At 66.2% G+C, this 57,671-nt stretch carries 47 protein-coding genes (1 of these 47 running past the window's edge); 27 read left to right on the top strand and 20 right to left on the bottom strand.

The features are described from left to right. Window positions 1–9, top strand: partial view of a hypothetical protein gene (locus AC56KW_RS23440; protein WP_497173038.1) — the 3' end only. It extends 249 nt beyond the left edge of the window; only the last 9 of its 258 coding nucleotides appear in the window; its start codon lies off the left edge, out of view; the stop codon is at window positions 7–9. An 18-nt stretch (window positions 10–27) separates the two neighbouring features. On the opposite strand, the gene AC56KW_RS23435 is transcribed toward AC56KW_RS23440, so the two are convergent. The 3 genes from AC56KW_RS23435 to AC56KW_RS23425 are packed head-to-tail and all read right to left on the bottom strand — an operon-like array spanning window position 28 to window position 2,992. Then, window positions 28–840 (bottom strand): ABC transporter ATP-binding protein, encoded by an 813-nt coding sequence (locus AC56KW_RS23435; RefSeq protein WP_497173037.1) that lies wholly within the window; start codon window positions 838–840, stop codon window positions 28–30. Between the two features lie 11 nt (window positions 841–851). Further along, complete coding sequence (ntrB, locus tag AC56KW_RS23430; protein WP_497173036.1) at window positions 852–1,793, bottom strand: nitrate ABC transporter permease; 942 nt, start codon at window positions 1,791–1,793, stop codon at window positions 852–854. Window positions 1,794–1,822: 29 nt separating this feature from the next. Further along, the gene (locus tag AC56KW_RS23425; protein ID WP_497173061.1) at window positions 1,823–2,992 is read right to left on the bottom strand and encodes a CmpA/NrtA family ABC transporter substrate-binding protein; all 1,170 of its coding nucleotides are present in this window, start codon (window positions 2,990–2,992) and stop codon (window positions 1,823–1,825) included. Window positions 2,993–3,786: 794 nt separating this feature from the next. Here AC56KW_RS23425 and AC56KW_RS23420 point away from each other — a divergent pair. The 5 genes from AC56KW_RS23420 to AC56KW_RS23400 all read left to right on the top strand — a co-directional run bounded on the left by AC56KW_RS23420 (window position 3,787) and on the right by AC56KW_RS23400 (window position 5,876). Beyond that, complete coding sequence (locus tag AC56KW_RS23420; protein WP_497173035.1) at window positions 3,787–3,981, top strand: hypothetical protein; 195 nt, start codon at window positions 3,787–3,789, stop codon at window positions 3,979–3,981. Window positions 3,982–3,999: 18 nt separating this feature from the next. Further along, complete coding sequence (locus AC56KW_RS23415; protein WP_497173034.1) at window positions 4,000–4,371, top strand: hypothetical protein; 372 nt, start codon at window positions 4,000–4,002, stop codon at window positions 4,369–4,371. A gap of 183 nt (window positions 4,372–4,554) precedes the next feature. Further along, window positions 4,555–4,899, top strand: coding sequence for an ATP-binding cassette domain-containing protein (locus AC56KW_RS23410; protein ID WP_497173033.1), 345 nt, complete (start codon window positions 4,555–4,557; stop codon window positions 4,897–4,899). A 90-nt stretch (window positions 4,900–4,989) separates the two neighbouring features. Next, complete coding sequence (locus AC56KW_RS23405) at window positions 4,990–5,190, top strand: hypothetical protein (protein ID WP_497173032.1); 201 nt, start codon at window positions 4,990–4,992, stop codon at window positions 5,188–5,190. A 59-nt stretch (window positions 5,191–5,249) separates the two neighbouring features. Further along, entirely contained in the window at window positions 5,250–5,876 is a 627-nt protein-coding gene (locus tag AC56KW_RS23400; RefSeq protein WP_497173031.1) for a DUF3526 domain-containing protein, read from the top strand. Window positions 5,877–5,973: 97 nt separating this feature from the next. On the opposite strand, the gene AC56KW_RS23395 is transcribed toward AC56KW_RS23400, so the two are convergent. Next, complete coding sequence (locus tag AC56KW_RS23395; RefSeq protein WP_497173030.1) at window positions 5,974–7,722, bottom strand: methyl-accepting chemotaxis protein; 1,749 nt, start codon at window positions 7,720–7,722, stop codon at window positions 5,974–5,976. A gap of 258 nt (window positions 7,723–7,980) precedes the next feature. On the opposite strand from AC56KW_RS23395, the gene AC56KW_RS23390 reads away from it, so the two are divergent. The 4 genes from AC56KW_RS23390 to AC56KW_RS23375 all read left to right on the top strand — a co-directional run bounded on the left by AC56KW_RS23390 (window position 7,981) and on the right by AC56KW_RS23375 (window position 11,944). Next, window positions 7,981–9,381, top strand: coding sequence for an L-cystine transporter (locus AC56KW_RS23390; RefSeq protein WP_497173029.1), 1,401 nt, complete (start codon window positions 7,981–7,983; stop codon window positions 9,379–9,381). A 119-nt stretch (window positions 9,382–9,500) separates the two neighbouring features. Next, on the top strand, window positions 9,501–10,265 hold the full coding sequence (locus AC56KW_RS23385; protein WP_497173028.1) for a histidine phosphatase family protein: 765 nt from the start codon (window positions 9,501–9,503) through the stop codon (window positions 10,263–10,265). Window positions 10,266–10,274: 9 nt separating this feature from the next. Beyond that, on the top strand, window positions 10,275–11,288 hold the full coding sequence (locus tag AC56KW_RS23380; RefSeq protein ID WP_497173027.1) for an NAD(P)H-hydrate dehydratase: 1,014 nt from the start codon (window positions 10,275–10,277) through the stop codon (window positions 11,286–11,288). Between the two features lie 269 nt (window positions 11,289–11,557). Then, window positions 11,558–11,944 (top strand): hypothetical protein, encoded by a 387-nt coding sequence (locus AC56KW_RS23375; RefSeq protein ID WP_497173026.1) that lies wholly within the window; start codon window positions 11,558–11,560, stop codon window positions 11,942–11,944. A 112-nt stretch (window positions 11,945–12,056) separates the two neighbouring features. On the opposite strand, the gene AC56KW_RS23370 is transcribed toward AC56KW_RS23375, so the two are convergent. The 4 genes from AC56KW_RS23370 to AC56KW_RS23355 all read right to left on the bottom strand — a co-directional run bounded on the left by AC56KW_RS23370 (window position 12,057) and on the right by AC56KW_RS23355 (window position 21,502). Beyond that, window positions 12,057–16,229: an ATP-binding protein gene (locus tag AC56KW_RS23370; RefSeq protein WP_497173025.1), complete on the bottom strand. Its 4,173-nt coding sequence runs from the start codon at window positions 16,227–16,229 to the stop codon at window positions 12,057–12,059. Between the two features lie 253 nt (window positions 16,230–16,482). Then, a complete protein-coding gene (locus AC56KW_RS23365; RefSeq protein WP_497173024.1) occupies window positions 16,483–19,683 on the bottom strand; it encodes an efflux RND transporter permease subunit in 3,201 nt (1,066 codons plus the stop codon). A gap of 28 nt (window positions 19,684–19,711) precedes the next feature. Then, complete coding sequence (locus tag AC56KW_RS23360) at window positions 19,712–20,851, bottom strand: efflux RND transporter periplasmic adaptor subunit (RefSeq protein ID WP_497173023.1); 1,140 nt, start codon at window positions 20,849–20,851, stop codon at window positions 19,712–19,714. 228 nt (window positions 20,852–21,079) lie between these two features. Next, window positions 21,080–21,502 (bottom strand): divergent PAP2 family protein, encoded by a 423-nt coding sequence (locus AC56KW_RS23355; protein ID WP_497173022.1) that lies wholly within the window; start codon window positions 21,500–21,502, stop codon window positions 21,080–21,082. Window positions 21,503–21,635: 133 nt separating this feature from the next. Here AC56KW_RS23355 and AC56KW_RS23350 point away from each other — a divergent pair, with 133 nt between their 5' ends. Then, a complete protein-coding gene (locus tag AC56KW_RS23350) occupies window positions 21,636–22,694 on the top strand; it encodes a DUF475 domain-containing protein (RefSeq protein WP_497173021.1) in 1,059 nt (352 codons plus the stop codon). A 121-nt stretch (window positions 22,695–22,815) separates the two neighbouring features. Then, on the top strand, window positions 22,816–23,265 hold the full coding sequence (locus tag AC56KW_RS23345) for a DUF8785 domain-containing protein (protein WP_497173020.1): 450 nt from the start codon (window positions 22,816–22,818) through the stop codon (window positions 23,263–23,265). A 205-nt stretch (window positions 23,266–23,470) separates the two neighbouring features. Here the strand turns inward: AC56KW_RS23345 and AC56KW_RS23340 are convergent, their stop codons facing one another. Together AC56KW_RS23340 and AC56KW_RS23335 are read right to left on the bottom strand one after the other, a co-directional pair. Further along, the gene (locus tag AC56KW_RS23340; protein WP_497173019.1) at window positions 23,471–25,861 is read right to left on the bottom strand and encodes a coiled-coil domain-containing protein; all 2,391 of its coding nucleotides are present in this window, start codon (window positions 25,859–25,861) and stop codon (window positions 23,471–23,473) included. Between the two features lie 107 nt (window positions 25,862–25,968). Beyond that, a complete protein-coding gene (locus AC56KW_RS23335; protein WP_497173018.1) occupies window positions 25,969–26,982 on the bottom strand; it encodes a serine/threonine protein kinase in 1,014 nt (337 codons plus the stop codon). A 449-nt stretch (window positions 26,983–27,431) separates the two neighbouring features. Between AC56KW_RS23335 and AC56KW_RS23330 the strand changes: the two genes are divergently transcribed. After that, window positions 27,432–28,124 carry a UPF0149 family protein gene (locus AC56KW_RS23330; protein ID WP_497173017.1) on the top strand — a complete coding sequence of 231 codons (693 nt, stop codon included), beginning with the start codon at window positions 27,432–27,434 and terminating at the stop codon, window positions 28,122–28,124. Window positions 28,125–28,177: 53 nt separating this feature from the next. Here AC56KW_RS23330 and AC56KW_RS23325 read toward each other — a convergent pair whose 3' ends face one another. From AC56KW_RS23325 to orn, 3 genes are all read right to left on the bottom strand, one after another. Beyond that, window positions 28,178–29,239 (bottom strand): HPP family protein, encoded by a 1,062-nt coding sequence (locus AC56KW_RS23325; protein WP_497173016.1) that lies wholly within the window; start codon window positions 29,237–29,239, stop codon window positions 28,178–28,180. 195 nt (window positions 29,240–29,434) lie between these two features. Next, entirely contained in the window at window positions 29,435–31,957 is a 2,523-nt protein-coding gene (locus tag AC56KW_RS23320; RefSeq protein ID WP_497173015.1) for a hybrid sensor histidine kinase/response regulator, read from the bottom strand. 53 nt (window positions 31,958–32,010) lie between these two features. Continuing rightward, window positions 32,011–32,595: an oligoribonuclease gene (gene orn, locus AC56KW_RS23315; protein ID WP_497173014.1), complete on the bottom strand. Its 585-nt coding sequence runs from the start codon at window positions 32,593–32,595 to the stop codon at window positions 32,011–32,013. A gap of 71 nt (window positions 32,596–32,666) precedes the next feature. Here orn and AC56KW_RS23310 point away from each other — a divergent pair, with 71 nt between their 5' ends. The 5 genes from AC56KW_RS23310 to AC56KW_RS23290 all read left to right on the top strand — a co-directional run bounded on the left by AC56KW_RS23310 (window position 32,667) and on the right by AC56KW_RS23290 (window position 37,521). After that, window positions 32,667–33,929 (top strand): M48 family metallopeptidase, encoded by a 1,263-nt coding sequence (locus AC56KW_RS23310; RefSeq protein WP_497173013.1) that lies wholly within the window; start codon window positions 32,667–32,669, stop codon window positions 33,927–33,929. Next, window positions 33,926–34,258, top strand: coding sequence for a 4a-hydroxytetrahydrobiopterin dehydratase (locus AC56KW_RS23305; RefSeq protein ID WP_497173012.1), 333 nt, complete (start codon window positions 33,926–33,928; stop codon window positions 34,256–34,258). Before AC56KW_RS23310 ends, AC56KW_RS23305 begins: the two co-directional genes overlap by 4 nt. Then, window positions 34,255–35,169: a ribosome small subunit-dependent GTPase A gene (rsgA, locus tag AC56KW_RS23300; protein WP_497173011.1), complete on the top strand. Its 915-nt coding sequence runs from the start codon at window positions 34,255–34,257 to the stop codon at window positions 35,167–35,169. Before AC56KW_RS23305 ends, rsgA begins: the two co-directional genes overlap by 4 nt. An 83-nt stretch (window positions 35,170–35,252) precedes the next feature. Continuing rightward, window positions 35,253–36,176 carry an ornithine carbamoyltransferase gene (gene argF, locus AC56KW_RS23295; RefSeq protein WP_497173010.1) on the top strand — a complete coding sequence of 308 codons (924 nt, stop codon included), beginning with the start codon at window positions 35,253–35,255 and terminating at the stop codon, window positions 36,174–36,176. Between the two features lie 112 nt (window positions 36,177–36,288). Then, window positions 36,289–37,521, top strand: coding sequence for an argininosuccinate synthase (locus AC56KW_RS23290; protein WP_497173009.1), 1,233 nt, complete (start codon window positions 36,289–36,291; stop codon window positions 37,519–37,521). 414 nt (window positions 37,522–37,935) lie between these two features. Here the strand turns inward: AC56KW_RS23290 and bla are convergent, their stop codons facing one another. The 5 genes from bla to murB form a co-directional block, all read right to left on the bottom strand. Further along, window positions 37,936–39,558, bottom strand: coding sequence for a subclass B3 metallo-beta-lactamase (gene bla / locus AC56KW_RS23285; protein WP_497173008.1), 1,623 nt, complete (start codon window positions 39,556–39,558; stop codon window positions 37,936–37,938). A 21-nt stretch (window positions 39,559–39,579) separates the two neighbouring features. Continuing rightward, a complete protein-coding gene (locus AC56KW_RS23280; RefSeq protein WP_497173007.1) occupies window positions 39,580–41,292 on the bottom strand; it encodes a penicillin-binding transpeptidase domain-containing protein in 1,713 nt (570 codons plus the stop codon). Further along, window positions 41,289–41,672 carry a BlaI/MecI/CopY family transcriptional regulator gene (locus tag AC56KW_RS23275; protein WP_497173006.1) on the bottom strand — a complete coding sequence of 128 codons (384 nt, stop codon included), beginning with the start codon at window positions 41,670–41,672 and terminating at the stop codon, window positions 41,289–41,291. Before AC56KW_RS23275 ends, AC56KW_RS23280 begins: the two co-directional genes overlap by 4 nt. Before the next feature lie 72 nt (window positions 41,673–41,744). After that, complete coding sequence (locus AC56KW_RS23270) at window positions 41,745–42,452, bottom strand: SDR family oxidoreductase (RefSeq protein ID WP_497173005.1); 708 nt, start codon at window positions 42,450–42,452, stop codon at window positions 41,745–41,747. Between the two features lie 10 nt (window positions 42,453–42,462). Next, the gene (gene murB, locus AC56KW_RS23265) at window positions 42,463–43,491 is read right to left on the bottom strand and encodes a UDP-N-acetylmuramate dehydrogenase (RefSeq protein ID WP_497173060.1); all 1,029 of its coding nucleotides are present in this window, start codon (window positions 43,489–43,491) and stop codon (window positions 42,463–42,465) included. 143 nt (window positions 43,492–43,634) lie between these two features. Here murB and AC56KW_RS23260 point away from each other — a divergent pair, with 143 nt between their 5' ends. Then, entirely contained in the window at window positions 43,635–44,120 is a 486-nt protein-coding gene (locus tag AC56KW_RS23260; RefSeq protein ID WP_208280298.1) for a YajQ family cyclic di-GMP-binding protein, read from the top strand. A 190-nt stretch (window positions 44,121–44,310) separates the two neighbouring features. After that, the gene (locus tag AC56KW_RS23255) at window positions 44,311–45,579 is read left to right on the top strand and encodes a nitronate monooxygenase (RefSeq protein ID WP_497173004.1); all 1,269 of its coding nucleotides are present in this window, start codon (window positions 44,311–44,313) and stop codon (window positions 45,577–45,579) included. Between the two features lie 132 nt (window positions 45,580–45,711). On the opposite strand, the gene AC56KW_RS23250 is transcribed toward AC56KW_RS23255, so the two are convergent. Beyond that, a complete protein-coding gene (locus AC56KW_RS23250; RefSeq protein WP_497173003.1) occupies window positions 45,712–46,713 on the bottom strand; it encodes an alpha/beta hydrolase family protein in 1,002 nt (333 codons plus the stop codon). A 415-nt stretch (window positions 46,714–47,128) separates the two neighbouring features. Between AC56KW_RS23250 and AC56KW_RS23245 the strand changes: the two genes are divergently transcribed. Further along, window positions 47,129–49,456 carry an FdhF/YdeP family oxidoreductase gene (locus AC56KW_RS23245; protein ID WP_497173002.1) on the top strand — a complete coding sequence of 776 codons (2,328 nt, stop codon included), beginning with the start codon at window positions 47,129–47,131 and terminating at the stop codon, window positions 49,454–49,456. 94 nt (window positions 49,457–49,550) lie between these two features. Continuing rightward, window positions 49,551–51,911 carry a putative bifunctional diguanylate cyclase/phosphodiesterase gene (locus tag AC56KW_RS23240; RefSeq protein WP_497173001.1) on the top strand — a complete coding sequence of 787 codons (2,361 nt, stop codon included), beginning with the start codon at window positions 49,551–49,553 and terminating at the stop codon, window positions 51,909–51,911. On the opposite strand, the gene AC56KW_RS23235 is transcribed toward AC56KW_RS23240, so the two are convergent. After that, a complete protein-coding gene (locus AC56KW_RS23235; protein ID WP_497173000.1) occupies window positions 51,858–52,322 on the bottom strand; it encodes a hypothetical protein in 465 nt (154 codons plus the stop codon). The genes AC56KW_RS23240 and AC56KW_RS23235 overlap by 54 nt on opposite strands. 263 nt (window positions 52,323–52,585) lie before the next feature. Between AC56KW_RS23235 and AC56KW_RS23230 the strand changes: the two genes are divergently transcribed. From AC56KW_RS23230 to AC56KW_RS23210, 5 genes are all read left to right on the top strand, one after another. Beyond that, complete coding sequence (locus AC56KW_RS23230) at window positions 52,586–53,872, top strand: sensor histidine kinase (RefSeq protein WP_497172999.1); 1,287 nt, start codon at window positions 52,586–52,588, stop codon at window positions 53,870–53,872. Window positions 53,873–53,943: 71 nt separating this feature from the next. After that, window positions 53,944–54,711, top strand: coding sequence for a LytR/AlgR family response regulator transcription factor (locus AC56KW_RS23225; RefSeq protein WP_497172998.1), 768 nt, complete (start codon window positions 53,944–53,946; stop codon window positions 54,709–54,711). A gap of 147 nt (window positions 54,712–54,858) precedes the next feature. Beyond that, a complete protein-coding gene (locus AC56KW_RS23220; protein ID WP_497172997.1) occupies window positions 54,859–56,037 on the top strand; it encodes a PAS domain-containing sensor histidine kinase in 1,179 nt (392 codons plus the stop codon). 162 nt (window positions 56,038–56,199) lie between these two features. Continuing rightward, window positions 56,200–57,228 (top strand): porin, encoded by a 1,029-nt coding sequence (locus AC56KW_RS23215; protein ID WP_497172996.1) that lies wholly within the window; start codon window positions 56,200–56,202, stop codon window positions 57,226–57,228. Between the two features lie 189 nt (window positions 57,229–57,417). After that, the coding region (locus AC56KW_RS23210) for a transposase (RefSeq protein WP_497172995.1) at window positions 57,418–57,671 on the top strand (254 nt) is incomplete at its 3' end.

The following is a 57,671-nucleotide window of genomic DNA, read 5'->3' as shown; positions in this document are numbered from 1 at the left end:
CCTGCCTGATTCCCCGTCAGCCAAGAGTCAGGCCGTTTCCGCCGCCGGATGCGCCTGCTTGCGATACAAGAACTCCAGTACCGCCTTGCGCTGCTCGGCATAGCGCGCATCCTGCGCCAGCGCCACCCGATCACGCGGCCGCGCCAGGTCCACCTCGACGATCTCGCCGATGGTCGCCGCCGGCCCATTGGTCAGCATGACGATCCGGTCCGACAGCAATACCGCCTCGTCCACATCGTGCGTCACCATCACCACGGTCGACCTGGTGGCGGCCACGATCTTGAGCAGCTCGTCCTGCAGATGCGCGCGCGTCAGCGCATCGAGTGCGCCGAACGGTTCATCCATCAGCAGCACCTTCGGCTCCATCGCCAGCGCCCGCGCGATGCCGACGCGCTGCTTCATGCCGCCCGAGATCTCGTGCGGCCGCCTGGCCTGCGCGCTCGATAAGCCCACCAGCCCCAGCGCGCCCAAGGTACGCTCACGCAGCTGCGCGCGCGATTCGGTCGCCCCAAACACCCGTTCCACACCAAGATGGATATTCTCGTAGCACGTCAGCCACGGCAGCAGCGAGTGATTCTGGAACACCACCGCCCGCTCCGGCGACGGACCCGCGATCTCGCGATTCGCGCACAATAGCACGCCCGCCGTCGGCCTGAGCAGGCCGGCAATCAGGTTCAGCAAGGTCGACTTGCCGCACCCCGAGTGCCCGATGAGCGTGACGAACTCGCCCTTGCGCACGGCCAGGTCGATCCCCTGAAGCGCGTGGAACACGCCCTTCTTCGTGTGGAACGCCATCTCGACGCCGGTGATGTCGATGAATCTGGTGTGAAGGTCTTCCATGATCGCGCTCCTCAGTTAGCCACTTGTTCATGCGTCAGCGCCCGCGCCAATGCCACCAGCGCCTGCTCCAGCAGCAGTCCCACCACGCCGATGACGACAATGGCGATGATGATGTTCGCCACATTCAGGTTGTTCCACTCGTCCCACACCCAGAACCCGATGCCCACGCCGCCGGTCAGCATCTCGGCCGCCACGATCACCAGCCAGGCCGTGCCGATGGCGAGGCGCACGCCGGTCAGGATGTAGGGCAGCGCCGAAGGCAGCAGGATCTTGGTCAGGATCTTCCATTCCGACAGGTTCAGCACCCGCGCCACGTTCATGTAGTCCTGCGGCACGCGCTGCACGCCGACCGCGGTGTTGATGATCATCGGCCAGATCGAGCAGATGAAGATCGACCAGATCGCCGCCGGGTCGGCCGACTTGAACACCAGCAGGCCAATCGGCAGCCAGGCCAGTGGCGACACGGGTTTGAGCAGGCTGATGATCGGGCCGAACATGCCCGCGACGAATTTCACGCGGCCGATCACGAAGCCGAGCGGGATGCCGACCGCCGCCGCCAGCCCGAACCCGACAGCGACGCGCTTGAGCGACGCCAGGACGTTCCAGCCGATGCCCTGGTCGTTCGGGCTGTTGTGATAGAACGGATCGGCGAACAGCTTGAGCGCCTCCTGGAAGGTCACCAGCGGCGACGGGAAGCTCTCGTTGCGGGTCGCGATCAGTTGCCACACCAGCACGACGAAGGCGATGCCCACCAGCGGCGGCAAGACCGCCTTGACCGCCCGCGCAAACAGGTGCGCGCCATGCGCGCCCGGCGCCGGCCTGCGCACCGGCGCTATGGCGTTGGCGGCGTTGGCGGCGTTGGCGGCGCTGGCATCGACCGCAAGCGGCAGCGTCACGATCGTCGCGCCGCCACCGGCCGGCTTGTGGAGTTCGGATTTCAGGACAGCGTTCATGGCATTCCCCTATTCAAACAAGATGAAAATCAGACCCTGACCTTGAACGACGCGGCGTAGGCTTTCGGATCCTTGCCGTCCCAGACGCTGCCGTCCATCAGCTTTGAACTACGCATCGGACTGCTCGGCACCGGAGCCCTGGCCAGCGTCGCCGCGTCCTTGTACAACGCGACCTGGTTGACCGCGGAGGCCACCGCCAGGTAATCCGGATCCTGCTTCAGCAGGCCCCAGCGACGATGCTGGGTCATGAACCACATGCCGTCCGACAGATAAGGGAAATTGACCGCACCGTCGTTGTAGAACTTCATCGAATTCGGGTCGTCCCAGGTCTTGCCCAGGCCATTCTGGTAGCGGCCCATGATGCGTTGGTCGATCGCGTCCTTGCTGGTGTTGACGTAGGACTTGGCGGCGATGGTCTCGGCCATCTTGTTCTTGTTGGCCATCGAGGCGTCGATCCAGCGCCCGGCCTCGATGATCGCTGCCATCATCGCGCGGCAGGTGTTGGGGTGCTTCCTGGCGAATTCCAGCGTCGATCCCAGCACCTTCTCGGGGTGGTCGCGCCAGATATCCTGGGTCGTCACGGCGGTGATGCCGATGCCGTCCATGATGGCCCGGTGGCCCCACGGTTCGCCCACGCAGAAGCCGTCCATATTCCCGACCCGCATGTTCGCCACCATCTGCGGCGGCGGCACGGTGATGACCTTGGCATCTCTCATCGGATCGATGCCGTTGGCCGCCAGCCAGTAATAGAGCCACATGGCGTGGGTGCCGGTCGGGAATGTCTGTGCGAACGTGTAGTCGCGTTTCTCGGTACGCATCAGCTTGGCCAAAGACTGGCCGTCCACCGCGCCTTTGGTTGCCAACTGCTTGGACAGCGTGATCGCCTGGCCGTTGTGGTTCAGGCCCATCAGCATCGCCATGTCCTTGCGCTGGCCGCCGATGCCCATCTGGACGCCGTACAGCAGGCTGTACAGCACGTGGGCCGCGTCCAGGTCGCCATTGGCGAGCTTGTCGCGCACGCCGGCCCACGAAGCTTCCTTGCTCAGCACGAACTTGACGCCATATTTCTTGTCGAATCCCAGCACCGAGGCCATTACCACCGATGCGCAATCGGTCAGTGGAATGAAGCCGATCTTGATCTCGGTTTTTTCCGGCTTGTCCGACCCCACCGCCCACACGCCGCCTGTCGCCAGCCCCATCAAGCTTCCTCCCGCCACCAGACCTGCACCACGGATCACCTTCCTGCGCGCGACATCGACCTCGTCAACGCCCGCCGTCGCTACGCTCTTTGCTTCAAGCTTCTGATTTTTCATTGCAATCCCAAAGTAGTCAGGCAAAAAAAAAGACGCGTACCCAACATGAACGCATTCATGTTCCGGTAGACGTCGTTGTCTTGATGGGCACTACCGTCATTGGCGGCACCGCAGCGCTCCGTTGCGCTGATGCTTGATACGCAATGTTTGTGCCAGCTGCCGCACAAGGGGCGACGCATGGAACTCTCCCATCGACGCACCGTCCAATGGCGCAAACAGCGCACTGCGATTGCGCAGCGCATCATTTTGGACGACCGGTAAAGCGTCATGCGATATTGGCGAACGCGCCCTTCTGCTCATGCGCGCGACATGCTAGGATCAATTGTTGCCGCCTCAAAACATCAATTGCGTCAATCGTGCGCCTCTTGTATATACGTCGCGCACATGTAAAATAAATAACGTCCAGAACGCAGCCAGGCTCGCGTGCCTCGTTACCGTCCCGGATCCCGAATTCGACGCTTTGTACTGGCATCCGCATGTCACGCATCCATCGCCCGCTCCATTCCTTCCAACGCCACCTGACCGGTGCGGCGGCGCGGTACAGTTGTCAGTCAGCTCCCGCTACGGCCCAGCGCGCAGCACGCGCCTGAACGTCGAACCATATTCGTATTCCGCCCGGCCCATGCCGGCCATTTATTTATTTGCCATTCTCTATTTCGAGACGGCGCTGGAGTCTACCTATGAACACCGAACACACCGAACGCCACCATTCTTCCATCCATGCCGCGACCGCCGTCGACCGCAGCAACCCAGGCGCCCCGAAACGCGGCATCGCGAAAGATATCGTCTCGAGCGGTCGTCGCCTGCGCACCCGCATCGGCGTCATCGTCGCTGCCTGCATCGGCCTGACCGCGCTCTTGATCGCCCTGGAATAAGCGCTGGATGCGACCCGGTTGTCGATTCGATCGCCGCTGGGCTATACCGCCCCGCATCATCGTCGACCGGGATCGCATGCAGTTCCAGGCCACCAGTGGCCGGCAGTTCGCACACCGCTGCGCCGCGTGCTGGCCCGCCAGTGCGCGCTCATCCTGGTCCTGCAACTGGTGGGCGCCTCGTTTCCCGAGCATGACCTGTCCGAGCAGCTGTCCGGCTGCGTCAGCTGCCAGATCGCTTCCCATTCCATCGCGGCCCTTCCCGCGCTGCCGCCAGAACTGCTGGCGATCCTCCTCGTCATCGCTTTCATCCTCGCACGCCTGCCGCCCCCCGCGCCGGTCGTTCTGCGCCGCTACCTGATCGCATCCCGCCAGGCGCCGCCGCGCCACTGATCCGTCCCTGATTTCCTCGCAGGTCGCCTCCAGCCTGCGAGCACGCCGCGCATTCGCGCGCGGCGTGCATCCTGCGCGCGCTGCTGCTGCCGGCTGGCGGTCTGTGGCTGCGCCGCCCACTGTTTCGGCACCACCACCAAGGACCACGAAGACCATGCATCCCCTGCCCTGGAAGCCAGCGGCGTGACCGTTGCCTATCACTCCTATTCGATAGGCATGCGCCAGGAGGTCGCGATCGCGCTGGCCATGACGCGCCAGGTGCCGGTATTGCTGCTCGACGAGCCCACCACCGGCCTCGATCCCAAGCAAGCAGCGAATTCAACGCGCTGCTGCAAGGCTAGCGTGCGCGCGGCAGCGCCATCTTCATGGTCACGCACGACCTGCTCGGCGCGGCTGAGGGGCCGACCGCATCGGCTTTCTGGAGCGCGGCCGATCAGCGGTGAAGTCGCGGCCAGCGGCGCCGAGCGCCGACTTCGCCTTCGTGCTGGCGTTCCTGGCGCCGCTGTTCGTGATCGCGCTGATGCATGACCTGGTGTCGAGCGAGCGCGAAGCGGGCCGCCTGCGCCTGCTGCCCTCCCTCCCAATCGGCGCCGCCGATACCTGGCGCCGGCGGCAGGCTTGCGCTTCGTCCTGGTGTGGCTGGCCGCCCTGCTGCCGCTGGCCTGCGGCGCGCTGGTGGCCGGCGCCGGCCTGGCGAGGTCTGCTGCGATTGCGCTGGTGGCAACGCTCTATCCGGCCTTCTGGTTCGGCCTGGCGAGCCTGGTGGCCGCGCGTGCCCGTACCTCGAGCAGCGCGCCGCGATCCTGCCGGCCGGCCTGATCGGCCTGACGACGATCCTGCCGACCCTGGCCGAGGCCGCCATCGCGCGCCTGGCGCCGGTGTCCACAGGCGTCGAACTGGCGCCGGCCCAGCGCCAGGCGGTGCACGCGGGCGGGGACATTGCGCAACCGGGGACCTTTGCCAAGTTCTTCATGAGCCACCCGGAATGGAACACCACGGCGCCGGTCGAAGGGCGCTTCCATTGGAAGTGGTATTGCGCGATGCACCAGGCGGGCGACGATGCGGTGGCGGCGGATGTGGCGCAGTACCGCGCCAGCATGCGCTCGCGCGAAGACTGGACGGCGCGCGTCGGATTGGTGCTGGCGGCGGTGAACGTGCAGGTGCTGCTGCACCGGCTGGCCGATTCCGACCTGGCGGCGCAACTGGCTTACCAGGACCGGATCGCCGCGTATCACGCGCAGTGCGATTCTTCTATCCGCATCTGTTCGAGGACCGGGCGTTTACGCAGGCCGATCTGGCGAGACTGCCGCGGTATGCGCATGTGGCGGCGCGCCGATCCGTCTGCCGGTTGGCCATTTACCGGCGCTGGGCATCGTGGCGCCGGGCATCGTGGCGCTGGCGCTGCTGGCGATCGGGCCAAGCACCCTGCGCACCCCACGCTGACGACCTATTCGTTGCCCCCAAAAACGTCGTCCCCGCCTGCGCGGGGGACGAGGTGCTGCTGACTAACCCGCTACGACACGCTGCTGATCAAGGCGGGAACGCCGTACTGCTGACTCAATAAAAAAGCCAAGGGAAGCCACTGGCCGGCTTTCCGCTACATCAGAACTCTTCCCAACCGTCGCCAACGTCCGCGGTTTCAGCTTTCTTCGACTTCGCAGCAGCCGCAGGCGCTTGCGCCTTCGGCGCGGCCGGCGCCGCCTTGGCCGCCGGTTTTGCCGCCGATTTTACAGGCGCCTTCGCCACCACCGCCGGCAAGGTCGTCGTCACCCGCGGCGGCGCCACGCTGGCGCGGCTGGTAACCGCATTGGCCAGCTTGAACGCGCCCACGGTCTGCGCCAGCGCCGTCGCTTCTTCCTGCAGCGAGGCTGCCGCCGCCGACGCTTCTTCGACCAGCGCCGCGTTCTGCGTGGTCACCTGGTCCATCTGCGCCACGGCGCCGTTGATCTGCTCGATGCCGGCGGTCTGTTCCTGGCTGGCGGCGGTGATCTCGGCCATGATATCGGTCACCCGGTTCACGCTCTGCACGATCTCGGCCATCGTCGAACCGGCGCGGTCGACCAGTTCGGAACCGTGGTGCACCTTGTCGACCGAATCGTCGATCAGGAGCTTGATTTCCTTGGCCGCCGCCGCGCTGCGCTGGGCCAGGCTGCGCACCTCGCCCGCCACCACCGCGAAACCGCGGCCCTGCTCGCCGGCGCGCGCCGCCTCGACGGCCGCATTCAGCGCCAGGATATTGGTCTGGAACGCGATACCGTCGATGACGGCGATGATGTCCACGATGCGGGTTGCCGAAGCGTTGATCGCACCCATCGTCTGCACCACCTGCTCGACCACCGCGCCGCCCTTGCCCGCCACTTCCGAGGCCGAGGTGGCCAGGGCGTTGGCCTGGCGTGCGTTATCCGCATTCTGTTTGACGGTCGAGGTCAGTTCTTCCATCGACGAAGCGGTTTCTTCCAGCGAACCGGCCTGCTGCTCGGTGCGCGACGAGAGGTCGAGGTTGCCGGCCGCGATCTGGCTCGAGGCAGTGGCGATATTGTCGGTGCCGGTGCGAACCTGGCTGACGATCTTCACCAGCGAATCGTTCATCTCCTTGAGCGCCTTGAGCAGGCGGCCCGTCTCGTCGTTCGAGGTCACTTCGATGTTCTGGGTCAGGTCGCCCTTGGCAACCGCGCCGGCGATCGCGACCGCCTGCTCCAGCGGACGCACGATGGCGCGCACCAGCACCCAGCCGACGAAGGCGGCCATGACCAGGCCGAACACCAGGCCGCCCAGGCAGACCGCGCGCACCAGTTCGAAGGTCGACTGCGAGGCCAGGTACTCCTTCAGCGCGGCATCTTGCTGTTCCTTGATCAGTTTGGCGCCGAGGTCGTTCAGCGGTACGTACAGGCGTGTCATCGGACCATTCAGGAGAGCAATCGCCCCGATGTTGTCGCTGGCGCGGATCGCCGCCGCCGCCGGCTGCAGGCCCTGCTCCAGGAAAGCCTTGCGCGCCGCGCTGAACTGCTCGATCAGCGCGCGCTCGGCGTCGTTGTTCGCCATCTGCGTGTACTGCGCCCACAACTTGTTGACCGCCGCGCTATTGGCCTCGACCGAGACCAGGGCTGCGTTGCGCTGGCCCGGATCCTCGATGTTGACGGCCTTCGCGATGGCAAGCTGGTTGGCGGTGATCAGCTGGGTGACCTGGCCGACCTGGTTCAGGCCCACCAGGCGGTGGTCATACATCTGCTTGAGCTCCGTATTGGCGATGCCGAGGTTATAGATGCCGATGACCGCGCCGGCGATCAGTTCGACTGCCAGGAAGGCGATGACGAAGATGAGGCGCGACTTGATGCTGAGGTGTTTGAACATGATTCGCTGGCCTTAAGCCCATGGGTAAGAAATGTGGTATCCATTGGATTATAGAAACATTGTTGGCCTTATGGGAAGTATTGGGTATTTCCTTGTGTTATCACTTCTCGTCCGTCGCAGTGCAGCAACAGATGCCTTGAGCGGCGATATCTGGTCGACCATAGGCTGCAACCCGCTAAGCAAATCTAGCAATAGCACTACGGCAAAACATTTTTGCCGATAGAATGGCGCGATTCTCCGCCCCCCATCCTGAGCTTTATGACATTTCCTGTCCTCTTGAACCTGGCCCTCGCGTTGGCCGGCTGCGCACTTCTTTATGCCCTGCAGGCCCGGCACGCCTCGTTCACCAAGCGCGTATTCGCCGGCCTGGGACTCGGCGTCGTGTTCGGCGCCGGGCTGCAGGCGGTGTACGGCGCCGGCTCGAGCGACATCGTGGCCACCAGTGCCTGGCTGGACGTGATCGGCAGCGGCTACGTGAAACTGCTGCAGATGATCGTCATCCCCCTGATCATGGTCTCGATCGTGCAGGCCATCCTCAAGCTGCGCGATGCGGCATCCCTTGGCAAGATCAGCACGCTCACCATCGGCATCCTGCTGGTAACGACCGTGGTCGCGGCCATGATCGGCATCGCGATGGCCAAGCTGTTCGGCCTGTCCGCCGTCGGCCTGACGGCGTCGACCGCCGAAGTCGCGCGCGGCGAGTACCTGCAGGGCAACCTCGCCACCGCGCGCGAATTGTCGCTGCCGTCGCTGCTGCTGTCCTTCATTCCGGCCAATCCCTTCCTCGACATGACCGGCGCGCGCAAGACCTCGACCATCGCGGTGGTGGTGTTCGCGGTCTTCATCGGCATCTCGGCGGTCGGCATTGCCGGCAAGAAGCCGGAAGTGTTCCAGTCCTTCGGCGGCTTCGTGCACGTCGCCCACGTGATCGTGATGCGCATGGTGACCCTGGTGCTGCGCCTGACCCCGTTCGGCGTGTTCGCCCTGATGGCCAAGATGGTGGCCGGCTCCAGCCTGCAGGACATCCTCGGCCTGCTCAATTTCGTGGTCGCCTCGTATGCCGCGCTGGCGCTGATGTTCTGCGTGCACCTGGCGATGGTGGCCGGGGCCGGGCTCAATCCGCTGCGCTATGTGAAGAAGATCTTCCCGGTGCTGGTGTTCGCCTTCACCTCGCGCACCAGCGCCGGCTCGATCCCGATGAGCGTGGCGACCCAGACCGCGCGCCTGGGCACGCCCGAAGGCACGGCCAATTTCGCCGCCTCGTTCGGCGCCACCATCGGCCAGAACGGCTGCGCCGGCATCTATCCGGCGATGCTGGCGGTGATGATCGCGCCGACGGTCGGCATCGATCCGTTCACCGCCGGCTTCCTGTTGCCGCTGCTGGCGATCGTCGCCTTCGGCTCGATCGGCGTGGCCGGCGTGGGCGGCGGGGCCACCTTCGCGGCCCTGATCGTGCTGTCGGCGATGGACTTGCCGGTGGCGCTGGCGGGCCTGTTGATCTCGGTCGAACCGCTGATCGACATGGGCCGCACGGCGCTCAACGTCAGCGGCTCGATCGCGGCCGGCAGCGTCACCAGCCGCGTACTTGGCCAGACCGATATGCGGGTATTCCAGGACGACGCCGACATTAACCTCGACAGCGAGGAACAGGCGGTCTGATGCCGTAATTACCCGCCGCCGAGCAGGCCGATTGCACTGCAGCAATCGGCCGCAATCGTGCGCTGACGCGTTGCCGAATCCGTCAAGATGACGGCATGTTAACTTTTCGGCGGGCAGCAATGGAACAAAAGTGGCCACAGGAAATCTGGCTGGTCAGGCATGGTCAGAGCGCTGGCAATGTCGCGCGTGACCTGGCAGAGGCCGCCGCCGGGCACCGCATCGACATTGCCGAACGTGACGTCGATGTACCGCTGTCCGAATTGGGCGAGCAGCAATCCGAGGCCCTCGGCGCCTGGTTCGCCTCCCTGCCGCCGCACCGGCGCCCGAATGTGGTGCTGCACTCGCCCTATGTCCGCGCGGCAGAAACCGCCAATATCCTGATGCGGCGCCTCGACCGCGACGAGCTGGCCTGCGTCCACGAAGACGAGCGCCTGCGCGAAAAAGAGTTTGGTGTGCTCGACCGGCTCACCACGCACGGCATCGCCCACCACTTCCCCGATCTGTACGAGCAGCGCCACCACGTCGGCAAGTTCTATTTCCGCCCGCCCGGCGGCGAAAGCTGGTGCGACGTGATCCTGCGCCTGCGCAGCGTGATGGACACGCTGGAACGCGATTTTTGCGGCGACCGCGTGCTCATCGTTGCGCACCAGGTGACGGTCAATTGTTTCCGCTACCTGTTCGAGCATTTGAGCGAAGCGCAGATCCTCGAATTCGACCGTGCCGGCGATGTGCCGAACTGCTCGGTCACGTCCTATGAATACGACCCCGGCAAAGGCAAGCGCGGCGACCTGGCGCTGCGCCTGCTGAATTTCGTGGCGCCGCTCGAAGTGACCGGCACTCCCGTTACCGTCGCCAAGGACTTGCCGACCTCGCCCGCGGCCTGACGCTACCCCATGAACGCCACCATCCATGCAGACACCGTGCACGACCTGGACGCCAGCCTGCTGCGCGCCTGGCCGCTGCCCCAGCCCGAGGCCGAGGGCGACAAGGAATTGCGCGGCCACGTGCTGGTGCTGGGCGGCTCGCGCGAAATGCCGGGCGCCGTCATCCTGGCCGCCACCGCGGCCTTGCGCGCCGGCGCCGGCAAGCTGACCATCGCCACCGGCGCCAGCGTGGCCCAGCTGGTGGCGCTGGCCATGCCTGAGGCGCGCGTCATCGGCCTGCACGAGAACGAGACCGACGGCTTCGACCTCGGCGCCCTGGACAGCCTCGATCCACTGGCCGACAAGGTCGACGCGGTGCTGGTCGGTCCCGGCATGCGCGATGCGCCGTGCACCGCGCGCCTGGTCCACGCCCTGCTGCCGCGCCTGGCCGATGCCGAGGTCGGCCTGGTGCTCGACGCCTGCGCCATGGACGTCATGCTGCACACGCCGCTCGACTGGCCCGAGGGCAAGCCGATGCGCTTCGAGCGCCCGGTGGTCATGACGCCGCACTGCGGCGAAATGGCGCACCTGACCGGCCTCGACAAAGAATGCATCGTGGGCCAGCCCGATACGCCGGCGCTAAAGGCGGCGCGCGACTGGAATGCCGTGATCGCGCTCAAGGGCGCACGCACGGTGATCGCGGCGCCGGACGGCACGCTGTGGCAGCACGAAGGTGCGGGCAATATCGGCCTGGCCATTTCGGGTTCGGGCGACGTGCTTGCCGGCATCATCGCCGGCCTGGTGGCGCGCGGCGCTCCGCCTGAACAAGCCGCCTGCTGGGGCGTGGCCCTGCATGCACGTGCCGGCGACCGCCTGGCGGAGCGCTTGGGTACCCTAGGCTATTTGGCGCGGGAAATTTCATTGGAAGTTCCCGCGCTGCTGGAACAACTCGGCCGCAGCGGCGACGGCCAGCGTCCGGGCCAGCGCGCGGCCGACAAGGACGCGGCCCGTCATGTGCCGGGCGACGAACAGCTGGGCGCTTGACGCCTGGCGACCAAAAAACTCTGTAAAAAATGTTACGGAGTTTCGCAAGAGTGCGGTATCTAACGAACCGGCGACCGGGGTTCCGGTTTAATGGACGCAGTTGGATTGAAGTACGCACCGGGGCCGCGTATTGCGTCGGTTCCCTGAGTGTTCCATCCATGAATTGCAAATGGGCGGGACTAACTGGCGCCGCGGATTGCCAGTGCGCCGATTGAACGATGCGCTGGACACACTGCGGCATAAAGATAGACGTAAACGAGGAGTTCAAAATGAATGCAATGACCAAAGCACCAAAAATCCTGTTGACCGCCGCCGTCCTGGCTTCGCTGCTGGGCGCTTGCAAACGCGACGACGCAGCCACGACCACCACCCCGGCCGACACCTCGGCGACCATGCCGAGCAGCACCTCGGGCGCCACCGGCACCACGGGTGACGTGGGCACCGGCGCCACCGGCACCGGCACCACTGGCACCGGCACCGACATGGGTACCGGCACCACCGGTGCGACCGGCACCACCGGCGACACCAGCGGCGCAACGGGCACCACCGGCGCGACCGGCACCACCGGCACCGGCACCGCCGAGGGCGCCACCGGCACCACCACCACCGATCCGGCGACCACGACCACCCCGCCGACCGGCACCACCGGCCAGTAATCGACTGGCAGGCTGCGAACGGCGCCCTGCTTCACGGGCGCGTTCGGGAAGTACTTCGCACCCGGCTCCTCACGGCCGGGTTGTTTTTTTCAGGGCAGCGCGCGACATCCGCCTAGGCGCTCGTCGGCATCCTTGCAGCGACAGCGCCGATCAGGTTTTCCACCATCGTGAAATCGGCCGGCTTGGTCAGGTGATGATCGAATCCCGCCTCGCTCGAATTGCGCCGGTCCTGTTCCGCGCCCCAGCCGGTCAACGCCACCAGCGTCGCCGCTTCCATGCCGGCGATGCGACGCATCGCCTCGGCCGCCTCATAGCCGCTCATGTCGGGCAAGCCGATGTCCAGGAACACGACTTGCGGCAAGCCTTCTTCGGCCAGGCGCAGCGCCGCCGCGCCGTCGTGGGCGACGCTGACGGCATGGTCACTCATCTCGAGCAGGGCTTGCAGCGTTTCCGCCGCGTCGACATTGTCATCCACGACCAGGATGCGCAGCGCGCCGGCCGGCGGGTTGGCGACCGCTGCCTGCGCGGACGCGACGGCGGGCAGCGCCGCCTGCGCATCCGGCGGCAACGGCAGCCACACCGTAAACCGGCTGCCCATGCCTGCGCCGGGGCTGCTTGCCGCCACGCGGCCGCCGTGCAGCTTGACCAGGCGCTGGACCAGGTTCAGGCCGACACCCAGGCCGCCCTGCGCCATCTCGGCGCCAAGGCCGACCTGCGCATACATGTCGAATACCGTCTCGAGCGCCTGCGCGGCGATGCCGATGCCGTTGTCCGACACGTCGATCATCAGTTCGCCCGCATCGACCCGGGCCGCGATCTCGATCGCACCGCCTTGCGGCGTGTACTTGGCGGCGTTGTTGAGCAGGTTGCTCAGGACCTGCGCCACGCGGTGGCGATCGGCCTGCAGCGCCAGCGGTTCCTGCGGCAGGCGCAGCGACAGCGCGTGCCTGCCGGCGTCCACCAGCGGCATGCTCATGTCGACCGCCTCGCGCACGACGTCCGCCAGCAGCACGCGCTCGAGCTTGAGGGTGACCTTGCCCTCGGCCAGGCGCGCCATGTCGAGCAGGTCATCGACCAGATGGACCATGTGGTCGACCTGGCGCCGCATGATCGCCTGCACGTCGCCGCCCGCGGCGCCGATGCGCATCAGCTCCAGTCCCGAGCGGATCGGCGCCAGCGGGTTGCGCAGCTCGTGCGCCAGGGTAAACAGGAAGTCGCTCTGCGCGCGGTTCTTCCGGCCCAGCTCGTTTGCCAGGCGCTGCAGCTCCTGCTCGGCATGCTTCTGCCTGCCGATGTCGAGGGTCACGCCGTCGAAGCGTTCCGGCCGGCCTTGTTCGTCCAGGCCGCACCAGCCGATGGCGCGCAGCCAGCGCCGCACGCCGCCCACGACGGTGCGAAACTCCAGGTCGAGCGGCACGCCGGCGCGCAAGACGTTTTCCACGCTGCCGGCCAGGCGTTCCCGGTCCTCGGGATCGACCGCCGCCAACAGCTCGCCAACCGGCGCCGGCCTCGAGGCATCCAGGCCGAAGTGCTCGGCCATCTCGGCATTGAGCTGGAGGCTGGCGAAAGGCGCATCGGCATACCAGACGCCGATATCGCCGGCCTCCGACACCCGTTCGAAACGTTCCTGCAGGAGCTTGCGCACCTGGATATCGATCACGGTGCCGACGTAGCCGTCCGGCTCCCCTAGCGCATTGGTGCGCGGGAGGCCGGCGTCGATGAACCAGCGATAGCTGCCGTCGTTGCGGCGCAGCCGGTAGTCGATCGAGAACGGTTCGCGCGCCGCGCTCGCGGCCAGGAAGATCTCGCCGGCGCGCTGGCGATCGTCCGGATGGATGTTCTCGAGCCAGCCGAAGCCCAGGTCCTGCTCGGGCGTGCGGCCGGTATAGTCGTACCAGCGCTGGCTCAGGTAGGTGCACCGGCCGTCGTTATCGGTGGTCCACAGCATCGCCGGCGAGGCGTCGACCAGGGCCCGCACATGCGCTTCGCGCGCGCGCGCCTCGCGCTCCATCTGGCGCCGTTCGCGGCCCAGCGCCACCTGCGTGTGCACCCTTGCCAGCAGCTCGTTGGCCGAGAACGGCTTGACCAGGTAATCGTCGGCGCCGGCCTGCAAGCCCTCGACCTTCGCTTCCTCGCCGGCGCGCGCCGACAGCAGCATCACCGGCAGCAGGCGCAATGACTCGCTGGCGCGGATCTTCGCGATCAGGCCGAAGCCGTCCAGCTTCGGCATCATCACGTCGCTCAGCAGCAGGTCGGGCGGATCGCCAAGCGCCATCTCGAAGGCGGCCTGGCCGTCGGCGCAGGCGCGCACCTCGGCATGCGGCTCGAGCAGCGCCTTGAGGTAGGCGCGCATATCGTTGTTGTCGTCGGCGATCAGGATGCGCGGACGCGCCCCGCCGGCACCGTCGCCGCCGCCGCCCGGCTGCGCCTCGGCCGGCGCGGCCGCGTCGTCGTCCGGCAGCCAGCGCAGCGCTTCCTCCACGAAGGCGGCGCCCATGCGCTGGCGGTCTTCCAGGTCGTTCGGCGCATGCAGGATGCGGTCTTGCGGCAGGTGGGCATGGCCGAACGGCAGGTCGACGTCGAAGCGCGTGCCTTCGCCCAGGACACTGGAGACGGCAATGGTCCCGCCGTGCAGGCGCACCAGTTCCTGGATCAGGGCCAGGCCGATGCCGGTGCCTTCATAAGTGCGCCCCGGCGCGCCCTCGATGCGGTGGAAGCGCTCGAACATGCGCGGCAGCTCGTGTTCGGGGATGCCGGCGCCGGTGTCCTGCACCGACAGCCGCGCCATGCCGGCGTGCTCGCGCAGGCGTACCGTCACGTTGCCGCGCAGGGTGAACTTGAAGGCGTTCGACAGCAGGTTGAAGACGATCTTTTCCCACATGTCGCGGTCGACGCACACCTTCTGCCCCAGCTCCTGCAGGTCGAGCGTGTAGTCCAGGCCGCCCTTGGCCATGGCCGATTCGAACACGCCGGCCAGGTCGAGCGTCAGGCGCGCCAGGTCGACCGCCACGTAGCTGGCCTGCACCCGGCCGGCCTCGATGCGCGAAAAGTCGAGCAGCGAGTTGACCAGCTTGAGCAGGCGCAGCGCATTGCGGTGGGTGACCTCGATGCGCCTGCGCTGGCCGGCGCTCATGCTGTCCGGGCCATCGGCCAGGGCGTCTTCGAGCGGGCCCAGGATCAGGGTCAGCGGCGTGCGGAATTCGTGGGAGACATTCGAGAAGAAGGCGGTCTTGGCGCGGTCGATCTTGGCCAGCTCCTCGGCGCGGCGCTGTTCCTGCTCGTAGGCGACCACATTGCCCACCGCCGTATTCACGGCCGCGCCCAGCAACTCGTAGAAGTTGCGGTACTCGGCGTCGAGCGTGCGGCGCACGCTCACGCCGGCGACCACGAAGCCGAACAGGTCTTGCTGGCCGGGCAGCGACAGCGGCAGCACCAGGGCCGAGCGGGGCGGGTCTTCGTAGGGTCCGCAGGCCACGCCGGCCAGGCGCGCGGCCACGTCGTCGACCTGCTCCGCCGCGTGCGATGCGACGCAGCGCGCGAACGGCCAGCAGGCGTCGTCGAGCGGCGCCGTGGCCGGCGCCAGCGGGCTGTCGCCACGCAGCCCCGCCCCACCACGCAGCGCCAGTTCGCCGCTGTCCTGGTCGATCTGGTAGAACAGCAGGAAAGGGACGTCGGCCTGCATGCGCTCGGCGTGGACCGTCAGCTGCCGGCCGATCTCGGGGATCGAGCGGGTCGAGGCCAGGCTGGCGGCCAGGTCGCGCAGGCCCTGGGTGCGGCGCCCGCCCAGTACCTGGGCCGTGGTTTCGGTGATCGGGTGGAAGATGCCGCCGACCGCCCCCGTCTCGTCACGGATCGGCGAGAACGAGAAGGTCATGTTCGCCTCCTCGAGGTAGCCGCTGCGGTCGAGGAACATCTGCTGGTCCTTGATATACGCGCCCTCGCCCTGGTGCGCGCGCTCGAAGGCGGCCCCCACCACCGGCAGCGCCGAGGCCCAGATCACCTTGAACGGCGCCCCCATCGAGGCCGGATGCAGGTCGCCGCAGATTGGGCGGTAGGCGTCGTTGTAGATCTGGATATCGTCCGGGCCCCAGCACACCAGGATCGGAAAGGTCGAGGACAGGCACAGGCTGACCGAGGTACGCAGGCTCTGCGGCCATTCGGATAGCGGTCCCAGCGGCGTTGTCGACCAGTCCATGCTGCGGATCAGCTCACCCATCTCCCCCCCGCCGGCAAGCCAGTTCAGGTCGGAAGTGGAAGAAGATGACAATGCTGGGGACGGCGACATGGATGGAACCTTGCTGAGGGAATGAACGACGCGAATGGCTGCGGCAGGCCGCCACTGCGCTGCAGGTCGATCGACATCGATTCAACTGCAGAGCGTCTGCTATTAGAACATATATGGCAACAAGACCAGCGCCCAGGCCGGGTCGTGACACCAATCCTGGTTGCATCTTCGCAAAAAAGACGCCACGACGAGCGCGAGGCTGGTCGTGGCGTCGGGAGCTGCCGGGCGGCGGGCGCCGCCCGCCAGGCCCGGATCAGGCCGGCACGGTCTTGCCGCGGCCGATAACGAAGCGGCCGATCCGCACGATGGTGCGATAGACGAGGCGCACGAAGGTCAGCGTCAGGATCGCTTCCACGAAGGTCATCACGAACGCCGGCAGCGCATTCCAGCGCGCGGCGCGGCGGCCATACTTGGCCAGCATGCGGTCGCGGGCGATCTCGATGCTGTCGTAGAAGGTCGGCACCACCAGCAGGGTCAGCACGGTCGAAGTGATCGTGCCGCCGATGATGGCGATCGCCAGCGGCTGGTAGAACTCGCCCGCGTCGCCGAAGGCCAGCGCCACCGGCAGCATGCCGGCGATCAGCGCGAAGGTCGTCATCAGGATCGGACGCAGGCGCTTGCGGCCGGCCGCCATCAGCGCGTCCTCGCGGTCCATGCCTTCGTGCTCGAGCGCGCGCGCCGCGTCCAGCAGCAGGATCGCATTCTTGGCCACCAGGCCCATCAGCATGATGATGCCGATCATGCTCATCAGGTTCAGCGTATGCCCGGTGATGATCAGCGCCAGCACCACGCCGATCAGCGACAGCGGCAGCGACAGCATCACGCCGATCGGCGCGGTGAACGAACCGAACTGCATCACCAGGATCAGGTACATCAGGGCGATGCCCGAGACCAGGGCGATGATCATCTCGGTGAACAGTTCCTGCTGGTCTTCGCCCGATCCGCCCAGCGCCAGGCCATAGCCCGGCGGGAAATCGAAGGTACGCGCCAGCTTCATGGCATCCGCCGTGACCTCGCCCGGCGAGCGGCCCTGGGCGTTGGCCGACACCGTGATCATGCGCTCGCCGTTCTTGTGGCGGATGGCCGACGGGCCCTTGCCCATGGTGATGGAGGCGATCTGGTCGAGGGGCACCATCATGCCGGTGCCGCCGACCGAGATCGGCAGGCGCTCGATGCTCTCGGTGTTGATGCGGTCGTCCGGATGCAGGCGCACCGCGACGTCGCGCGTTTCGCTGGTCGGGTCGACCCAGTCGCCCACCTCGATGCCGGCGAAGGCCACGCGCAGCGACTGGGCGGCGTCGTTGACCGAAATGCCCATCATATTGGCCAGACCACGGTCGAGCACGATCTGCAACTCGTTCTTCGGATCCTGTTCGGACAGGGTGACGTCGACCGCGCCGGGCACTTCGCGCAGCTTGACCATGAAGGCATTGGTCAGTTCCATCAGCTTGCGCGAATCCGGGCCGCTGAACTCGATCTGCACCGGTTTGCCGTTGCCGCTCAGGTCATCCATGACCACGTACTCGGCGCCGACCAGGCGGCTGATCTTTTCGCGCAGCTCGACCGCGACCTCGGATGCGCTGCGCGCACGCTGGCGGCGCTTGCCGATGTCCACGTACACGCGACCGCCATTCAGGTTGACGTTGCTGTTGGTGTCCTCGGTCTCGGGCAGGGTGCGCGCCAGTTCGGCGGCGGCCTCGACCTTGCGGCGCGCGTATTCGACGCTCGACGAGGCCGGCACGCGCACCTCGACCATGATGGTGCCCGAGTCCATCTTCGGCAGGAAGCTCGAACCACCGAACGTCGAGTGCAGGGCAATCGCGCCGGCAAAGCTTGCCAGGGCGATGAAGCCCATCCAGCGGCGATGGTGCAGCGCCCAGGCGATCACGTGGCCGTAGCGGTCGGCCTGACGGTCGAACCAGTGGTTGAAACGGTCCAGCACGCGGCCGATGCCTTTCTTGGGCGCGCTGTGGTGGTCTGGAGGGTCGCCCCAGTAGGCCGACAGCATCGGGTCGAGCGTGAACGAGATGAACAGCGACACGATCACCGAGCAGGTCACGGTGAGTGCGAACGGACGGAACCACTCGCCAGAGACGCCCGGCATGAAGGCCACCGGCACGAACACGGCCATGATGGAGAAGGTCGTGGCGGCCACGGCCATGCCGATCTCGGCGGTGCCTTCGAGGGCCGCGGTGCGGCGGTCGGAGCCCATCTCCATGTGGCGCACGATGTTTTCGCGCACCACGATCGCATCGTCGATCAGCACACCGATCGCCAGCGACAGTCCCAGCAGGGTCATGAAGTTCAGCGTGAAGCCGCACAGCCAGACCGCGATGAAGGCCGCCAGCACCGAGGTCGGCAGGGCCAGCGCGGTGATTAGGGTCGAGCGCCATGAGTTAAGGAAGGCATACACGACGAACACGGTCAGCACCGCGCCCAGCACCAGCGCCTCGATCACGTTGTTCAGGCTCGACTGCGCATCTTCGCCACCATCGCGGGTGACTTCGAGCTTGGTGCCTTCAGGCAGGTGCTGGCTCGCTTCCTTGACCACCTCGTGCACCTTCTTGGCCAGGGCGACCGTGGAAGCGTCGCGCGAGCGGGAGATTTGCAGGCCAACGTTCGGCTTGCCGCTGCGCATCGACAGGCTGTTGATATCGGCGAAGCCATCCTGGATCTCGGCCACCTGGTTCAGGCGCACGATGGTCTCGCCATTGCGCTTGACCACGATTTGCGAAAAGTCCTCGGGACGCTCGATACGGCCGACCAGGCGGATGCCCTTCTCGTCCAGCTCGCTGCGCAGCTTGCCCACCGGCGCATTGGTATTGCCGCTGCGCAGGGCGTTGGTCACCTCGGTGACCGACACATTGAATTCACGCAGCTTCTCGGCGCGCAGCAGCACCGACAGCTCGCGCCGCAGGGCGCCGTTGACGGCGACCGTCGAGACGCCGTCGATGGCGCGGAACTGGTCGGCCAGCACGTCTTCGGCGTAGCGCGAGATCTCGGCATGGCTCTGGGTGCTCGACGAGAGCGCCAGCGACATGACCGGTTCGGCGGCCGGGTCGATCCGCCGCAGCACCGGTTCGCGCATCTCGATCGGCAGCTTGTAGCGCACCGCGGCGATCGCATTGCGCACGTCGTCCGACGCTTCGATCAGGTTGCGGTCGAAATCGAACTCCATCCAGATCGAGGCGCCGCCCTCGTAGGAATTGGAATTGACTTCGGTGACGCCCTGGATCGCCTGCATCTGCTTCTCGAGGCGGTTGGTGATCTCGCGCTCGGACGTCTCGGGCGAGGCGCCCGGATACGGGATGTCGACGACGATGACGGGGATGTCGACGTCGGGGTTCTGGTTGACGCGCAGCTTGGACAGCGCGAGCAGGCCGATGGCCATCATCGCGACGATGATGACGATCGTCGCGACCGGTTTCTTGACACTGAAATTGGACAGGAACATGGTTGTTTTTCCTTATGTGTATCCCGTATTACTTGCCTTGGGCGGCCGTGCCGGTCGCGGCGCTCGCCACGCGGGCGGTCGGCATATCGACTTTTTGGCCATCCTTCAGATTCGAAGTTGGCGCGCGCAGTACGATGTCGCCCGCGGCCAGGCCCTGCTTGACTTCGAAGTTCCCGGTACGCGGGTCACGTGCGCCGACCACCAGGTTGACCTTGGTCAGCGTCTTGTCCTTGATGCGCCAGGTATGGCTGTTGTCGCCCACGCGCACCAGGGCCGATTCGGGCAGCATCAGGGCGTCGGCCGCCGATGCGTCGATGCGGCCTTCGGCGTACAGGCCGGCCACGCGCGGCTGGGCCTTGTCGGCGAAGCCCACCAGCACCTCGACCTGGCGCGTGACCGGGTTGGCGGCGGGGTCGATGCGGCGCACGAGGCCGGCGAACTGCTGCTCGCCGTAGCCGTTGACGCGGAAATTGACTTTCTGGCCGACCTTGACGGTGCTGACCGAGTCGGCCGATACCGCGCCTTCGAAGCGCATGCTGGTCGGATCGATGACCTTGACCAGTTCCTTGCCGATAGTGGCGGTGTCGCCGTTGGACACCTTGCGCTCGGAGACGATGCCGTCGAACGGCGCGCGCACCGTGGTGCGGGCCAGTTGCTGGCGCGCGGTGGCGACGCGGCTTCGTGCGCCCGACAGCTCGCTCATGGCGTTATTGCGCGCCATTTCGGCGTCGTCCAGCGCCTTGGCCGAGGTCATGCCCGAGGCGGTCAGGGTTTTCAGGCGCTCGAGCTGGCGGTTGGCCTGCTCCAGCGCCAGGCTGGCGGCGCGCTGCGCGTCCTCGGCCGAGGTCAGGGTGTCACGGATCGAGGTTTCGTCGAGGCGCACCAGCACGTCGCCGCGCTTGACCGGCTCGCCGTTCTCTTTCAGCACCTGCAGCACGATGGCCGATACTTCGGCGCGCAGGTCGGCGCGGCGTTCCGGCTGGATCGAACCGGTGATCACCGGGCCGGACGAGATCGAGTCGCTCTGGATCGTCAATACATCCTCGGGAGCCACGGTCAGCTGCGTCGGCTTGTTGTCCTTGGCTTGGCCGGGCGCCTTGGCGGCGTCCTTGCCGCAGGCGACGAGGCTCGTTGCAATGGCTAGAACGAGGAGGGATTTGCGCAGCATAGTGGTTCTCCAGAGTAGGACTTGATCGTTTTTATAGAAATGAGAATAGGTATTCAGCGCGCAGTATTCAGGAGGGCCCTGGTGGCGTCAATTGAGGAACCTGTATAACGCCGAATTCGATGGATGAACTGCGTTTTTTGGCGATGAGCTGCATTCCAGCCCGGATGAGTTGCGGGGTACAACGGACAGCCGGACGTCCGCGCGATGGACGCCCGCTGTACGTACATGCTACATCCCGCCCAGCACGGCGTTGATCAGGAAGCCCATGCCGATGCCGGTCAGGACCCCGCCCGCGATCTCGATCTTGGTGTGGCCCATGCGTTCGCGCAGGATCACGTAGTCGGCCTTGCCGTCGTGCAGGCGGTTGATCGACACCGCGTGGCGACCGACATGCTGGCGCAGGCTGTTGGCGTCGATCATGACGATGAAGGCCAGCGCGCAGGCCACGCCGAAGGCCGGATGGCCCATGCCTTCGCGCAGGGCGATCAGGGTGGCCATGCTGGTCACGACCGCGCTGTGGTTGCTGGGGAAGCCGCCATTGCCGACCAGGTCGAAGGCCCAGCGGCGCAGTCGGACGCTCGAGATGAGAAACTTGATCGGACCGACCACCATCCAGGTCAGGATGGGCGTGGCGAGATAGATAATGTCCATGATGTATTCCAGGTGAAAATGCTGGGCAGAATTATCTCAGAAGCAAGGCGCGCTGGGCGATTTTTGGAACGGACGCGGCAACCCGGGAAACGGTAATATTGGCCCAACGAGTCAAACCAGACAAGGGGTATGTATGCGGCATTTTCGCTGGTCCTTCATCGTTACCGCCGTGCTGATGGCCCTCGCCGCCTGGTGGGGCTACGCGCACCGCGGGCTGCCCGGCCTGCTGCAGGCCCTGTGGATCACTGCCATCCTGGGCGTACTCGAAGTGTCGCTTTCTTTCGACAATGCCGTCGTGAATGCTTCGGTGCTCAAGCACTGGAACGAATTCTGGCGCAAGCTGTTCCTCACGGTCGGCATCCTGGTGGCGGTGTTCGGCATGCGCCTGCTGTTTCCCCTGGTGATCGTCGCCGCCGCGACCGGGCTCGGTCTGTTCGACGTCTGGCACATGGCGATCGACAATCCCGACGAATACGCGCGTCACCTGACCGAGCACCACGCCGAGGTCGCGGCCTTCGGCGGCGCCTTCCTGCTGCTGGTGTTCCTGAACTTCCTGTTCGACGAAGAAAAGGAATTCCACTGGTTCAGCTGGTTCGAGCAAAAGGTCGGCAAGTACGGCACCGAGGGGCTGGCCGTGCTGATCACGCTGCTGGGCGTGATCGGCGCCATGAGCCTGATGCCCGTGGCGCGCAAGCTGGCCGTGCTGATCGCCGGCGTGACCGGGGTGCTCATCTATATAGGCGTGAAATGGCTGAGCGGCCTGCTCGAGGAGAAAGAACATGATCCGTCGGTCGGGGCCATGATCTCGCAAGGCAGCATCGGCGGCTTCCTGTATCTCGAAGTGCTGGACGCCTCGTTCAGCTTCGATGGGGTGATCGGGGCGTTTGCCATCACCAACGACGTCGTCATCATCATGCTGGGGCTGGCGATCGGCGCCATGTTCGTGCGCTCGATGACCGTGTTCCTCGTCTATAAAGGCACCCTGCAGGAATTCGTCTACCTGGAGCATGGCGCGCATTACGCGATCGGGATCCTGGCACTGATCATGTTCGCCAGCGTCCACTATCACATCCCCGAATGGTTCACGGGGCTGTCGGGGCTGGCCTTCATCCTGGTGTCGCTGTGGTCGTCCATCCGCTACCGCCGCAAGATCGCGGCGCAGGACGCCGAGGTGGCGGCGCGGACCGGGTGAAGCGGGCGCCGCTGAGAATTGCGGTTTGCGAATACGGCAAGGCATGGCAGAATGGGCGCGCATCGCTTCCGCGCTGCAAGAATAACAATCTTGCCAACTTTTTTGATCGCCCTGCCCGACCATGCCCAAAGCCCGTTCTTCCGCCATCCTGCTGTCCGTCATCGCTGTCGTGGCGGTGCTCGGTTCCCTGTACACGTGGTTTACGCTGACCTGGTCGTACTCCGAAGGCGACCGCGCCGGCTACCTGCAGACGTTCTCCAAGAAAGGCTGGCTGTGCAAGACCTGGGAAGGCGAGATCCTGCTGTCGAGCATGCCGGGAGCGATTCCGGAGCGGTTCGCGTTCACCGTGCGCGATGAGGCGGTGGTGCAACAACTGAACAGTAATATCGGCCGCCGGGTGCAGATCTCGTACGAGCAGCACAAGGGCGTGCCGACCAGCTGCTTCGGGGATACCGAGTATTTCGTGAAGCGCGCCATCACCGGGCCGGTGGATCCGGTGTCGCCGAGCCAGGCGCAAGGTGGAATGGACAGTCGGGCGCCGGTGCCGACGCAAACCCCGACCGCACAGTAAGCACGCCACCACGTCGTTCCCGCGCAGGCGCGGACCAAGGCCGTGGCCTGGCAATTTTCTGAAACGTAGTCGGTCTGCAAGCACACGTGGGTTCCCGCCTGCGCGGGAACGACGTGCGCGGCCAGTCATGGTCATTGCAGAGCGCGTACGACACCCGCCGGCGGGCGTGGCCAGTCCCGGTCATTGCAGACCACGTGCCGCCCCCCTATTCGGGATCCGTCTTGCGGTCCGGGTCCCGATCCAGCTCGCGCTGATGCGCAATCACTTCGACCAGCCTCGCCGCCGCCTGGGCGGCCGAGGTGTCGCCGGCCCTGGCCTGCGACTGCTTGAACCGTCCCAACACTTCGCGCGTCAGATCGGCCGACACCGACCGCTGGCCGGCTTCCACCTTGCGCTCGCCGATCGCGCGTTCGGTCGCCGCCAGCTCGGCGGCCTGTTCGTCCTGGCGCTTGCTCTCCAGATTCACCAGGTGCTTGCGTGCGTCGGCCATCTGCAAGGTGGCGTGCGCCGCCTTGCGCTGCATCTCGGCGTGGGCCTGGGCGTGTTCGAGCAGCGCGCGCTGGGCTTCGCGTTTTTCGACGGCCGCCTGCACCGCCGCCTGCTCGACGAGCTCGCGTTCGCGCGCCATGCGGGCCTGGGCTTCCTCGGCCTCGGCGCGCGCCACGGCGGCTTCGGCGGCCGCATGTTCCGACGCCAGCCTTGCCGCTTGCGCCTCGTTGGCGCGCGAGTCGGCCGCGGCCTGCGCGCGCTGGGCAGCCAGCTTGCGTTCGACCAGGGCCAGCGATTCGCGCGCGGCTTGCGTGGCTTCGCGCTCGGCGCCGATCGCCTGTTCGGTCAGCGCCACCTGCTGGCGCTCCACCTCGGCGCGCTCGACCTGGGCTTGCGCCAGCTCTTGCGCCCGGCGCGCATGCGCCTGCTGGGCGTCGCGCGCCGCCTCGGCCTGCGCCGCTTCTTCCTGCGCCGCGTCCGCTTGCGCCTGTTGCGCCTCGATGGCCGCGCGCTGGGCTTCTTCCAGGCGCCGTTCGGCCTGGGCCTTGGCCGCCAACGCCGCCGTGGCCGCCGCTTCGGCTTCGCCGCGCGCCTGCGCCGCCAGCATCAGTTCCTGCTCGGCAGCCACTTTTTTCTCCAGCTGGGCCAGCGCCTCGGTCTCGGCCGCCACGCGCGCGCGCTCGGCCTCGGCCAGGCGCCCTGCCTGTTCACGTGCTTGCGCGGCCAGTTGCGCCGCCTGGCGCTGCAACTCCACCTGCTCGGCTTCGAGCGCCAGCGCCGCCGCTTCGTCGGCATTGCGCGCGGCCTGGGCCTCGGCCGCGGCCCGGGCCAGCGCCGCCTTCTCCTCGGACAGCGCCTGCTGGCGCCGGTGTTCCTCGGCCTCGCGCTGGACCGCGGCCACCGCCGCCTCGTCGGCCGCGCGCCGTGCGCGCGCATCGAGCGCCGCCTCGGCTTCGGCTTCCAGTTTGGCCTGGACTTGCTGGCCGGCTTCTTCTTCGGCGCGCGCACGGTCTTCGGCCACCAGGCGCAGCTTGCGGTCGGTGTCGATCCGGGCTTCGGTCGCGGCCAGGATGCGCGTCTCGGCCTCGCGCCGCGCCTCGGCGCTGGCGGCCGCCATCTGCTCCAGCCGCTCGCGATGGGTGGCGGCGTCGCGCAGTTCCTTCTCGGTCTGCAGGCGCAGGCGCAGCGACTGGGCCGCGACCCGCTCGGACTCGGCCTGGGCCAGCGCGATCGCCTCGCGTTCCTGTTCGATGTGGGCGAAGGCGCGCGCTTCTTCCAGGGCGCGCGCCTCGGCCGCGGCGCGGGCGAAGGCCGAGCTCAGGGCCACCTGGTCGGCGCGCTCGCGCTGCTGGGTCAATTCCAGCGCCTCGGCCTCGGCCTGGGCCAGCTTCTCGGCGGTCTGGCGCGCGGCTTTCTCGGCGCGCTCGCGCTCGCGCGCCAGGATGGCGATGCGGGCGTCGGCGCTGGCGTTGTGCAGCACTTCTTCCTTGGCCGCCTCGACCGCCGCCATGCGCTCGGCCGCCTGCAGGCGCGCCTGCTCGGTATGGGCCACCAGTTCGTCGGCGGCCTTGGCCGCCTTGGCCGACAGTTCGGCCTCGGCCTCCATCTGCGCCGCGGCGCGGCGCCGCGCCTCGTCTTCCGAGCGGGAGCGCGCCTCAAGCGCCAGCCGGATCTCGGTATCGCTCTTGACCCGCGCACGCAGTTCGGCGGTCTCGTGCCGGATCGCTTCCAGGCGCTCGCTCGATGCCTTGGCGGCGGCGCGCAGCGACTCCAGGCGGTCGCGGTTGGCGGCGATCGCGTCTTCGGACGCCTGCGAATTGGCCAGCGCCGCAGCTGCCGCCGCGGCATCGAGAGCGGCGCGCTCGTCGGCCAGGGCGCGGGCGCGCGACTCGGCGGTCTGGCGGCTCTCGGCGGCCACGTTGGCCTTGGCCTCGGCTTCCACGCGCGCGATCGCTTCCTGGATTTCGTGCATCTCGAGGGGTTTGCGCGGCGTTGTCACCGCGGGCCCGGGCTCGGGGACGGCCGGCGCTTCCGGCGGCACGCCGGGGGCTTGCGACAGGTTGATCGCGAAGTCGGCGTCGTCTTGCTTGGCTGGGTTCGTTTCCATGCGAGGTCTCAATGGCGGCGGTCGGTTCGATTATCCGGCAAATCCGGTCGGCGTGCCACGCGGAACTGGGCGGCAATAGTGGCTCTGCTCGTCCATTCGACGCGGTTTTACACCGGCCACAGCGGCGGCTCGTCCATCAGCGCCACCTGTTCGCGCAGTTCCAGGATGCGGTCTTGCCAGTAACGCTGGGTATTAAACCAGGGGAAGGCCGCCGGGAAAGCGGGGTCATTCCAGCGCATTGCCAGCCACGCTGAATAATGGATCAGGCGCAGTGTGCGCAGGGCTTCGACCAGGTAGAGCTGGCGCGGGTGGAATTCGCAGAAGTCCTCGTAGCCGGCCAGCACATCGCCCATCTGGCGCACCATCTCGTGGCGCTCGCCCGAGAGCAGCATCCACAGGTCCTGCACGGCCGGACCCATGCGGCTGTCGTCGAAGTCGACGAAATGGGGGCCATCCGGAGTCCACAGCACGTTGCCGCCATGGCAGTCACCATGCAGACGCAGCAGCGGCAGCACGCCGGCGCGCTCATAGCAGCGCGCCACGCCATCGAGCGCCTGCTCGACCACGCTCGACCAGGCCGCCATCAGCTCGGGCGGCACGAAGTCATGGCTGCGCAAGAAGTCGAACGGCTGGCGCCCGAACGTGACCGGGTCGAGCACGGGGCGATGTGCATAGGCCTTGACGGCGCCTTGCGCGTGGATGCGGCCGATGAAGCGGCCGGTCCACTCCAGCACGGCCGGGTCGCCCAGCTCGGGCGCGCGTCCGCCGCGGCGCGGGAACACGGCAAACCGGAAGCCCTCGAAGTCATGCAGTGTCTTGCCGCCGATGCCCATGGCCGGTACGACGGGGATTTCCTGCTCCACCAGCTCGGCCACGAAAGCATGTTCTTCGAGGATGGCGACATCGCTCCAGCGCTGCGGGCGGTAGAACTTGACGATTACCGGAGCGCCCTCTTCGCGTCCCACCTGGTAGACCCGGTTCTCGTAGCTGTTCAGCGCCAGCAGGCGGCCGTCGCCGTGCATGCCGACGCTGTCGAGCGCATCGAGCACCAGGGCGGGGTCGAGGCGGGAGAATGGGTGCGGGGGCGGCGCAGAGTCCGTGTCACGGGTCGTGGTATCCATGTCCGCATTGTACGGCGGTGTAGGCGAAACCGGAAACGACGCGCATTTGGTATGGCCGGGGTCGTTCACGGATCCGGTCTGGCTGTCGTTACAAGGATACATGTCAACGACGCGGCCTTGGCGCAATCGCCTGGCCGACACCTGAAAGAGAGAATCTGAAGAAGTCGCTGACCCTGACCTTCGTCGCTTTCGCAAAGATGGGCATTCTTATGGCCCGATGGCGCGATCCGAAAGGCCCGTATGCGCTGCCGCCGACGGCGGCGCCGGCCAGGGGTTGGCGCCGCCGTGCCTTCAGCGCCAGGCGCTGATGTGCTGGCCGGCGCCGCGTCCGTTGCGCCGCCACGCCGCCGCTCCCCGATACGGCAGGTTTTTCGTGCCGGGGGGCGGCGCAGGCGTTACACTGGCGCCTTTACGCAAACTGGCGCTTGCGCGCCGCCACAGATACTCCCATGCATCTCGAACAGCCCCTCTCCGAAAAAGAATTCGACGAACTCGACCAGTTCCTCTTGTCCGACCGTTGCTCCGACGACGCGATGACGATGGACACCCTCCACGGCTACCTGACCGCCATCGCAATCGGTCCCGAAACCATCATGCCGGCCGAATGGCTGCCGCTGGTCTGGGGCCAGGACGAGGCGGACGCACCGAAGTGGAAGAACAAGCGCGAAGAAGAAAAGATCATCAACCTGATCATGCGCTTCATGAACGAAGTCTTGATCACCTTTGAAGTTTCACCGAAGGAATTCGAGCCGCTGTTCGTCGAACATGAGTTTGAAGGCAAGACCCTGATCGATCCGGAAGCCTGGTGCTGGGGCTTCTGGGAAGGCGTCGAACTGCGCGCCGATTCCTGGGAACCGATCTGGAGCTCGGACGTGGCCGAACTGATCCGCCCGATCTACCTGCTCGGCGCCGACGAAATCGAGGAAGAAGAACTGGCCCTGGTCGACAACCCGCACCAGATCCACGCCCTGGCGCTGGAGATCGAAGCGAATATTCCGGCTCTGTACCGCTACTGGCTGCCGCTGCGCAAGGCCGCGGTCGAGACCGTGGTGCGCGAGGAACCGAAGGTCGGCCGCAATGATGATTGCCCTTGCGGCAGCGGCAAGAAGTACAAGAAGTGCTGCGGCGCTGAACCGGCGTAAGCGACAGCCGATGTTGGCATGAGGTCGTCGTCAAGGCGACCGGCTTTATTGCGTCAGGCTCCCAGCTCGGCCCCATGCAGGGCATGGAGCACTTCGACCGGCCCGGCCATCCCCACCAGCATCCCCGCCGTATCGACCACCGGCACCCGCGCCAGGCCATGACGGCCGGCCAGCGCGGCCACGGCGCCCGCCGGCTGCGCCGCCTGCACCGCGATCCCGGCCACCATCAGCTCGACCACCCGCTCGGCGTCCTTGCGGCCGCGCAGTACGATCAGCGCCCGCGACTTGATGCCATGCGCTTCGGTCTCGGCCGCCGCCTTCAACAGCGATTTCAGGGTCAGCACGCCGAGCAGGCGCCCCTCCCCATCCACCACCGGCAGCGAAGGCAAGCCATGTTCGAGCAGGATGGCGCGCGCCGTCGCCAGCGGCATGTCGGGCGCAAGCCGCGCCAGTGGCGGCACCACGATGTCGCCGGCATGCAGTTGACGGACGCGACGCTCGGCTGCGTGGTGTTCGGCGTCGTTGACGATGATGGCCAGGTCTTCGCGCGAGACGTCGAGCGCTTCACCAAAATGTTCCAGCGCAGCGTCGATGTCCTCGGGCGCCACGTCGGATGGCGCCGGAACAGCCTTGTGCGCGTGATGGGCGCCCGTCAAGCGGTTGTACAGCAGCGCCGCCAGCACCAGCAGGACAGTGTTCAGACCCACCGGCGCCAACGCGAACGAGAGGCCGGCCTCGTGCACTGCCGGCCCGCCGAGCACCGCCGTCATGGCCACCGCCCCGCCAGGCGGATGCAGGCAGCGCAGCAGGAACATCATGGCGATCGACAGCCCGCCGGCCAGTGGCGCAGCGAACATCGGATCGGGCAGCAGCTGGGCGCAGGCCGCGCCGACCAGGGCCGAAACCACATTGCCGCCGATGACGGGCCATGGTTGGGCCAGGGGACTGGCAGGAACGCAGAACAGCAGCACGGCCGATGCCGCCATCGGGGCGACCAGCCAGGCCACATGCGCGCCGGGAGCGCTCCAGGCCAGCACGACCTGGCTCAGCACCCCGGACAGGGCCAGGCCGAACAGCGCGCCGAACGCGGCCCTTGCTTGGCCGATCGGTGGCAAGACGACCGGGTGCGGCCGCCGCAGAATGGATAAAAGGAAAGATGGCATTGCACCAAAGATGAGCGCAAAGAGCGTCATTACAGCACATTTGCACGAAATGGGTGCGAGGTCACCCAAAAATAGTGCGGATAATTAAGCGCCCCCCTGGTACAACTGCACATTGCCTGGGGATTGTGCTTGCCGCGGCTCCGGGGCTCAGGTTCCCGCCTGGGCGGGAACGACGTCGGCTGGCGCTTGCGCCTGCGCGCCCGGCCGCCCGCTCGTTACGCCATCGAGTACGCGCAGCAGCACGTCGACATTGACCGGCTTGACCAGGTGATGCGCGAACCCGGCGGCCAGCGCGGCGTCGCGGTCTTCCTGCTGCCCATAGCCGGTAATGGCGATCAGGGTGGCGTTGCTCGTGATCGGATCTGCCTTCAGGCGACGCGCCAGTTCGTGGCCGTCGATCTCGGGCAGGCCGATGTCGAGCAGGCAGATGTCGGGCCGCGTGCAGCGCGCGCGTTCGAGCGCCGGCATCGATGCGTGCTCGATCGCCACCTCATGGCCCTGAGCCGACAGCAACAGCCCCAGCGTCTCGGCGGCGTCGTGGTTGTCATCCACCACCAGGATGCGCAGCGGCGCCGCGCTCGCCGGGCAGGCCGCGACCGGCTCTGGCGCCGGGGTCCCTTCTTGGTGCAGCAGCGGCAGGCTGATCAAGAATGTGCTGCCCTTCCCCAGGCCCGGGCTGGAACAGCCGACCGTGCCGCCATGCAGTTCCACCAAGTGCTTGACCAGGGCCAGGCCCAGGCCGAGACCGCCCTGCGAACGGTCGGACGAGCGCTCGGCCTGGGTGAACAGGTCGAACACGCGGCCGGTGAGCTCGCGGTCCATGCCGATACCCTCGTCGCGCACGCTCAGCACCAGGCGCGTGCCCAGCACCTCGGCGCGCAGGTCGATGCCGCGCCCGGGCGGCGTGTACTTGGCGGCATTGCCCAGCACATTGGCGACCACCTGCACCAGGCGCGCCTTGTCGCCGCGCACCGCAGCGCCCTCGGGCGGCAGGCGCACGCCGAGCTGCTGCGAACGGGCGTCGATCGCCGGCCGCACCTGCTCCACCGCTTCTTCCAGCACCGTGCGCGCCGGCACCCGTGCCTGGCCCAGCGTGATCAGGCCGCGCGTGACGCGCGACACGTCCAGCAAGTCGTCCACCAGTCGCGTCATGTGGCGCACCTGGCGCCCGATGATGGTACTGCTCTGGTGCACGCGCCGTTCGTCCATATTGCCGAGGCGGAGCAGCTCGGCGGCGGCGCTGATCGGCGCCAGCGGATTGCGCAGCTCATGGGCCAGCATGGCCAGGAATTCGTCCTTGCGGCGGTCGGCCTCCATCAGCTTGTCTTCGGCCAGCTTGCGGTCGGTGATGTCGCGGAAGAAACTGGCGATGCCGCCGTCCTGGGTCGGATAGGCGCGGATATCGGTCCAGACGCGGCGTCCGTCCGGGAACACGTGGCACAGTTCGGCGGCGCCGGCGCGGCGCGTGTCCATCACGCTGTGGTACATGCGACCGGCCTCGCTGTCGGCCATGGCGGTGAACACGTCCCAGTGGTTGCGGCCGATCACCTCGTCGCGCGTGACGGCGCAGATGCGCAGGCCCTCGGGATTCATGCGCTGCATGATCCAGTTGCGATCGAACAACGCGAAGCCTTCGGAGATATTGTCGAAGATGTCGCGGCTGCGGTCGCGCTCCTCGCGCAAACGCGCCTGGGCGCGCGCGGTCTCGGCCGCAGCCCAGGTCCGCTCGGCCACGTCTCGCGCAAGCTCGACGTCGTACCCGCTCCAGGAGCGCGGCGTCGGCATGTCGACGCCGAGGCAGGCAATCAGGCGACCGGATTTGACCAGCGGCACCACCAGGACCGCGCCCATCGGCTCCTCGAGCCCATTGATGCGCAGGTCGGCGGTACGCGGATCGTTGGCGGCGTCGTGGATCTGCACCACGGCGCCCCGCTCCAGCTCGGCAATGACGGCCGGACTGAAACCGTGCAACGGCAGGACCGGCACGGAAGCGGACGCATTCTGTGGCCGCCACAGCCGCGGCACTTCCAGGCGGCCGCTGAGCGCATCGACTTCGGCGTAGAGCACGCGTCCGGCGCCGACTTCGACGCCCAGCAGCGCGATGGCGCTTGCGATGACTTCGCCCGGGTCGACGAGCGACGCCAGTACGTCCGACACCTTCAGCTGGAAAGCGGCGCGCCGCTCGCCCAGCACGTGCCCCGTGGTCTCCATGACGGTGCAGGACAAGCCCGCCACATCGCCCCGTGCATCGTGCAGCGGCGCATACGAGAACGTGAACCATGCACGTTCGGGATAGCCGTTACGCATCAGGTTCAGTTCCATGTCCTGGAAGAACACCGGGTGGCCCGCCAGCGTGCGTTCGATCAGGTGCGACAGCCCGGGCATCACCTCGGCCCACAGCGCGCGAAAAGGTGTGCCGGGCACGGCCGGATGGCGTGCGCCGAGGATCGGGATATAGGCGTCGTTATGCAGGAATGCCAGCTGCGGCCCCCATGCGATGAACATCGGGAACGACGAATGCAGCATCATGTCGACCGCGGTCCGCAGGGACGGCGGCCAGCCCTCCGGTGGGCCGAGCGGCGACGCGCTCCAGTCATGGCCGCGCAGGCGCGCGGCTGTCTGGCTGTCACCGAGGAAAGCGGTATGCGTGAACTGGGCCATACCGGCCATTCTCGCATACCTCCTTGTCAATACCGTGCAGTTTTCTGCCGCTTTTTGCCGAATTATTTCTGGATGAAATGCTCGCGGTAATAGCGCAGCTCTTCGATCGACTCGGTGATATCGGCCAGGGCCGTGTGTTTCTGGTGCTTCTTGAAGCCGGTCGCGACTTCGGGCTTCCAGCGGCGGCACAGCTCCTTCAGGGTCGACACGTCCAGGTTACGGTAATGGAAGAAGGCTTCCAGCTTCGGCATGCCGCGCGCCATGAAGCGGCGGTCCTGGCAGATCGAGTTGCCGCACATCGGCGATTTGTTCGATGGCACATACTGCTTGAGGAAGGCGATCAGCTCCTGCTCGGCCTGGGCTTCGCTCACGGTCGATGCTTTGACGCGGTCGATCAGGCCAGACTTGCCGTGGGTGCCCTTGTTCCAGTTATCCATCTTGTCGAGCGTTTCGTCCGACTGGTGGATGGCGAACACCGGGCCTTCGGCGATGATGTTCAGCTCGGGATCGGTGACGACGACCGCCACTTCGATGATGCGGTCGTTGTCCGGGTTCAGGCCGGTCATTTCCATGTCGACCCAGACCAGGTTGAACTCGTTCGGACGCTGCGCTGCGGCGGACTCGGTAGTTGGTGTAGCTTGTGACATAATTCTCTCTTTGCCTAGACTTGTTTTACTCAGGTGGTTTACTTAATCCTGCATTTTCTCACAGGCACAGAATGTCTTCATTCGGGTTTTCGGTTTTGTTCGTCGTTTTCTTCGTGCTGACCATGGCGCTGCGCACCTGGCTGGCCGCACGCCATATCCGGCACATCGCGCGCCATCGCGCCAGCGTGCCGGCCGAGTTTGCACCAAAGGTGCCGCTGGCGGCGCACCAGAAAGCGGCCGACTATACCGTCGCCAAGACCCGCCTCGGCCTGGTGGGCATGCTGTGGGGCGGCACGGTCCTGATCGGTTTCACGCTGCTGGGCGGCCTGCAACTGCTGTCGCTGGCGATCCTGCCGCTTACCGGACCCGGGCTGTGGCACCAACTGGCGCTGGTGGTGGCCTTCGGCGTCATCTCGAGCCTGCTCGACCTGCCGCTGGACTGGTATCGCCAGTTCGTGCTCGAGCAGCGCTTTGGCTTCAACAAGATGACGCCTGGCCTGTGGTTCAGCGACCTGGTCAAGAGCACGGTCGTCGGCGCCGTCATCGGCCTGCCACTGCTGTGGGTCGTGCTGACACTGATGGAACAGTCGGGCGAGCTCTGGTGGTTTTACACCTGGCTGGTGTGGAGCGGATTCCAGCTGCTGATGATCGCCATCTACCCGAGCGTGATCGCGCCGATGTTCAACAGGTTCACCCCGCTCGCCGATGTCAGCCTCAAGCAGCGCATCGAGGGCCTGATGGGGCGCGTCGGCTTTGCCTCGCGCGGCCTGTTCGTGATGGACGGGTCCAAGCGCAGCGCGCATGGCAACGCCTATTTCTCGGGCTTCGGCCGCGCCAAGCGGATCGTGTTCTTCGACACCCTGCTGTCGCGCCTCGAGCCGCAAGAGATCGAAGCCGTGCTGGCGCACGAACTCGGCCACTTCAAGCTGCGCCACATCGTCAAGCGCGTCGTCGTGATGTTCGCCATGTCGCTGGCTTTCCTGGCCCTGCTCGGCTACCTGAAGGGCCAGGCCTGGTTCTACACGGGCCTGGGCGTGCTGCCCTTCATGAACGCCTCGAACGACGGCATGGCCCTGATCCTGTTCGTCCTGGCGCTGCCGGTGTTCACCTTCCCGCTGGCGCCGCTGTCGTCGATCACCTCGCGCAAGCACGAGTTCGAGGCCGACGCCTTCGCCGCGAAGCACACCGACTACCGCGACCTGGTCTCGGCCCTGGTCAAGATGTACGAGGACAACGCCTCGACCCTGACGCCGGATCCGCTGCACTCGGCCTTCTACGATTCGCATCCGCCGGCCTCGGTACGCGTGAAACACCTGACGATGGCGGGCGCATGAAGCTCGAGAACCGCGACTGCATCCACGGCGCCAGGGCGCTCGATTCATCGGCGATCGACGCCTTGCTGAACGACGTCCCTGGCTGGGCCGCGCTTGACGGCGCCCTGGCGCGCGAATTCCGGCTGCCCGACTACCGCGCCACCATCGCCTTCGTGAACGCGGTGGCGCAGGTCGCCGAGACACAAGACCACCATCCCGACATGACGGTCGGCTATTCGACCTGCCGCGTCAGCTGGAGCACCCACTCGGCCGGCGGCGCCCTGACTGACAACGATTTTATCTGCGCCGCGAAAGTGAATGCGCTTTACCTTGGATTGACCAGCGCATGAGCGACAAGAACCCTGAACTGACCGGCACCATCATCGCGGCCCACGGCCGCCACTACCTGGCCGACGTCGACGGCGAAAAACTGCAGTGCGTCACGCGCGGCAAGAAGACCAATGTGGCGGTGGGCGACGTGGTGCACCTGAAGCGCACCTCCGCCGACCAGGCCGTGATCGAGAAGATCGCCGACCGGACCACCCTGCTCTATCGCTCCGACCAATACAAATCGAAGCTGCTGGCGGCGAACATCTCGCGCCTGTTCATCGTCGTCGCCACCGAACCGGGCTTCACCGACGACCTGGTCTCGCGCGCCCTGGTCGCCTGCGAGGCGGCCGGCATCGAGGCCCACCTGATCCTGAACAAGACCGACGTCGAAGGCCTGCTGCCGCGCGCGCGCGAACGGGTGGCGCCCTACGCCGCGCTGGGCTATCCGGTGCACGAGGTGTCGGCCACCACCCGGCCCGAGCAGACCGTGGCCACGCTCATGCCGCTGCTGGAGGGCCAGTCGTCGATCTTCATCGGCCAGTCGGGCATGGGCAAGTCGTCGATGATCAACCTGCTGGTGCCGGACGCCGACATCGCGGTGCGCGAAATCTCGGCCGCCCTCGATACCGGCAAGCACACCACCACGTTTACGCGCCTTTACTGGCTGCCGGGCAAGGATGGGAAAACCGCGGCGATCATCGATTCGCCCGGCTTCCAGGAGTTCGGCCTGTATCACCTGACCGAAGGCATGCTGGAGCGCGCCTTCGTCGAGTTCAAGCCCTACCTGGGCGGCTGCAAGTACTACAACTGCCGCCACCTGGCCGAGCCGCAGTGCGCCGTACTGGAGGCGGTGGCCGAGGGCAAGATCGCGCGCATGCGCCACGAGCTGTACGGGCAACTGCTGCACGAGTCGGCGCAGACCCTGTACTAATAACCGAGCAGAAACCGTCACTTTCCCTAACGGAAAGAAAAAGCCCTTATAATTCAAGGGACAACAAACGAGTAGACCAGATCATGCCAGGCACCACTCCGATCAAGCACTTCCTGCAGTTCTCCGACTTCACGCGTGACGAGTTCGAATACGTCATCAAGCGCGCGGCGATCATCAAGCGCAAATTCAAGGCCTACGAGGTCTACCATCCGCTGGTCGACCGCACCCTGGTGATGGTGTTCGAAAAAAGCTCGACCCGTACCCGCCTCAGTTTCGAAGCCGGCATGCACCAGCTGGGTGGCGCCGCCATCTACCTGAACACGCGCGACAGCCAGCTGGGCCGCGGCGAGCCGGTCGAAGACGCCGGCCAGGTGATGAGCCGCATGTGCGACATCATCATGGTGCGTACCTTCGGCCAGGACATCATCGAGCGCTTCGCCGCCAATTCGCGCGTGCCGGTCATCAACGGCCTGACCAACGAACACCACCCCTGCCAGGTGCTGGCCGACGTGTTCACCTTCTGGGAACACCGCGGCTCGATCGCCGGCAAGACGGTGGCTTGGATCGGCGACGCCAACAATATGCTGTATTCGTGGCTGCAGGCGGCCGACGTCTTCGGCTTCCACCTGAACGTGTCGACGCCGAAGGGCTACGAGCTCGATCCGGGCCTGGTCGCGACCACCCGCTACACCCTGTTCGACAACCCATCCGACGCCTGCGAAGGCGCGCACCTGGTCACGACCGACGTCTGGACCAGCATGGGTTACGAGAAGGAAAACGCCGAACGCCTGAAGGCCTTCGACGGCTTCATCGTCGACGAAGCCAAGATGGCGCGCGCGACCGGCGACGCCCTGTTCATGCACTGCCTGCCCGCGCATCGCGGCGAGGAAGTCTCGGCCGGCGTCATCGACGGCCCGCAATCGGTCGTCTGGGACGAAGCCGAAAACCGCCTGCACGTGCAAAAAGCCCTGATCGAGTACCTGCTGCTCGGTCGCATTGAAGATTGATTTTTACCCCTGAAGCTTGATCGTTGGCCGTCCGTCCTGTTGTAATGACAGGATGGACCTGCGCGCCAGCTGACCATTACTCCTCTACCATCCCTCCATCACTGGAACTCCCATGAGCGACATCAAGAAAGTAGTCCTTGCCTATTCGGGCGGTCTCGACACCTCCGTCATCCTGAAATGGCTGCAGGACAATTACAACTGCGAAATCGTCACCTTTACCGCCGACCTCGGCCAAGGTGAGGAACTGGAACCGGCGCGCGCCAAGGCGCTGAAGTTCGGCATCAAGCCAGAAAATATCTACATCGACGATGTGCGCGAAGAGTTCGTGCGCGACTTCGTGTTCCCGATGTTCCGCGCCAACACCGTGTATGAAGGCGAATACCTGCTGGGCACCTCGATCGCGCGTCCGCTGATCGCCAAGCGCCTGATCGAGATCGCCAACGAGACCGGCGCCGACGCCGTCTCGCACGGCGCGACCGGCAAGGGCAACGACCAGGTGCGCTTCGAGCTGGGCGCCTACGCGCTCAAGCCCGACGTCAAGATCATCGCGCCATGGCGCGAATGGGACCTGCTGTCGCGCGAGAAACTGCTGAAATATGCGGAAGACGCCGGCATCGCGGTCGACATGAAGCACAAGAACGGCGGCGCGCCATATTCGATGGACGCCAACCTGCTGCACATCAGTTTCGAGGGCCGCCACCTGGAAAACCCGAGCGCCGAAGCCGAGGAATCGATGTGGCGCTGGACCGTGTCGCCTGAAGCAGCGCCAGACGAAGCCGAGTACCTCGACATCGAATACGAGAAGGGCGACATCGTCGGCCTAAATGGCAAGCGCCTGTCGCCGGCCGCCGTCTTGACCGAGCTGAACCGCTTGGGCGGCAAGCACGGCATCGGCCGCCTCGACCTAGTCGAGAACCGTTATGTGGGCATGAAGTCGCGCGGCTGCTATGAAACCCCGGGCGGCACGATCATGCTGCGCGCGCACCGCGCGATCGAGTCGATCACGCTGGACCGCGAAGTGGCGCACCTGAAGGACGACCTGATGCCGCGCTATGCGTCCTTGATCTATAACGGCTACTGGTGGGCGCCCGAGCGCGTCGCGCTGCAGACCCTCATCGACCATACCCAGGCCACCGTGAATGGCTGGGTGCGCCTCAAGCTGTACAAGGGCAACGTGATCGTCGTATCGCGCGATTCGAAGACCGATTCGCTGTTCGACATGAACATCGCCACCTTCGACGAAGACGGCGGCGCCTACAACCAGGCCGATGCGGGCGGCTTCATCAAGCTCAACGCCCTGCGCATGCGTATCGCCGCGAAGGCGCGCGCCAAGCGCGGGCAGTAAGCCTGACTGGAACCGGCCTGATCGCCGGTTCCAGTGCCGACAAGGAGCCGCCCTGGGGCGTAATGCCGTTCAGCCAAGGTACTTCTTCAGGACACGAACGGTGTAACGATGAGGCAAGGCCTTCACGGCCCGGCCGAGTTTTCGACCGGGCCCGTCCCTACGGCACCATGTACACCGGCGTCGGCGCCGACCTGGTAAAACGCCTCCGGCAACACCGCGAAGCCGCAGTCGCCGGCTGCGCGACACATGACAAATCATGAAGCTGGCCTGGCACGAATCCATTCAGACATCATCCACGCCCTCTCCCGCGAACAGCTCAAACGCTGGAACCGCGACTGGAAAATCGACTTGATCCAGTCACTCAATCCATCCTGGCGAAATACCTGCCCCGGGACCTGCGGCTCGCACCGTCGCTCACAGCAGCCCCAGCACCTGCAAGGCTGCCTTCCCAAGCGGCACCCGCTTCGCCCCCACCACATCGTCGGTCACATCGACATTGAGTGCGAACGCATATACCTTGCCGTCTTTTTCGACCCAGCCGACCCACCAGCCGATCTGGTTCTCGCGGTCGCCCGGCCGACGGTCGCCGATATACCAGCCGGTCTTGGCGTACAGATTGGCGCCGCCTTCTTGCCGCACGATCTCGCGCACCGCCGCCATCGCCGCCTTCGGGAACGGCAGCTGGCCCCGCGCCAGGCGCCCCAGGAACCGGGCCTGCTCGAGCGCGCTGATCTTCAACGGCCCGTCGAGCCAGAACGCGTCGATGACGGCGCCCGCATCCATATTCCCGTAATCGAGCTGGCGCAGGCCTTCACGCATGCGCGGCATGCCGATGCGGCGCGCGAGTTCCTTGTACACCGGGACGTTCGACACCCTGATCGCCTCGCGCAGCGGCATGTCCTTGGCCCACTCCGGCCGGTAGGTCGGCCCACCGCCGTACGGCAGCACTTCGTCGACGCTGGCCACCGCGCCGGTACTTAGTCCGATCAGTGAGTTCGGGATCTTGAAGGTCGACGCCGGCACGTAGCGGATATTGGCGCGCTGGCGGTCGTGGCCCGTGTATTCGCCGGTAGCGACATCGTGCACGACGAAGGTGCCGGTGACGCCGGCCTTGTCGAACATCTCCGTGATCCGCGCATTGTCCCTCCACACGATCGGCGGCGTCTTCGCTTCGGCTGCGAGCGTCTTCGCCAGCCGCGCGCGGCCCTGGTCGGCGTAGGCGCGGCAGGCGGTGTTGTCGACGAAGGCCGCATTGCCTAGCCTGGCGCGTCGCGCGTGGCGCTTCCACAGGTCGCTCCCTTCCGGATGGGCCGAGACCAGCACGTCGCACGGCAAGGCCGCGACCTTCGCGATCGAGCGCTCCATGTCGCTGCGCGCGTTCGGATAGGCCGGGTCGCCGCTGTAGCGGAAGGCCCCGGCGCCGATGGCGTTCAGGCTGTCGGCGTACACCATGTTCAGGCGCTTGCCGCCGTCGTTCGATACCCACGTCCAGGTCGATCCGCCCTGCGTGTGGCCGGGCGTCGCGTGCAGGGTGACGGCCAGCGGGCCGACCTTGACCGTCTCGCCGTCCCGGACGATGCTGACGTTGGCCACCGGCGCCATGTCGGATTCGAACAGGCTGGCGTATTGCGGGTCGCCGCGGCTGGCCTTGCCGGAGCGCAGGACCGGCGCCGCGGCGGCGGTCGCCTTGACCTCGGCGCCTGACAGCCGCTGCAGCTCGGCAATCCCGCCCGCGTGGTCGAAGTGCTCGTGCGAGTTGAGAATGATGCGGATGTCCTCGACCTTGAAACCGAGCTTGCGGACGTTGGCAGCGACCTGGCCTGCCGCCTCGGGGATGGCGCCATCGATCAGGATGTGCCCCGCCTTCGATGCGATCAGTACCGCGCTGAGGCCGCGCGTGCCGACGTAGTAGCTGTCGCTCGACAAGGCGAAGGGTTCCTGTGGCTTGTTCCAGTCGTCGGCGGACGCAAAAGGCGCGGTCACCACGACGGACGTGACGAGGCCAGCCGCGGCAAATGCCAGGCTTGTAATCTTCATGAAGGGTTCCTCAGGGTGGGTTTACAGCGCGTCCAGCCTCGACGGCAGTTCGCGCAGGAAGGTTTCTTTCAATAGCGGCCCGGCCGCGTGCTCCGGGTCCTGGCGGTCGAGGGTCAGGCGCGTGAACACGACCGTGCGCCCTTCCTTGCTGGCCCAGCCGACGAACCAGCCATACGAACGCGGCGACGCCGCTGCGCCGGCGGCCTGCTCCAGCACGGCGGTCCCGGTCTTGGCATACACGTCCCAGCCGTTCGGCAGCGTGGGCAGCCGCAGCAGGGTCGACGTCATGTCGTAGGCGTGCGGATCCACGCCCAGTTCGCGGTTGACGACCTTGCGCAGGAACGCCGCCTGCTCATGCGCCGAGATCTGCAGCGACGAACCGATCCAGGCATCGGTGACGCCGCCCGCCAGATCCTGGTTGCCGTAGTCGAAGCGCCGCAGATACGACTGCATGCCGTCGAGCTTGACGCGCGACGTGACCTGCTGCGCGTACCACACGGTCGAATTGCGGATCCAGCTCGTCGGGTCGGTCGTGGCGCGCCAGGCCGGCAGCCAGTCGGTGTAGCCCTGCCTGAACGGCAGCGCCGGCGTGTGGGCATCGAGCAGGATGCCGGCATCGTAGCCCATCAGGCTGACGACGATGTTGAAGGTGGAGGCCGGCGTGGCGCGCACGCCGCAGTCGCCCTGCTCCACCAGGCGCGCGCCGCTCGCGGCGTCGAGCATGAGGGTGCAATCGAGCCGCGCAGGACCGTCGTTCCAGGCCAGCGCGGGCTGCAGCGCCAGGTTGACGCCGAAGGCCAGCGCCAGGACCGAAAGGCCGGCGCCGCGCGCCCATGCCGCATGCCGGGATGTGCCTGGCGCACGGATCAGTTCGACCCGGGCCGCCAGCGTATCCGGGGCAACGCCGCCAAAGGCCAGCGCCCCGCGCACCGCCTGGTGCTGCATGCGCAGCTGGGCGACCAGGGCGGCGGCATAGGCGCGGCGTTCGCGCGCCCCCCGGCCGCGCAGCACGTCGCGGTCGCAGCCGAGTTCCTGCGCCCAGCTCAGTTGTTCGCGCAGCCGGCGCATGGCCGGATTGAACCAGCACAGCGCCTGCAGCGCGGCGCCCAGCGTCAGCCACCACAGGTCGCCGCGGCGCCAGTGCATCAGTTCGTGGGCGACGATCAGCTCGCGCTGCAATGGATCGACGTCGCGCAGCCCACGCGGCAGCAGCAGGCGCGGCTTGAAGGGACCGACCAGCATCGGCGGGATCGCGGCATCGACTTCGACGATCGCCGGCATGACGGCGTGCGATTGACGCGTACCGCTTCGCACCAGCCGGTCCAGGATGCGCCGGCCGCGCCACAGCCGGCCAAGCATCCACGTCAGGCCGACCGCATAGGCCAGCAGCCAGGCCCAGGCCAGCCAGGCCAGCGGGGAACGCCCCTGCACGGCGGGGGCCAGCATGCCGGCGACAGCCCCGGGCGCCACGCCGGCGACCGGGGCTGTCGCCGCTGCGCCCATATCGACCTCGAACACCGGCCGCATCGGCGCCTGTGGTGCAGGCGGCATCAGCAACAGCACGAAGGTGGCCGCGATCGCGACCTGGCCCAGCAGCCAGGTCGAGCGCTGCATGCCCAGCGCCGGCAAGCAGCGCCGGGCCAGCCAGGTGGCGCCCCATACCGCCAGTCCGGCCGCCAGGCAACCGGCGCTGGCGAACAGGAAGCGGATGGCGAGCTGGTCGAGCGCAGTCATGGCGCGCCATCCTTTTCGTCAGGCCAGTCGTTCAGGAGCTGCTCCAGGCGGGCCAGCTCGGCGTCGTCGACCAGCTTGCTGCCGGTGAACATAGTGACCGGCAGCGGCGTGTCGATTTCCATCACGCGCCGGCCGAAGTCACGGGCGAAGGCGGCCAGCGTGTCGACCTTGTCGCTTAGCGCCTCGTACACCCGCACGCCGTGGCGCAGCTCCTGGCGCACCATGTTTTTCTCGAGCATGCGCTCGAGCGTCTTGCGGGTCGACGAATACGACCACGCCAGTTCCTCGGCCACGGCGTCATGGATTTCGCGGGCGCTCAGCGGTTGCTGGCGCCACAATGCCTTTAAAAGGCTCAGTTCGGAGATCGAGGGGACGGCCATGGGTGCAACTCCAGAGTGCGACTATTGACGCAATAATGCGACAATTGTCGCATACCTGTCAACAGGCGTCGGTCAGTTGCGCAAATCGTCCACCGGTTCGCTGCCGAAGCCCCGCGCCAGCAGGTAGTCGACCAGCTTGCGCGCGCAGTCCTCGGGCGTATCGAGCGCACCGCCGTCCTTCAGCGCGACGAAACGCTCACGCATCGGGAAGTCGGCATCCGGGGTGGCGCGGATGGCGGCCTGCATATCGGTGTCGATCACGCCCGGCGCCAGGCTGCAGGCGCGCACGTCGATATCACCATCGATCAGTACCGCGCGTGCATGCTGGTCGAGCGCGGCCTTGGTGGCGCAGTACACGGCCCAGCCGGGATAGGCATTGCGCGCCGCTCCGCTCGAGACATGCAGGATGCGCCGCCGGGATGTCGGCGCGGCCCGCACGAAGGCGGCGGCCAGCGCCAGCGGCGCGCCGACGTTGAGCGCGACGGCGCGCAGCACCTGCGCCGGGTCTTGCGCGGCGAGCGGCCCGACCGGCGTGACCACCCCGGCATTGTTGACCAGGAAGGCATCATCTGCATCCTGCAGAAAGTCGCGCAGCGCGTCGCCCGCGAGCCAGGCCTGCAAGGCGCCAGGCTCGGCCATGTCGACTTCGTGCTGCGCGATGCCGGCCAGCGCCGAGCGTCCGCGCGCGAGGCCCAGCACGGCGATGCCGCGTGCCTGCAGTTCGGCCGCGACCGCGGCGCCGAGGCCGCGCGTGTGGCCGGTGACGACAGCTTTCTTCATCCTGGATGCCTCAAATGAATACGGGTTCGGGTTCGAGCGCCACACCATAGCGGGCCGCCACGTCGGACTGGATCGCCTGGGCCAGGCGCACCACATCGGCGCCGAGCGCATTTCCCAGATTGACCAGCACCAGCGCCTGCTTGTGATAGACACCGGCCGGGCCGATATGGCGTCCCTTCCAGCCGCACTGGTCGATCAGCCAGCCTGCCGCCAGCTTCTCGCTGCCGTCGGGCTGGGCATGGTGGACGAGGTTCGGGTACATCTCCAGCAGGCGCCGGCAGTCTGCGCCGGAGACGACCGGGTTCTTGAAGAAGCTGCCGGCATTGCCGATCTCGAGCGGGTCGGGCAGCTTGCGGCGACGGATCGCCTCGACCAGTTGGCCGACGTCGCGCGGCGTGGGCGCCGCCAGGCCGGCCTCCTGGACGGCGTTGGCCAGTTCGGCGTAGCGCAGGTTCGGGCGCCAGGCCGCCGGCAGGGCGAAAGTCACGTCCAGCACGATGAGATCACGGCCGTCGGGGTGCTTGAAGATGCTGTCGCGGTAGCCGAAGCGGCAGGCGGCGGCGTCCAGGGTAAGCAGCGCGCCACTGGCCATGTCGAAAGCGCTCAGGCTGTGGAACACATCCTTGGTTTCTACGCCATACGCCCCCACGTTCTGGATAGGCGCGGCGCCCACCGTGCCGGGGATCAGGGACAGGTTTTCCAACCCGCCCAGCCCCTGCTCCAGCGTGTACTGGACGAACGCGTGCCAGTTCTCGCCGGCCTGGGCCCGTACCAGGATCTTGCCGTCATGCTCGCCCAGGACGGCGCGCCCCTGGCCTGCCATGTGCAGCACCAGGCCGTCGAAGTCGCGCGTAAACAGCAGGTTGCTGCCGCCGCCCAGGACCAGGCGCGGCAAGGTGGCCAGGGCGGGATCGGCGCGCACCGCCGCCAGTTGCGCGGCGCCGGTGACGCGCAGGTATCGACGCGCCACGGCGGGAATGCGGAAGGTATTGAGCGCGGCGAGCGGCTGGTCGTGGACGATGGGCAGGTCTGGTTGCATGTCGTGGAAGGATGAAAATATCGTTTCATTATAGTGGTTCACGCATTCTGACCTTTCCAGGCAGGCAAAACGGTCGCGATTGGGCCCGTTGTCCGCTAAAATAGAGGGGTTAATCTAGAAGCTTTATCAATAAAGGACACTCCATGCCATCGTTTGATGTCGTCTGCGAAGCAGACATGGTCGAAGTCAAGAACGCGGTCGAGCAATCGAACAAAGAGATCACGACCCGCTTCGACTTCAAGGGCAGCTCGGCCAATGTCGAACAAAAAGAGCGCGAACTGACCCTGCTCGCCGATTCCGATTTCCAGCTCGGCCAGGTCAAGGACGTGCTCATCAACAAGATGTCGAAACGCAAGGTCGACGTGCGCTTCCTGGACGAAGGCAAGGTCGAGAAGATCGGCGGCGACAAGGTCAAGCAAGTGATCAAGGTGCGCAACGGCATCGAGACCGAAGACGCGAAAAAGATCACCAAGCTGATCAAGGAAAGCAAAATGAAGGTGCAAGCCAGCATCCAGGGCGAGTCGGTGCGCGTTACTGGTGCCAAGCGCGACGATCTGCAGACCGCGATGGCGATGCTGCGCAAGGACGTGCAAGACCTGCCGCTGGCGTTCAATAATTTCCGCGACTGATTTTTTACCACTGAGTCGCATGTGGCCGGGCCGACCGGCTTGGAAGGCAAGGCACGGGCGGACGAGGTTCCGCGGCGCCTTGCCCCGCTTGGAGTAAAATGGCGCCGTGCGAAACGCGCACGCGTTGTTGTGTCACATGACGCTGCGCATCGGCGCGACCCCAGGCAAATCAGGTAGTCTAAGGATAGCAATGAAACGTGTTGATGATTTCCGCCTACGCATGGGCAACAAGGAATATGTGCCCATCATGATCGGCGGAATGGGCGTAGACATTTCGACGTCCGAGCTGGCTCTCGAAGCGGCCCGCCTCGGCGGTATCGGTCATATCTCCGACGCCATGTCGCAAGACGTGTCCGACCGCAAGTTCGACACCACCTTCGTTAAAGACAAGACGAAGACCTACAAGTTCAATATCAACAATATGAACAAGGCGGTGGTCCAGTTCGACCTGGACCACCTGGCCGAGGCGACCCGTCGCCATGTCGGTTCGACCATGGAAGCGAAGAAAGGCGATGGCCTTATCTACGTCAATTGCATGGAAAAGCTGACCATGAACGCGCCGAAGGAAACCCTGCGCGTGCGCCTGGGCGCCGCGCTGGACGCCGGCATCGACGGTATCACCCTGTCGGCCGGCCTGCACCTGGGTTCGTTCGAGCTGATCAAGGACCATCCGCGTTTCCGCGATGCTCACCTGGGCATCATCGTGTCGTCGGTACGTGCGCTGCAACTGTTCCTGAAAAAAGTCTCGCGGCTGGACCGCAAGCCGGACTTCGTCATCGTCGAAGGCCCGCTGGCCGGCGGCCACCTGGGCTTTGGCCTGGATGACTGGAAGCAATATGACCTGCACACGATCATGGACGAGATCCACGCCTTCATGCAGGCCGAGCAGCTGGGCATCCCGGTGATCGCAGCCGGTGGCGTGTTCACGGGTTCGGATGCGGCCGGCTTCATGGAAAAAGGCGCGGCCGGCGTGCAGGTGGCGACCCGCTTCACCGTGACCCATGAGTGCGGCCTGCCGGACAGCGTCAAGCAGGAATACTTCCGCGCCAGCGAGGAAGACATCGAAGTCAACGGCGTCTCGCCGACCGGCTATCCGATGCGCATGCTCAAGAACACGCCGGCGATCGGCTCGGGCATCCGCCCGGGCTGCGAATCCTACGGCTACCTGCTCGACGCCACCGGCAACTGCGCCTACATCAACTCGTATAACCGCGAGGTGCAGGCCAATCCAGACCAGAAGAAGGTCTCGGTGATGGACAAGACCTGCCTGTGCACGCATATGCGCAACTTCAACTGCTGGACGTGCGGCCACTATACGTACCGCCTGAAGGACACCACGCATTTGCTGGCGGATGGCAACTACCAGATCCTGAGCGCCGAGCACGTGTTCAAGGATTACCAGTTCAGCGTGAACAACGAGATCGCGCTGCCGGTGAAGCAGGAAGTGGCGGCCGCGTAAGCGCCTGTGATATCAGCGAAAGCCACGGTGCGCCGTGGCTTTTCTTGTTATTGGGCCGGGCAATGGCGCTGTCAGCCCAGCGGCAACCAGCACGTCGACCCGGGATGGGGCCGACGTTCGTCATCGCCTCGATCAGCGCCGTTCGAACCAGCGCATGATCGCGTCATGCTCTCCCTGCACCTCGGGCAAGCCCCCGCTCGCCGGCACCAGGTCGTGGTCAGCCGTGGGCACGCGCTTGACCGTCACATCCCTGCCCTGCCCGCGCAATTGCGCCACCATCACCTCGGTCGACAGGATCGGCGTGCTGCGATCCTGCATGCCACTGACGATGTAGACGCGTGCGCGCGCCTGCAGCAGATTGTCGCCGGCCGACTGCGCAAAGAAACTGCTCCAGCGCCGATACGGATGCCCCCAGGCGAACTTGCTGCCGCTGGCGGGATCGGCCAGGATGTCCGCGACCGTGGCGTCGAGCACGGCCAGCTCACGCGCCTTGTCGGCGTCGCTCCCGCTGCCCCCGTGGATGCGGGCGACGAAGTCGTACAACTGGGTCGTGCCCGACGCGCCGCTCAGCGCCACGGCGCCAACCTCGGGCACCGCGCGCGCAAGTCCAGCCGCCAACGCACCGCCTTCCGACATCCCGATCACCAGCACCCGGCCGGCATCGACTTGCGGCTGAACCAGCGCGTGGCGCAGGGCCCGGCGCAAGGTGGCCAGCCAGGTATCGTAGGAAAAATAGCGATTGAATGCGTCGCCGCAGCCGGCAGCGCTGCCCGCTTCACCGTCCTGCTGGGCGGGTTGGTGCGGCTTGTCCACCGCCATGACGGCATAGCGTCCGCTGGCGGCAAGCGGCACCCAGTTGAAGATGGCGGAACTGCGCTGGTCGGTACCCAGCCCGCTGAAGGGCGGCGTACACCCCGACCCCTGGATGAACAACACCAGCGGCGCTTTTGCCTTGGGCCTGGACAGGTAGTAGCTGAGCGGCGGTCCCTCGTCGGCCGGCAGCGTCACGCGGTCCAGGCTCCAGCCCGTGAAGTGGAAAGCCTCCTTCCGCTCGGCGCCGGTGGCGGGCAAGCTGGCGGCCAGGGCCGACGCCAGGGCGAAGGCAAGGAAGATGCGATGGGCGACAATGCGCACGAAGATCCTTTCAGATGTACAAACCTTCGATATTGCCTTTACGCCCATCCCGATGCAATGCGATCCGGGTAGGCTGCGCCGATTCCTTGGCGCTGTCATCGCGTAACTGTCGATGACGCCGAACAGTAGGCATAGGGCCAGGCGCCTTGCGCAAGGCAAGCAAGTTCATTGTCAAAAGAATTGTTTCCCATGCAGATAGGAATCTCATGGACGAGCAATCCATTAATAAAATTAATTATCGTTACTAGAATGATAGTTGCTGACAGCCAGCATCGGTAGGATAAGGCCCCGGCGGCGCCGTGTTGCCCTTGGAATGACCCGTCATCGTTCAAGATTGCCGCTCAATGTGCGCGGTCGCACCGAGATGTGGCGGATGTGGACGCTACGGTAGACCTTCACCAGCACGGAGGATCAGATGAGCCAGCCAGAGAAACCTGTCCGCATCGAACGCGCCACCATGCCAGCCGGCGGCTGGGGCTCGGTCAGCGACGTGACGCAAGCCCTGGGCGGGCAGAATGTGGTGCTGAAGGATACGCGCCTGCTGCTCAAGCAGAACAAGCCGGACGGTTACGCCTGCGTCAGCTGCGCCTGGGCCAAGCCGGCCGACCCGCATCCGTTCGAATTCTGTTCCAGCGGCGCCAAGGCCACGGCCTGGGAAACCACGAGCAAGACCATCGGCCCGGATTTCTTCGACCGCCACACGCTTACCGAGCTGGAGCTCTGGAGCGACCATGACCTGGAAGACCACGGCCGCCTGACGGTGCCGCTGCGCTACGATGCCGCCAGCGACAAGTACCGCCCGGTCGACTGGGAGACGGCCTTCGCCGAGATCGGCGCCGCCCTGCGTCCCCTCGATCGCAAGAAGGTGGTGTTCTACGCCTCCGGCCGCGCCTCGCTGGAAACCTCGTATATGTACCAGCTGCTGGCGCGCATGTACGGCAACAACAACCTGCCTGACAGTTCGAATATGTGCCACGAAAGCACCTCGGTCGGCCTGCAGAAAACCATCGGGGTCGGGGTCGGCACCGTGCAGCTGAACGACTTCAAGCACACCGACTGCATCCTGTTCTTCGGTCAGAACGTGGGCGTCAACAGCCCGCGCATGCTGCACCAGCTACAGGAAGCGCGCGAGCGTGGCGTGCCGGTCATCACCTTCAATCCGCTGCGCGAACGGGGCCTGGTGAGTTTCACCAATCCGCAGTCGCCACTCGAGATGCTCACCGGCCACGAGACCGTGATCAGCACCCAGTACCACCAGATCCGGCCGGGCGGCGACACGGCCGCCATCATGGGCATGTGCAAGGCCATCTTCGCGCTGGACGATGCGGCACAGGCAAGCGGAGACCAGCGCGTGATCGATGTCGCCTTCATCCAGGAACACACCAACGGCTTCGAGGCATTCGAACGCGCCGTACGCGCCTGCGACTGGGCCGCGATCGAGCGCGAAGCGGGCCTGGCGCGCGCCGCGCTCGAACAAGCGGCCGATGTCTATTGCAAGGCCGGCGCCGCGCTGGGCGTCTATGGCATGGGCCTGACCCAGCACCGCAACGGCGTGCAGAACGTGACCATGCTGGTCAACCTGCTGCTCTTGCGCGGCAATATCGGCAAGCCCGGCGCCGGCATCTGCCCGGTGCGCGGCCACTCCAATGTGCAGGGCCAGCGCACGGTCGGCATCACCGAGAAACCCGAACTCGCTCCACTCGACAAGCTCAAGGAGCAATATGGCTTCGAGCCGCCGCGCGACGAGGGCTTGACCACCGTGGACGCCTGCGAAGCGATCCTCGCGCATGAACTGCACGCCTTCGTCGGCCTGGGCGGCAACTTCCTGCGCGCGGTGCCCGAGACGACCTTGATGGAAGCGGCCTGGCGCGAACTGCCGCTGACGGTGCAGGTCGCGACCAAGCTCAATCGCAACCACGTCATCCACGGCAAGGCCGCCTACCTGTTGCCCTGCCTGGGCCGGATCGAGATCGACCGCCAGCGCTCCGGGCCGCAGGCGGTCACGGTGGAAGACAGCACCTCGTGCATGCACGGTTCGCGCGGGATGGCCGAACCGGCCGCGCCGACCCTGCTGTCCGAGCCCGCCATCGTGGCCGGCATCGCCAAGGCCACGCTCGACCCGAATCCGCGCGTCGACTGGGACGCATGGGTCGCCGACTACGCCACCATCCGCGCTGCGATCGAAGCGACCTTCCCCGAGATCTTCAAGGACTTCAACCAGCGCATGTGGACGCCAGGCGGCTTTCGCAAGCCGCTCGCCGCCGCCGAACGGGTCTGGAAGACCGACAGCGGCAAGGCCGAATTCACGGCGCCCGACGAACTGCGCGGCAATCCAGACCTGGAAAGCGGGCCCGAGGTCCTGCGCCTGTTCACGATCCGCAGCGACGGCCAGTTCAACACCACGATCTACAGCCACGACGACCGGTTCCGCGGCGTGCACGGCAGCCGCATGGTGTTGTTCATGGGCCAGGCCGACATGGCGCGCCATGGCCTGGCCAAAGGCGACCTGGTGGCGCTGCGGACCAAGGCCGACGACGGCGTCGAGCGCCGCGTGGACGGCCTGCAGATCGTGCCCTACGACGTGCCGCCCGGCTGCATCGCCGGCTACTACCCTGAATGCAACCCATTGATCCCGCTGTGGCACCATGCCAAGGAAAGCAAGGTCCCGGCGGCAAAATCGATCGATGTACTGCTCGAACGCAGCACGGCGCATGTGGCCGTCCCTGTCCCGCACGCCACGTGACGTTTGCCAAGCAAATCAGGAACAGGTGTAAGCTGGCCTCACGCAAGCGCCCACCGCGGCAAGGCGCGCTTGGAAGCGAGAAAGGCGGCCCGACATGTCAGCGTTCGACCCCTCCGAGCAGGTCAGCTTCCTGGCTGACGACACAGGTAAGATCCTTACCTGGAACCCCCGCTGCGCTGCGCTGTTCGGCCTGGCCGCGGCGGACGCCCTCGGGCACGATGCCGCCCGCCTCCTCGGGGCGCCCCCGTGGCCTGCCCTGCGCGACGCCGGCATCGTCCATGTCGACCTGCCCGCGCCGGCGCGGCGCACGGCCAGTGTCGTCTTGGAAGCCCAGTTCGAGGCCAGCGGCGCCTCGTGCGGCCGCATCGTCACCGTCATCCCCGCTGCCTGCACGCTGTCCGAAAGCGAGCGGATCGGCATCACCGCGCTGAAAGACGTGGTCGACCTGCTGCCAGGCACCTTCTACATCCTGGACCGCGCGGGCCGCATCCTGATGTGGAACCACAACCTCGAGCGCGTGTGCGAAATGATGCCGGAAGAACTGGCCACGACCAACGCCTTCGAGATGCTCGATGCGCGCGACCGCGCCGGATTCAGCGACAAGGCCAGGCGCCTGTTCGACACCAATACCGAACTCGCGATGGAGGTCGATTACGTCTCGCGTAGCGGCCGCGAGACCCCGGTCCTGCTGCGCGGCGCGCGCATCGACTGCAACGGCGGCCAGTACCTGTTCGGGATGGGCATCGATATTTCCAAGCGGCGCGCCCGCGAGCGCCAGCTGAACCTGTACCGGCGGGCCCTGAATGCGGCCAGCAACGGGGTGATCATCACCGCTAACGGCGGCCCCGACCATGCGATCGAATACGTGAACCCGGCCTTCGAACGCATTACCGGCTACCCGGCCGACGAGGTCATCGGCCGCGATCCCCGCTTCATGGCCGCGCCCGGCCTCGATGTCGACGAGCGCAACCGCATGCGCCAGGCGCTGCACGAGCGGCGTGCGGTCCACGTCGTGCTGCGCAACCTGCGCAAGAACGGCGAGCTGTTCTGGAACGATCTGCACATCACGCCGATCCATGACGACAACGGCCAGGTGACGCACTTCGTCGGCATCCTGGTCGACGTCACGGCCAGCAAGCAGCGCGCCGACCATCTCGAGCACGAGGTCAACCACGACAGCCTGACCGGCCTGGCCAACCGCACCCTGCTGTGGGACAGGCTCGACCACGCCGTGCACCTGGCCCAGCGCCACCAGACGCTGGTGGCGGCCGTGCTGATCGACCTCGACAACTTCAAGACCATCAACGATACCTTCGGCCACGATGCCGGCGACGCGGTCCTGAAAGTGGTGGCGCGCCGCCTGCAGGCGGCCGTGCGCGACAGCGACACGGTGGCGCGCATGTCGGGCGACGAGTTCGTGATGGTCCTGGTCGACCAGCCCAGCCTGCGCTACACGCTGCGCATGGTCGAACGGGTGCGGCGCGCGCTGGTGATGCCGGTCGCCTTTGGCCGCAACGAGATCCCGGTCGGCGCCAGCCTCGGCGTGGCCGCCTTCCCGCCCGACGGCCGCACCCCGGCGGACCTGGTACGCGCGGCCGACATGGCCATGTACCGCGCCAAGGGCAATGGCGGCGGCGTGCACTTCTTTTCCAGCGAGATGCGCTCGGCCAGCGAGGCCCGCGCGGCCCTGGCGGGCAGCATGAAGAGCGCGCTCGAAAGCGAGCAGTTGTTCCTGCTGTTCCAGCCGCGCATGGATGCGCGCAGCGGCAAGGTGCGCGGCTTCGAAGCGCTGCTGCGCTGGAACCATCCCGAGAACGGCGTGCTGTTGCCGGCGGCCTTCCTGGCCGAGGCCGAGGAAAGCGGACAGATCGTCGAGATCGGCAACTGGGTGCTGGAGCGCGCCTGCGCCTTTGCGCGCGAGCTGCGCCACGCCGGCTACACGGCGCTGCCGGTGGCGGTCAATGTCTCGCATCGCGAATACAGCCGGCCCACCTTCATTGCCGGCATCGCCGAGCGCATGGCGCGCTTCGGCCTGCCTCCCGGCACGCTCGAGATCGAAATCCCCGAGGCCGACCTGATCCGCAATCCTGGACTGGGGAGCGACCTGGCGACGCAGCTGCGCGACGTCGGCGCCATGTTGTCGATCGACCAGTTCGGACGCGGCATCTCGGATTTGCACTTCCTGCAGCAGTTGTCGGTGCGCCAGGTCAAGCTGTCGAAGGTGGCGGTACACAATATCGCCAACCATGGCCGCGGCGGCTCGCTGGCCAAGGCCTTGATCGATATCGGGCGCAACCTCGACATCACGGTCGTCGGCGAAGCGGTCGAGACCGAGGCGCAGGTGGAGTTCCTGCGCAACCACGGCTGCGACCAGATGCAGGGCCAGTGGTTCAGCGAGCCGCTATCGGCCGACGCCGCGCGCCGTTTGCTGGCGCAGCGTCAACACTCTGCGTGAGCAGTCAGCCTTCGCTGGTGATGCGCCTGACCCGCGCGCCCAGCACGTCTTCGCCGGTTCGTCGTGCACCGGGCAGCCGGCGGCGTGTTCTTGCCTACCGCCCCCGTATTCCAGCATCGGCGCGCCGAGAGTGGTCTTCGACGTGCGGTCGGGGATCGACATGCCGGTGGCGAACACGGCATATTCTGCTTCACGCCCCCACGGCACGTGGACCGAGATATTCGTTTCGGGGAGCAAGGCAACGATGATGAACCGGTTGCCGGCATAGATCGGGGGCGCGTCGCGCAGGTCGGGCACCACCAGGTTGCCCCCCACCCGCGCGCAGCCCCGGATCGGTTCCTTGCAGCGCCGGATCGGTTCCTTGCAGCGCGGAACTTGTTGGGAAGCGCTGACATCGGCATACCCTTTCACCGTCGGTTGTGATCAGGTCGCGGCACGGCGCGCCCATCGGAGCAGAGCGTCATACCTTGCAATGTTTCCAATGGATAGCTGTTGAGTTCAATCATTCCGGGCCCTTGCGTACCGTCCATTCCCCCAAATCTGCAGGCTGTCGCAGGGGGCTGGCCCTGATGCGCCGGGCGGGTTAAAGTTGCATCATCCCAACGCCGGGCCTGCCCGGCCGCCATTGCCCGCCGCCCCGCTGGCCATGACGAACAGCCAAGATTGACGACGCCATGCAAGCACGTAGTTCGACACAACAGTATTTGACCGGCATCCTGTCCCGGCTCTACCGGGCCTTCGACGCGGTGGCGACCTGGGTCACCCAGCTGTCGTGGTGGAAGTTCCTGCTGTTCGCCTGCCTGACCCTGACCGCCGCCGCCATCTTGCAAGAGGAACTGTTCAACGGCCCCGCCCAGGAAGAGATTGCCCGCGCCGAGCGTGACGCCGGCCGCCGCAGCGACGCCAGCATCCTGATCGACGAAAGCGGCATCCGCTTCAACCCGCGCACCCGGGCGCGCGGCAACACGGCCGATCCGGCCGGCCCGGCCTCGCCCGCCGAACCCGCAAGCCCCGCGGATCCCGGTGCCCCCGAGGCGCCCCGTGCCCCCCTGCCGCCCGCTCCGCCAGCCATCGGGGGCGTCAACATCCATCCGGGCGACGATTCGGTCCACATCGAGCTGCCGCCCCAAATCGGCGAAGAACTGTCCAATGCCATCGAAGCGGCGGTCGAGGACGCCGCGGAACAAAAAGTGTCGCGCTATCACAAGCAGGCGTCGACCTGGTTCATGAACTTCGTGCTGCTGCTCCTGCTGGCCTTGTTCGGCACCAAGGCCCTGGTCGGCGGCAAGAAGCGCGCCGATGCCGAGGCGCAGGTCGCGAATGCCGCCGCCGAGCGCGAAGCCATGCAGCGCCAGCTGTCGGAAACCAGGATGCAGATGATGCAGGCCCAGGTCGAACCGCACTTCCTGTTCAACACGCTGGCTTCGGTGGAGCACCTGATCCGGGTCGATCCGCCGCGCGCCTCGGCCATGCAGCGCAGCCTGATCCAGTACCTGCGCGCGGTCTTGCCGCAGATGCGCGACAACGCCGTACTCACCGGCCTGGGCCGTGAAGTGGATATGGTGACGGCCTACCTGGCCCTGCTCAAGATGCGGATGGAAGAACGCCTGACGGTCGACCTGCAGATCCCGGACGGCCTGCGCAGCGCGGCCTTCCCGCCCATGATGCTGCAGTCAATGGTCGAGAATGCCATCAAGCACGGCCTCGAATGCAAGAGCGAAGGCGGCACGCTCAAGATCGTGGCCGAAGTGGCCGACAGCAAGCTGCGCGTGACCGTGACCGACGACGGCGTCGGCTTCGGCGTGGTGCCGAGCGACGGCACCGGCCTGGGCCTGCAAACCATCCGCGACCGCCTCAAGCTGCTGCACGGCGACAGCGCCCGCCTGCACATCGGCGCCAACAGCCCAAGCGGCGTGATCGCGATGATCGAAGTGCCCTATCAGTTGTCGAAACAAGGATGAAAGGCCCGGCTTGCCTACGTCCCTGTTTCATTGAATAATCATTAAATAATAAACCCTGTAAAGAGACTGCCATGCCTACCGCGATTATTGCCGATGACGAAAGACTGATGCGCGACCAGCTGCGCATGCGCCTGCAGGAAGCCTGGCCGGAACTGCAGATCGTCGGCGAGGCGAAGAATGGCGAGGAAGCCGTGCAACTGGTCGGCGAACTGCAACCCGACCTGACCTTCCTCGATATCCGCATGCCGGGCAAGACCGGGATGGAAGCGGCGCGCGAGATCGGCGACGGGAGCCAGATCGTGTTCGTGACCGCCTACGACCAGTACGCGGTGGAGGCCTTCGAACGCGGCGCGATCGATTATGTGCTCAAGCCAACCGAGCCGGACCGTCTCAAGATCACGGTCGAGCGCCTCAAGGAACGGCTGGACAAACCGCAGGTTGCCGGCAGCGTCAACGACAGCGTCTCGGCCATGCTTTCCCAGCTGGCCGAGAAGATCGCCGCGCCCAAGCAAAAGCACCTGCAATGGATCCAGGCCAGCATCGGCCAGGACTTGCGCATGATCCCGGTCGAGGAAATCCTGTTCTTCCGCTCGGACGAGAAATACACCGCCGTGCAGACGGCCGGTTTTGAAGCCCTGATCCGCAAGCCGGTGCGCGACCTGGCCGACGAGCTCGATCCGTCGCTGTTCTGGCAGATCCACCGCGCGACCCTGGTCAACGTGAATGCGATCGAAGGCGTGACGCGCGATATCCGTGGTCGTCACCTGGTGCTGGTCAAGGGCCGTCCAGAAAAACTCGAAGTCAGCCGCAGCTTCCTGCACCTGTTCAAGCAGATGTGACGGTCCGGCGCTCCGGCGGTCCGGCGCTCGGGCGCTCCGGCGGTCCGGCGCCGGCCGCTTGTCACCCCTCAAATCCCGCTTCCACCCATGGGCGTAATGTAGAGGACCCGGGCCGCATCCGCGGCCTTCCCCCTATACCTATCCCGCATGAGACTCCAGCGCAGGGCACGCAGTCGCCGCACCGGCCCGGCCGTGCCGGTAGTCGGCATCCTGGGCGGCCACTGCAGCGGCAATATGGCGGCCGCCCTGCGCCGGGCCCGCAGTCCGCAGCGCGGCGCGCGCGGCATCGACGGCGGCCGTATCGTCCACAGCGCCAGCGACGCCATCCTGTCGGTCGACGAGGACACCATCATCCTGCTGGCCAACCCGGCCGCGGCCCAGATGTTCAGTTCCAGCGTGAGCGCCATGCAGGGCTCGCGGCTGTCGCGCTTCATCCAGCCGCCCACGCCAGAGGCACTGACCCCGCTCGACTATTTTCCGGCCGGCGGCGGCCGCGCCGGCCGGCGCGCCACCGACTACGCCGTCACCGGCATCCGCAGCGGTGGCCAGCTGTTTCCGGTCGAGGGGTCGATCTCCAGCGTCGAGCACGATGGCCGTCCCGTGTTTACGGTGATCCTGCGCGATGTCTCCGAGCGCCATCTGGTGCAGCAAAAGCTGGCGCGCTCGCACGACCAGCTGCGCCAGTTGTCCTCGGCCCTGCAGAGCATCCGCGAAGAAGAACGCACCCATATCGCGCGCGAGCTGCACGACGACCTCGGTCAGTTGCTGGCCTCGCTGCGCATGGACCTGACCCTGCTGACCCGGGTCGACCACCTGCCGGACGCCAGCGTGCGCCTGATTTCGGGCATGGAAGGCAACCTGCTCACCGCCATCACCTCGCTGCGCCGCATCGCCACCAACCTGCGCCCGCGCGCCCTCGACGAGGGCGGCCTGTATTTCGCGCTGCAGGGCTTGCGCGACGAGTTCGTCGAGCGCCACGGCATCGCCTGCGCCCTGCTCGCCGACGAAGCCGAGCTGCGCCTGGACAATGCCGCCAGCACCGCGGTATTTCGCATCGTGCAAGAGGCGCTGACCAATATCGCGCGCCACGCGGGGGCGCAGAACGTGCTGCTCAACCTCTACCGCAGCAATGGCAAGCTGCTGGTGACGATCCAGGACGACGGCCGTGGCATCCGCGCCGAAGACATGGAAAAAGCCCAGTCCCTCGGCCTGGTGGGCATGCGCGAACGGGTCTGGGCCATGCATGGCGACATCACCATTGCCGGCGATGCATCCCCCGGCACGCGCATCGATATCGTGTTGCCGTTATCAAGTCACATCGTCTGAAGTTTTGCACGGTTGGGCAACGTAAAGAATATTGTTCGGCTATTGCGTAAAAACAACATAGTCACGATGTCATGAACTCGACATATTGGCCCGATAAGATCGCTGTCGATCTGAGTTGACTTGCTAACTCAACATCTTGTCGAAACCAAACTGGAGATCTTCATGAAGTATAAGTTCCTGGCCGCCGCTGTGCTGTCGTCCCTGCCACTGTTCGCCCAAGCCCAGACCAATGTCCAGATCTACGGCGTGATGGACGCAGCCATCGCCCTGGAAGACACCGATGCGCCGGGCGAAGACCGTCGCACCACCATCAGCTCGGGCAACCAGTCGAGCAGCCGCCTCGGTTTCCGCGGCACCGAAGATCTCGGTAACGGCCTGAAAGCCATGTTCAACATCGAAGCCGGCGTGTCGCTCGACACCGGCGCCACCGACAGCCAGACCTTCGGCCGCCGCGCCGTGGTTGGCCTGCAAGGCAACTTCGGTACCCTGACCCTGGGTCGCGAGTACTCGCCGATCGCGGCCGTCGCCGCCGCCTCGGACATCAACGGCCAGGGCCTGTACGGCTCGAACCTGTCGGCCTTCGGCACCAACCGCCTGACCCGTCGCCTCGCGAACTCGGTCAACTACAAATCGAACTCGCTGTCGGGCTTCGTCGTCAACGCCGCCTACTCGACCGGCGAAAAAACCGTCGATCCGTCGGGCGACCTGCTCGGCGCATCGCTCGAATACAAGAACGGCGGCCTGTACCTCGGCGCCGGCTACCACACCATCGAGCGCCTGGCCGAAGACGACGACACGGAAATGGCGTTCGGCGCCGGCTACAATTTCGGCGCGTTCGAAATCAAGGGCAACTGGATGAAGGCCGAAGTCGAAGGCACCGGCGCGGCTGCCGACATCGAATACACCAACGCCAACATCGGCGCTTCGTACGCCGTCGGCGCAAACAAGTTCTTCCTGAACTTCCAGCAGCAGAAGCTGGACAACACCGATGCCAAGGGCAACACCGTGTCGGTGTCGTACACCTACTCGCTGTCGAAACGCACCAACATCTACACGACCTACGCCCAGCTGCGCAACAACGGCCGCGGCGTGTTCGGCATCAACGCTTCGTCGAACAACGTGACCCCGCCAGCAACCGCCCTGGGCGCCGATCCATCGGTGTTCACCGTCGGCCTGCGTCACTCGTTCTAATCACGGATTGCCGCGCGGGCTGCCAACGGCGGTCCGCGACGGTATCTGCAGGTCCCCGCGGCCGTGGGGACATTTAACGCCGGCGACGCCGGCGTTTTTTTAGGCGATGTACACGTTAAATATGGATGAGCGTTGAACTGTTGAGCTGCCCGGCGGTCCAACCCCTATCGTCGTCCATAGGAGTGAATCGTGAAGGCGCCCCGGTTCGCAAAGCTGGTTGCACAACTGCCATTGTTGAACCAGCCTCAGCGGCTGCAACTACTCGACGCTCTCCACCCTGCAGCCGGGCTCGACCGGATAATCGCGCTCATTGCCGAGATTCGCGTTCCACTGCGCCGCTGTCCAGATTGCTCCTGCGAACGGTGCCACCGCCATGGCCAGGCCAATCATCTGCAACGGTTCCGGTGCTGCCAGTGCGGACGCACCTTCAACGACCTGACCGG

The organism is Telluria sp. RT2P19 (genome assembly GCF_059685725.1).
This window is presented reverse-complemented; position numbering and strand designations above follow the sequence as displayed.

What these genes read in the sequence shown, in the direction of transcription:
- AC56KW_RS23435 (WP_497173037.1), bottom strand. Translation starts at nt 840, where the DNA reads ATGGAAGACCTTCACACCAGATTCATCGACATCACCGGCGTCGAGATG.
- ntrB (WP_497173036.1), bottom strand. Translation starts at nt 1,793, where the DNA reads ATGAACGCTGTCCTGAAATCCGAACTCCACAAGCCGGCCGGTGGCGGC.
- AC56KW_RS23425 (WP_497173061.1), bottom strand. Translation starts at nt 2,992, where the DNA reads ATGGGGCTGGCGACAGGCGGCGTGTGGGCGGTGGGGTCGGACAAGCCG.
- AC56KW_RS23420 (WP_497173035.1), top strand. Translation starts at nt 3,787, where the DNA reads ATGAACACCGAACACACCGAACGCCACCATTCTTCCATCCATGCCGCG.
- AC56KW_RS23395 (WP_497173030.1), bottom strand. Translation starts at nt 7,722, where the DNA reads ATGTTCAAACACCTCAGCATCAAGTCGCGCCTCATCTTCGTCATCGCC.
- AC56KW_RS23390 (WP_497173029.1), top strand. Translation starts at nt 7,981, where the DNA reads ATGACATTTCCTGTCCTCTTGAACCTGGCCCTCGCGTTGGCCGGCTGC.
- AC56KW_RS23385 (WP_497173028.1), top strand. Translation starts at nt 9,501, where the DNA reads ATGGAACAAAAGTGGCCACAGGAAATCTGGCTGGTCAGGCATGGTCAG.
- AC56KW_RS23380 (WP_497173027.1), top strand. Translation starts at nt 10,275, where the DNA reads ATGAACGCCACCATCCATGCAGACACCGTGCACGACCTGGACGCCAGC.
- AC56KW_RS23375 (WP_497173026.1), top strand. Translation starts at nt 11,558, where the DNA reads ATGAATGCAATGACCAAAGCACCAAAAATCCTGTTGACCGCCGCCGTC.
- AC56KW_RS23370 (WP_497173025.1), bottom strand. Translation starts at nt 16,229, where the DNA reads ATGTCGCCGTCCCCAGCATTGTCATCTTCTTCCACTTCCGACCTGAAC.
- AC56KW_RS23365 (WP_497173024.1), bottom strand. Translation starts at nt 19,683, where the DNA reads ATGTTCCTGTCCAATTTCAGTGTCAAGAAACCGGTCGCGACGATCGTC.
- AC56KW_RS23360 (WP_497173023.1), bottom strand. Translation starts at nt 20,851, where the DNA reads ATGCTGCGCAAATCCCTCCTCGTTCTAGCCATTGCAACGAGCCTCGTC.
- AC56KW_RS23355 (WP_497173022.1), bottom strand. Translation starts at nt 21,502, where the DNA reads ATGGACATTATCTATCTCGCCACGCCCATCCTGACCTGGATGGTGGTC.
- AC56KW_RS23350 (WP_497173021.1), top strand. Translation starts at nt 21,636, where the DNA reads ATGCGGCATTTTCGCTGGTCCTTCATCGTTACCGCCGTGCTGATGGCC.
- AC56KW_RS23345 (WP_497173020.1), top strand. Translation starts at nt 22,816, where the DNA reads ATGCCCAAAGCCCGTTCTTCCGCCATCCTGCTGTCCGTCATCGCTGTC.
- AC56KW_RS23340 (WP_497173019.1), bottom strand. Translation starts at nt 25,861, where the DNA reads ATGGAAACGAACCCAGCCAAGCAAGACGACGCCGACTTCGCGATCAAC.
- AC56KW_RS23335 (WP_497173018.1), bottom strand. Translation starts at nt 26,982, where the DNA reads ATGGATACCACGACCCGTGACACGGACTCTGCGCCGCCCCCGCACCCA.
- AC56KW_RS23330 (WP_497173017.1), top strand. Translation starts at nt 27,432, where the DNA reads ATGCATCTCGAACAGCCCCTCTCCGAAAAAGAATTCGACGAACTCGAC.
- AC56KW_RS23320 (WP_497173015.1), bottom strand. Translation starts at nt 31,957, where the DNA reads ATGGCCGGTATGGCCCAGTTCACGCATACCGCTTTCCTCGGTGACAGC.
- orn (WP_497173014.1), bottom strand. Translation starts at nt 32,595, where the DNA reads ATGTCACAAGCTACACCAACTACCGAGTCCGCCGCAGCGCAGCGTCCG.
- AC56KW_RS23310 (WP_497173013.1), top strand. Translation starts at nt 32,667, where the DNA reads ATGTCTTCATTCGGGTTTTCGGTTTTGTTCGTCGTTTTCTTCGTGCTG.
- AC56KW_RS23305 (WP_497173012.1), top strand. Translation starts at nt 33,926, where the DNA reads ATGAAGCTCGAGAACCGCGACTGCATCCACGGCGCCAGGGCGCTCGAT.
- rsgA (WP_497173011.1), top strand. Translation starts at nt 34,255, where the DNA reads ATGAGCGACAAGAACCCTGAACTGACCGGCACCATCATCGCGGCCCAC.
- argF (WP_497173010.1), top strand. Translation starts at nt 35,253, where the DNA reads ATGCCAGGCACCACTCCGATCAAGCACTTCCTGCAGTTCTCCGACTTC.
- AC56KW_RS23290 (WP_497173009.1), top strand. Translation starts at nt 36,289, where the DNA reads ATGAGCGACATCAAGAAAGTAGTCCTTGCCTATTCGGGCGGTCTCGAC.
- bla (WP_497173008.1), bottom strand. Translation starts at nt 39,558, where the DNA reads ATGAAGATTACAAGCCTGGCATTTGCCGCGGCTGGCCTCGTCACGTCC.
- AC56KW_RS23280 (WP_497173007.1), bottom strand. Translation starts at nt 41,292, where the DNA reads ATGACTGCGCTCGACCAGCTCGCCATCCGCTTCCTGTTCGCCAGCGCC.
- AC56KW_RS23275 (WP_497173006.1), bottom strand. Translation starts at nt 41,672, where the DNA reads ATGGCCGTCCCCTCGATCTCCGAACTGAGCCTTTTAAAGGCATTGTGG.
- AC56KW_RS23270 (WP_497173005.1), bottom strand. Translation starts at nt 42,452, where the DNA reads ATGAAGAAAGCTGTCGTCACCGGCCACACGCGCGGCCTCGGCGCCGCG.
- murB (WP_497173060.1), bottom strand. Translation starts at nt 43,491, where the DNA reads ATGCAACCAGACCTGCCCATCGTCCACGACCAGCCGCTCGCCGCGCTC.
- AC56KW_RS23260 (WP_208280298.1), top strand. Translation starts at nt 43,635, where the DNA reads ATGCCATCGTTTGATGTCGTCTGCGAAGCAGACATGGTCGAAGTCAAG.
- AC56KW_RS23255 (WP_497173004.1), top strand. Translation starts at nt 44,311, where the DNA reads ATGAAACGTGTTGATGATTTCCGCCTACGCATGGGCAACAAGGAATAT.
- AC56KW_RS23245 (WP_497173002.1), top strand. Translation starts at nt 47,129, where the DNA reads ATGAGCCAGCCAGAGAAACCTGTCCGCATCGAACGCGCCACCATGCCA.
- AC56KW_RS23240 (WP_497173001.1), top strand. Translation starts at nt 49,551, where the DNA reads ATGTCAGCGTTCGACCCCTCCGAGCAGGTCAGCTTCCTGGCTGACGAC.
- AC56KW_RS23230 (WP_497172999.1), top strand. Translation starts at nt 52,586, where the DNA reads ATGCAAGCACGTAGTTCGACACAACAGTATTTGACCGGCATCCTGTCC.
- AC56KW_RS23225 (WP_497172998.1), top strand. Translation starts at nt 53,944, where the DNA reads ATGCCTACCGCGATTATTGCCGATGACGAAAGACTGATGCGCGACCAG.
- AC56KW_RS23220 (WP_497172997.1), top strand. Translation starts at nt 54,859, where the DNA reads ATGAGACTCCAGCGCAGGGCACGCAGTCGCCGCACCGGCCCGGCCGTG.
- AC56KW_RS23215 (WP_497172996.1), top strand. Translation starts at nt 56,200, where the DNA reads ATGAAGTATAAGTTCCTGGCCGCCGCTGTGCTGTCGTCCCTGCCACTG.